A 57,671-nucleotide genomic window follows, 5' to 3' on the forward strand; every position below is an offset into this window, starting at 1 on the left:
TCAGGCAAAACTAATGCCTCGCCGTTTTGATAATGAGCCACGTTAATTTTTACATAATTATTAATTAGTTGCTGCGCGGCATCCCAACGAGCAAATTCATTGCTTGCATGCTGCATCAAGAAAGCTAATTGCTCATCCGTGTAGTTGTAATCTAATTTTACAGGGGCTGAAAACTCACGTAATAAGGATGGAACTGGACGACTTGTCACCTCATCAAATACAAACGTTTGAGTTTCTTGCGTAATGTTTAGCACTGAATTTACAACACTGCCATCACGTTTTAGCGTAATAATTCCACCTTGTTCATCATAGAGCTCAATATCCAATGGGATATGCAATGGTTTCTTTTCCGCTTGATCTGCCGTAGGCGGCGTCATTTGGCTAACATGTAGGGTATATTGCTGTTTTTCTGGTGAATATTCATCACGTACAGTTAAAACTGGTGTCCCTGATTGGCTATACCAACGACGAAATAGTGATAAATCAACATTTGATGCATCTTCCATCGCCTGCACAAAATCGTCACAGGTTGCCGCACTGCCATCATGGCGATGAACATAAAGTTGTATTCCCGCTTGGAACATTTCCTCACCGAGCAGCGTATGGATCATACGAATAACTTCGGATCCTTTTTCATACACCGTTAAGGTATAGAAATTATTCATTTCAATAACTTTGTCAGGACGGATCGGGTGCGCCATTGGGCTTGCATCCTCAGCAAACTGGGCTGAACGCATCACTTTAACATTGTTAATACGGTTAACAGAGCGGGAGCCTAAATCCGAACTAAATTCTTGATCGCGAAAAACGGTTAACCCTTCTTTTAGGCTTAATTGAAACCAGTCACGACAAGTAATGCGGTTTCCTGTCCAATTATGGAAATATTCATGGCCAATCACAGATTCGATATTCAGATAGTCTTTATCTGTCGCGGTTTCGCTTTTGGCTAAAACATATTTAGAGTTAAAGACATTCAGTCCTTTATTTTCCATTGCTCCCATGTTGAAGAAATCAACGGCAACAATCATATAGATATCAAGGTCATACTCTAAACCAAAGCGTTCTTCGTCCCACTTCATGGCATTTTTCAAGGACTGCATTGCCCAAGGAGCACGGTCTAAATTACCTTTATCAACAAAAAGTTCTAACGCAACTTCACGGCCACTGCGAGTCACAAAGGTGTCTTTTAAAACGTCAAAATCACCTGCTACTAAAGCAAATAAATAACTTGGTTTCGGGAATGGATCTTCCCACTTAACCCAATGACGGTCGTCTTCTAACTCACCTTCTGCGATACGGTTACCATTTGAAAGTAAATAAGGATAACGTGATTTATCTGCTGTAATTGTGGTGGTATAGCGAGCCAGCACATCTGGTCGGTCTTGGTAATAGGTAATATGGCGAAAACCTTCCGCTTCACATTGTGTGCATAACGCCTCACCTGAAACATATAGCCCTTCTAGTGCTGTGTTTTTTTCAGGACTAATTTCATTCACAATCCGCAGTGTGAATGATTCAGGTAATGACTCAATAATCAATTTACCTTCAGATTCTTTATAGTTTTGCCATGCTTTGCCATCGACTTCGAGGCTGACTAACGATAAATCTTCGCCATTGAGTTCAAGCGTTGAAGATTGCGGATTAAGGCGTTTTACCTTACTTACTGCGGTAACCACTGTCTTCACTGGGTCAAGATTAAAATCGAGGTCAATTTCTGTAATTGTGTAATCAGGTGCTTGATAATCCTGACGATATTTCGCTTGTCTTAACTGGGTCATAAGTAACCTTTTAATTCGTTATATTCAATATCGTACTGCTTTAATACTTATACAATACTATAAGCCACAATAATGTGAATGGATTTGAGAAACATTTTCATCAAAAAATGTTATCTATTTTTATGGCTATGTTAGCTTTGTATGTCCCACCCTACTTAACTTTGTTAAAAATTCGTTTGTTTGTTGGTGCTATAGCACTATTAAATATTTTATGGCGTGTTAGTATCTTTTCGTGATTAATGCTTTTGTCTGTTTCTATGGACAGAATACACATAAAACGTATTTATTTGATTTCATAGTAATACAGAAAGGCAATACGCGAATTTAGGTTGCCGTGCTCCTTGAAAACAAGAGATAGAATAACACTTCTATCTTTTGCTAAAGTGGGTATACTTTTGCAACTTTAACGATTTAGCTAACGACTATTGCTGCTTTTATCTCATTGTGACTTTTAGGGGAACAAGAGTAAAAATGAATAGCATTAGTGGTAAAGATAAGCTCCGCGAGGATGTCTGCGTGCCATGAATTTAGACGCTACACCAATTATTACATCACTGCTTGATACCGATGCTTACAAGCTTCATATGCAGCAGGCCGTTTTCCACCGTTACCATCAGGTACCGGTTGTCGCTGAGTTTCGCTGTCGTAGCAGTGAGATCTTAGGTGCTTACGCCAATGAAATTAGGCAACAAATTCAGTTAATGGCTAAGTTGTCACTTTCTGATGACGAGCTAAATTTTCTCCGCCGCTTACCTTTCTTCCAAGAAGACTATCTTATGTGGTTAAAGTCATTCCGCTTTAACCCAGAACAAGTCGTTGTCAGTACCACAAATGAAGGTCAGTTAGCGATTCGCATCAGTGGGCCTTGGCGTGAAGTGATTATGTGGGAGGTACCGCTCCTTGCATTGGTCAGTGAAATCATCCAAAAAGATAGGCACCCAAACATTCATCCTGACGATGCTGTTCAGCAACTCAAAAAGCTGTTAAATGTTTTCTATCAACAAGCCGATGAACACCAACTTGATTTGTCTAACTTTAAGCTTATGGACTTTGGGACACGCCGCCGTTTCTCCTACGACGTACAATCCGCCATTGTTTCAATGCTTAAACAAGAGTTTCCTTATCTTGTAGGAACAAGCAATTACAAACTTGCACACGAATTAGATTTATCCCCTGTTGGCACACAAGCCCATGAATGGTTCCAAGCCCATCAACAAATCAGCCCTGAGTTAGCAAATAGCCAACGTGAGGCATTGCAGAGCTGGCTTGATGAATACCCTAATCACCTAGGTGTGGCATTAACTGACTGTATCACTATGGATGCCTTTTTGCGTGATTTTGATGCTAACTTTGCGAACCGCTACCAAGGGTTGCGTCATGACTCGGGGGACCCGATCGAATGGGGTGAAAAAGCCATCGCTCATTACCAAAAATTGGGTATTGACCCGATGAACAAAACGTTGGTGTTCTCTGACAGCTTAGACTTACAAAAAGCACTTGAGTTATATCGTTATTTTCATCAGCGGATTAACCTTGTTTTTGGTATTGGTACTCGTCTAACCTGCAATATTCCACATGTAACCCCATTGAATATTGTGATTAAGCTCATCGAGTGCAATGGTAAGCCTGTCGCTAAGCTCTCTGATAGCCCAGGAAAAACCATTTGTGAAGATGATGAGTTCGTCAATCAACTCAGAAAAGCGTTTGACCTGCCTAAAATGGAAAAAGCCAGCTAATTAAGTCGCTTTTCCCTAGCTCTGAGTAAGAATTTGCACTTTTCTTGCCCAGAGCTTCAAAACCCCCTTTTTCTTTTATTCACTTACTATTACTATAGCTTTTAAGCTCAATAACCACACTTCGCTTCAACAGAAATGTTTTATCGCGATTTTTTACTTGTTTCCTAATAAATGGCAAGTAACATAGAGCTTTGGCCCCATGAAACATGGGATTTCGTTAATATCCCTACTTTAACTATTTTAATCGCCATAAACCGATGACATTTTTTGAATAATATTCATAGATATAAGCGGTTGAATGGATTTAAAACAATTTGAATTACATCCTAAATAATTCGAGTTGTAGGAAGGCGGCAAACAAAGTGAGCCCTAGGAGCATACATAGGTATGTGACTAGGGTCGGTTTGTGAAGCCAACGCATCTACGGCTCGAAGTATGACGGATTGAGATAGTCGAAGTAGATATTGTTAAATATGAAGAGAGTGAATTATATGATAGTAGCGCCTGTAGTCGACGTACTGCAAGGCCGAGTGGCGGTAGGCACAGAAGTCACCGTTCAAGGCTGGGTACGTACAAGGAGAGATTCAAATGCTGGTTTTTCTTTCCTCGCCGTTTATGACGGTTCTTGCTTTAATCCGTTACAGGCTATCATTAATAATAATTTACCTAATTATAATGACGAAGTCCTGCATCTCACAACGGGTTGTTCGGTTGAAGTTACGGGTACCGTAAAAGAATCCCCAGGCCAAGGTCAATCATTTGAACTTGAAGCCACCGCTGTTAAAGTCGTTGGCTGGGTTGAAGACCCTGACACCTACCCAATGGCAGCAAAACGCCACAGCGTTGAGTTCTTACGTGAAGCAGCCCACTTGCGCCCGCGCACTAACTTAATTGGTGCCGTTGCGCGCGTGCGCCACACATTAGCCCAAGCCCTGCATCGCTTTTTTGATGAACAAGGCTACTTCTGGGTTTCTACTCCATTAATTACCGCGTCAGATACTGAAGGTGCTGGTGAGATGTTCCGCGTTTCCACGTTGGATTACAACAACCTGCCACGTAATGATAAAGGTGAAGTGGACTTCAGTGAAGACTTCTTTGGTCGCGAAGCGTTCTTAACTGTTTCAGGCCAGCTAAATGGTGAAGCTTACGCAACGGCTATTAGCAAAGTGTATACTTTCGGGCCAACTTTCCGTGCAGAAAACTCAAATACCAGCCGCCACCTAGCGGAATTCTGGATGTTAGAGCCTGAAGTAGCTTTTGCCTCTTTAGATGATGTGGCTGGTCTGGCAGAAAAAATGTTAAAATTCGCCTTCAAAGCTGCTCTTGAAGAACGCCGTGATGACTTAGAATTCTTTGCTCAGCGTGTCGATAAAGACGTTATCAACCGTTTAGAAAGCTTTGTTAACTCAGACTTTGCACAAGTTGATTACACGGATGCCATTAAAATCCTTGAAACTTGTGGTCAAAAATTCGAAAACCCAGTTTATTGGGGTGTCGACATGTCTTCTGAGCATGAGCGCTACTTAGCAGAACAGCACTTTAAAGCACCAGTGGTAGTGAAAAACTACCCGAAAGACATCAAAGCGTTCTATATGCGCCTTAATGAAGATGGCAAAACCGTTGCCGCGATGGACGTATTAGCACCGGGTATTGGCGAAATCATCGGAGGTTCACAGCGTGAAGAGCGCCTTGATATGCTCGATGCACGCCTTGAAGAAATGGGTATGAATAAAGAAGATTACTGGTGGTACCGTGATCTGCGTCGTTATGGCACCGTTCCTCACTCAGGTTTCGGCCTTGGTTTTGAGCGTTTAGTGGCTTATGTCACTGGTGTCGGTAACGTGCGTGAAGTAATTCCATTCCCACGTACCCCAAGAAATGCAGCGTTCTAATAACGGCTTTTCTGTATTAACACCCTAATTTACGGGCCAGCTGATGTTGGCCCGTTACTTTTCAGCCCTAATATACTTTCGCTGTAGAACTATCTCATCTCGTTACATCGAATTACAGCCACATGATAACCAGATCACAATTTTTACGTTATCACCTTATTATTCTCCGTAAACAGCCAGCAATCTGCTAGTGCTAAGAATAATCTGCTTTTTAATCTCACTATTCTCTTTTTACTAGTGATAAATAACCGCTTTACATTCGCTAAACTGCTCAAAAAAAACTCAATTTGTCTTTTGAAAAAGTTCCCTAATTTTTGTAATATTTTTTAAACTGGTACGATGAGTGGTTATTTATTGATCTATTTTTTACATTTTGAAACATCTAGTTACCATTTGTTTCAGAATCTTTGATTTTGTAGCACTTTGAGGGTAGATAATTTTATTTAGCAATGGAACACTGGTCGCCGACATAGACGACACTAATCTCTCACAAATAGTTCCAATTATTTTTTGCGAATTATTTTTGGCAGTGGCAGGTGTCCGAATAACACCAATGAGGGTAATAATAATGATGAAACGCAATATTCTTGCAATGGTTATCCCAGCTCTGTTAGCTGCTGGTGCAGCAAACGCAGCTGAAGTATACAACAAAGACGGCAACAAATTAGACGTTTACGGTAAAGTTGACGTTCGTCACTATTTCGCTAAAGGCGATAGCGGCCAAGACGGTGATGATTCACGTGTTCGTTTAGGTGTTAAAGGTGATACTCAAATCACTGACCAACTGTCAGGTTTCGGTCGTTTTGAGTGGGAAACTAAAACTAACAAATCTGAAACTAGCAACGAAAACAAAAACCGTTTAGCGTATGCTGGTCTAAAATTTGCTGATTTCGGTTCAATTGACTACGGCCGTAACTACGGTGTAGTTTATGACACGAACGCATGGACCGACGTATTCCCATTATGGGGTGCGGACACTATGGCACAAACAGATAACTTCATGACTAGCCGTAACCGTAACCTGTTAACTTACCGTAACAATAACATGTTCGGTTATGTTGATGGCCTGAGCTTCGCTCTGCAATACCAAGGTAAAAACGGCGACGATAACCTGTCTGGCGCTGGTATGTCTAAAGACAACGGTGACGGTTTCGGTTTCTCAACTGCTTATGACTTAGGTTGGGGCGTAACTCTGGGTGGTGGTTATTCATCATCTTCTCGTACACCAAACCAAAAAGCCGGTAGTGTTGTAGTTGATTCTAGCACCACTCCTGTTACTTCTGCATATAGTGCAACTGGTAAGCGTGCTGAAGCATGGAACGTTGGTGGTAAATTCGACGCTAACAATGTTTATTTAGCAGCTATGTACGGTCAAACTCAAAACATGACTCGTTACAGTGAATATAACCTGATTGCAAACAAAACTGAAAACATTGAGTTAGTTGCACAATACCTGTTCGATTTCGGTTTAAAACCATCTATCGGTTATAACCAATCTAAAGGTAAAAACTTAGGTAATGGTTTTGATAACCAAGATTTAGTTAAATATATCTCTGTTGGTTCTTACTACTACTTCAACAAAAACATGTCTGCTGTTGTTGATTACAAAATCAACCTGTTAAAAGACAACGACTTTACTGAAGCTGCTGGTATCAACACTGATAACGTAGTTGGTTTAGGTTTAGTTTACCAATTCTAATTATCAGTTAACTGATAAGTTAGAAAACGGTAACATGTTTTTGCAAGCAGCACTTCGGTGCTGCTTTTTTATTTCTCTTTTTTCATCTCTAGCATAAATTCTTCCTCCACAAAAACACCAGAATTATCAATAAGACAGACTGATTCACCATCTTTATAGATATTTATGGTCAGATTACATGCAATTCCTACCTAGTTCACAAGATCTCGCCAATTTTTGGTAAAACGGTTGGCAAAAAGCCTTTATCACGTTACCCTGAGAACTCGACTCGTTCGACTAAACCCGTTTTCAGCTACACCCGCGAGTTTCGTATGGTCTGGGCAGATAACAAGCAAGGATAGCCAACCGCATTCTCACTTATGCCTTCATACCCTAGGAACTGTGTGGGTACCACTACAGAGCTTTGGAATCGACAACATGTTTGAAAAAATTACTTCTGCCCCTGCTGACCCAATCTTAGGTCTTGCTGATAGTTTCCGTGCTGATCCCCGCGATAATAAAATCAACTTAGGTATTGGCGTCTATAAAGACGAATCAGGGAAAACCCCTGTGCTTGATACCGTTAAAAAAGCAGAAAAATTCCTGCTGGATAACGAAAACACCAAAAACTATCTTGCGATTAGCGGAATGCCAGAATTTGGCCGTGTAACACAAGAACTGTTATTCGGTGCACAACATGAAATTGTCACCTCGAAACGTGCACGTACAGCGCAAGCACCGGGTGGTACAGGCGCACTGCGTATCGCCGCTGACTTTATTGCCAAGCAAACCAATGCAAAACGTGTTTGGATTAGCAACCCAACTTGGCCTAATCATAAAAATATTTTTGAAGCTGCTGGCTTAGAAGTTTTAACTTACAACTACTATGACGCAGCCAACCACGGTATGGATTTTGACGGCATGCTTAACAGCTTATCATCTGCGATAGCGGGTGATGTGATTGTTTTACACGGCTGCTGCCATAACCCAACGGGTATTGACCCAACCGCTGAACAATGGACAAAACTCGCCGCATTATGTGCAGAAAAAGGCTTATTACCGGTTTTTGACTTTGCTTACCAAGGTTTTGCAAAAGGTTTAGATGAAGATGCCGAAGGCCTGCGTATTTTCACCAAAAACAACCCTGAAATGATTGTTGCGAGCTCATTCTCTAAAAACTTCGGTTTATACAATGAGCGTGTCGGCGCTTGTACCATCATTGCCAAAGACAGTGACAACGCAGAGCGCGCATTCAGCCAAGCGAAAGCGGTTATTCGCGCAAACTACTCAAACCCACCAGCACACGGTGCCGCAGTGGTAACAACCATCCTTTCTGATGACGTGTTAAAAGCAGAGTGGGTCCAAGAATTAACCGCAATGCGTGAACGTATTAAGCGCATGCGCCAACTGTTAGTGAAAACATTGGAAGAAAAAGGCGCTAAACAAGACTTTAGCTTCATTATCAACCAAAATGGTATGTTCTCCTTCAGTGGCCTAACAAAAGAGCAGGTAGAGCGTCTACGTAGCGAATTTGGTATCTATGCGGTCAGTTCTGGCCGTATTAACGTAGCAGGCTTAACACTTGAGAACATGGTTCCTTTGTGTGATGCAATTGTTAAAGTTATTTAAGGATGGGCTTTAACAAAATTGAATGAAATCGGTTTAAAATAGACGTTAACTGAAAAGAACATTATTATCACGACACCCCAAAGTAGTTATTCAACTTTGGGGTGTTTTATTATGAACAATCTATGATTACGGTTAATTTTTTAAGAGCACAGCTATCACGTATGGCTTAAAAAATGTTCAGTGTATTGCACTGCCCCCCAAGCGTTTTTCAAATGAGCTGGGCTTGATGAATCATCAAACGTATTTTCATGTTCAAAACGTTGTTCTACAAGTAGTTGAGTTAGCCTATCCACCGTCTGCTCAGTGTGTTCGTTCCACATAGCATTCGTGCTATCATGAAACACCACTTCGGTCACATTCGCCATCGACATCCTATGGTTATTATGATGAATAGTCACTAACCGCCCACTTTTAGATTGATACGTAGTTACAGCCAGATTAGCTGCAATTTCCTCATATCTAATATCTGTTGGTTTGAAATTAATTAGCACAATCCGATTACGCCCTTCAAAATCGCTAATCGTCACATTTCCTTTGCCCTGGCCACTAACAAGATAAAAATCATTTCCTTTTCCACCAACAAGCTGATCTGCACCATCAATGGAAATTAAAATATCTTGCCTTTCACCACCGTACAACACATCATTACCTTGTCCGCCATATAATACATTTTCACCCCCAAAAGTGACCAGCTTATCGTTCCCTTTACCGCCTTTAACAACACGCCCGTGTCGGCTTTGGTCAATAATAGAATCGTTACCTTCTTTAGCGTCAATTAACCAATGGGTTCTAGAATAGTCAGGTGATAGATTAATTCCGTTATCTTCAGATGTGAGCAGTAATTGTTTTGGAATACCTAATAAACTATCACTCATCTCATTAGCTGGCTGCCAAGTTTCCAATTCACCTGATTTTTGCGCATCTAATAATTTATCTGCAAAATAGTTAGCCAAAGGCTCCATCCCATTCTCTATCATTGACCGGAATTTATCTGGTAATTGTGAATAAGTATGAACTGTCGGTTCTGTTCCTCCTTCCGTAACTTTTTGTTTTATTTTTGCAATTTTGCCAAATTCTGATATGTAGTAATAATACACCGTACCATCGTCAAGCTTCTCAACTATGGGCTGACCTTTAAAGTTAACTAAATGAACATGGTTTTTCCCTTCATTATCATCAATATAGGTCAGGCCAACAAATCTTCCATCAATTAAATAATGGTCATCCCCTACACCACCCATTAATGAATCATAACCAGAACTAGAAATTAGAAAATCGTTACCATCCCCACCACTCATAAAATTCACACCTGAACCACCATACAGCACATTATTTCCACCAATAGATTTGATAGTGTCATCTCCCCCTCCCCCTATTAATATATGACTGGTTAAGCTGCGGTCCAAAATAATGTCATTACCTAATTTACCACTTATTACTTTTTGCTCTGATAGGTAACCTGTTGGCAATTCAATAAAATCATTATTATCTGTGCTTTCTATAACAGGTTTTACAGGTACTATTGTACTGCCTTTTTCTTGCAAGCTAACAGTAAATAAATTTCCGTATTTATCTTGAATAAGTACAGCATCTCGCATATCTTCATCAAAATTTTCAAAACGAAGAGCCAATTTTGTATCACCAAATCGAGCTTTGGCCATTAGCGTTTGCTCATCTATTTTTAATGAATATCCATTTTCAGCTTGCAATATTATAATGACTCTATCCTTTTTTGAATATCGCCCTTTTATATCTGAAAAATCAAATATGACCTCTCCATTCTCGTAATTAGCTTGGTTTATTTGGTAAACATCATTACCAAGACTGACTTTAATACGATTTCCTGACGCAATATGCGATAATATATTATTACTATCATTACCCTTGTATGTTAAATTTTTAGCATGTCCTGAAGGCTTTAATATCCCCCAATCTGGGGAAGAGTATGTTCGTGTATTATTAATTGTAATTTCATCTTTTGTTTCATCAAATAAAACGCCCACGTCTTTCTGGCCAAGTAATTGATCATTGTTTTGCAAGTAAGTAATATTAAATAACTTACCTCGTAAAACATCCGGCTGTTCTTGGGTTAAAGGTGCTAATTGGCTATTTAAGACAAAACCATCACGCGTTCTTAATTTATAATCATGGTTTAATTCACGTCCAATAGAGGTTTTTTTATAGACATTTTTTAACACAACCGTCACTTGACTCGTAATATTGGGGAAAGATAAATCATTAATTTCCGATGTAGATAGTTGTATTTGTAGATAAAGATCCTCTCCCTCAACATAAACATCAGTGATTTCACTTAAACTATATTCGAGATTGACCATACTTAGTGATTGGCTGAACTCCTCAATGACAACTGTCCCATGGTAACCTTTATATGATTTATGATAAATTGGATTAATCGATGAGCGTTTATCGACCCTCTTAGTTTTATTATTAAATCGCCAATTAACACGATATAAATCATCAGTATTTAATAACCATTCGTATCGCCTTATTTGGTAACTATCATGCCCATTTCCACCATTCGCATAACCTTGAGTCAAAATAAGCTTATCTGCGCCATCATAGCCATATAATTTATCAATACCTGCTCCACCATCAATAATATTATTATTATCGTCACCCTTAACCACATCATTCGTATTATCACGCAAAATAATATTTTCAATATTTTTAATATGTGCTATTTTCAATAACTTTGACTCAATTATAGAATGATAGTTAACTTCATTATGTTTTAAATCCACCCTTACTTGATAATTTCTAGGTAAATTATCAATAATTAACGTATCATTACCAGATTGACCATCTAAATATTTATTCGGCCTATTGTTGTCATTTGAATCTAATGAATCTAAATTACCATCTCTTAAATAGAAATAATCATTTTTATTTCCTCCCGCAAAATACTTTTCTCCAGATAAAACTTGAAAAGCATTCATTTGGTTTTTCTTTCCAATAATAATATCGTTACCATTAGCCGTATTAAAGCTAGAACCTCGGTTTTGTAGGTCATTTAAATAAAGGCTGATCTGTGGTATGTTATTTACGAAGTGTTCACTATAGCGCTGATAGTTACCACTAAAAATCATTTGCCCATGTACGCCAAATTTGGTTTTTGTTGAATAAAAGTTCAGCTGCTCAGCATCCGAAGTATTCAATTGTTCTTCAATAGGTAATGTAAATTGGCTATCTTGAATACCATGTCTGGTTTTAAATTGAGTAAATAGTGGGTCGTGATAATCAGCATTAAATCCATAGTACTCATTTGTAGGTTGACTACCATTACGCTCCAAATCAAAAGTATCTTTTTGCACTTTCCTATATTCATAAAAAATTTTATCTTCTACTGCTCTATGAGCAATACCATTTGCCATAAGGATATATCTTCTCAATAGGAAATCAGCTTCTTGTGAAGTAAATGAAGGCGCCCCTCGTTTAATATATTTAGAAATATAAAATCCTGGACTGATGCGCTCACTCCCTAACTCACCACCAAAGTAATTTCCATCAGTATCGACTAAATAATAACGATATGTCTGCCTATAAATAGGCTTTTCAACTACACTTAAATGATGATCAAACCCAGCTTGAACAAGGGTTTGTTCAAAATGCGATAAATCATTTTGCCAATCCATTTTTTTAAACGAATCGATATAACGTTTAATAATTATTTCTTGTTGAGTACGTTCTGTAGGTTCTAAACCAATGGCTCCGCGTATACCCTCTTCTAACTCACGGCTCCAACTAATCTCAATTTCTGATTTAATACTATCAATATGACGTTTAGCGCTATCTACCCAACTTCGTAAAATTAAAAGACCTCCAGCAAAAAGTCCTACCGCTGGAATTGTAGCTGAGGACGCCAATATAGCTATCGTAGTTGCAGCACTAATTCCTATACTCACACAAGTAAAAAAAGCGCTAACAATCAAATCCTGCCGCTGCTTAGGATCAGTGGTGGTTTCCAATTTAGATAAACATTCATAAGCTTGATAGGCATCTAATCCCATCCCAACTAAATTAAAAACAACAACAGTACCAGAAGCTAATCGGCTACGAACAAGGGATGAAGCACCATACTTAGCTGCAATTTTCAATAAAACTGGTTGTAACACCATATCACCGTAATTAAAAAATGCATTACCGCATGTCAGGTAAAATTGTTTTTCTAATTCAGCATACTCTGCTTCCGAAAGATCAGGATTTTCTAATTTAGACAAAATAGTATAGATATTAGCGATGGACTGCATAATACCTACGCCCCCCATAACTTGACCGAATCGGTTTGAAAAGCGTTCAAAACGCGATAACTTTGTTCCCGCAGCATGCAAATTTTCTATTATTTTTGCTGTAAATTCTGGATTATCAAAATCGACATTCTTCTTAGTAAGATAATTCAATTGTTTTTTCAGAATTGTGTTATCTGTAAAGCTGGCATCGCCATCCGTTATTTGAATATTATCTGGGGTATTTAATTGCCTGCGAAGTATTTTTAGCAAAACAAGATCGGTATCTTTACCATCCATCATAGTTAGTTCTACGGCTAGTTTTTCCGAATTAAAGCGTACTTTTTTGTGCCAGCCTGGTTGTTGAGTATGCGTTATGTTGATAGGCTTACCATCGATCGTAACCCCCAAGTTTTGTAATTTCATTAATGGAATTTTTTCATCATTAAAGCTAACCCAGCTATTCTTAGCGCCAGCGAAATCAATATGTTTAATGATATTCTCTCTTACCGTAATATGATCCTGTGATGATTTATAGGTTTCAACATCATTGAAATCGATATATTGAAGATCCGCTCTCAGTTGGTTACCATCCTCAATAGTCAAACCTGAATGCTGACCACGACTTATTTTTATTCCATCAGGCAAGGTAATCTCTTCACTAAAATAGTTTTTTACTAATTGGTAAAATGCATGTTTGGCCTGTTGTGGTACAGCATGTTTAACACTCAGTTGAAAACCATTAGGGTCAAATAGACTATATTCATATAGACCATTACGCATGGTACAACTTACCGTAAACGTAACTAATCCACTTTTAATCAACAACAGAGTATTCTGCTTAGGATGGTTATCCGTATTGCATGGTGAAAAAACATCCAATATGGATTGGTCTGAGATAGTTATTCCGCTTTTAGCTAAATTATTTTCAATTTCAGTTGAATAATTTTGAATTTGTTTGAGTAATTCAGCTTCACTTTCCGATAATATTCCTTGTTGATACTTTTGCTCTAGTTCTGCTTTTCGCTCAATCAAATTACGTGTTGAAATAGAATCCCCTACCTGGAATTCAAGACCAAAAAGAAGCCCTAATTTCTGATCGAAGTGCTTTGAGTATCCATTTTGGCGTAACCAACCATGATGAATCATGTTGATTTGCACACCTTCAGGGCGATTACATGCTTGTTTATGTAATTGGCTAAATTGTTGCTGTCGTAACTGTTGATCTATATGATATTTCTGTAATGCTTGGGCCAATGAGAGATCTTTAAGCGGCGCATTTTCACCAACAAAATTATCTGAACTAAGCCGACTAAAAGTCGTTAAATTATCATCAATTAAAGTGAATGCATTTGAATCTGTTGTAACCATCAATACTTTTCCGCGATCAAACTCATTTGTTATTGGAAATAACATTTTTAATTGTTGCTTAGACTGTTCGCTTAAATTATTTAATACATGAGGATCATGATATATCGCCCGTAAAATAGCTTGGCTATCTAAAGCTTGTTTTTGCAAAGATGAAGATAATTTAGTTTCAAATAAGCTATTCCAATAGACTTTATTTTCTATGACATCACTATTCAAATATTCATATACTCTAGGACTAATTAATGGATCATAGAGCGCTATTTGTATTTTTTTTGTACTAAATTGGCCATCGGCATCAATAAAATACTGTGCTAAATAAGGATGTTCTGCTAGATGTATTTCACTAATTTTAATCTGCTTTAATGCGATTTTTTCAAGTAACAACTTCAGTTGTTGACGAGTTGTTTGATTTAATTCCGTTACAGGTGAACCTAATTGAGAGTTACTAGGTAACTTTGGCACCATTGTATATTTAATGTTGCTAGATTTAACCTCAATATCAAAATCATACAGTTTAAGCTTTGAAGATAATTCCGTGGTAAACTTTATATATTGAGCGTAACTAGTCGTATCTGGAGGACTAATAGAATGAAATAGCATATCCGTTGATGCTGTTAATGGATATTTCTTCTTAATAGCAACAAGGCCAGCGGCTATATCATCATTCGCATTATCGATTACTTTTGAATCACCAATAAGAACCCATTTTACTTGTTTTTTTCCTGTTATAGATTCAAAATTTTCAGGCTCTCCATATTCCAACACCCATTTTTTAGAGTCTACATCAACTTGAAAAATAATTGTATTTTTCGGGTTTTTAGCTGCAAGAGCTTCGGCTAAATCACGCCCTTTCGTATCACTAATAAAACGAACAATGACAGCAACATCTGACGTATGACTCTTTCTATTTTTTAGGCTTAGCGTACTAATCCGCTTTCCATCCACCATTTCCCATCTAGGTACGGATATAATGCCGATATCATTTAGCTTCGCAGAAAAGTCAGCGTAGAAATGCTCAGGTAATGTCCCGTTATTACGAACCAACTCATCAACAAAAAGTTGATAAGCATTTGGGTTATAAGCCACCTTTCTAACTAAATCAAAATCCAGCTTTTTATTTTCTGGTGAGTGAAATATCGCTATAGGATTTGGTTCAATATTGCTACTAAGTTGGTAAAGTTTAATTTCTCCACGACGAAGCTCATTAATAAAATACAACACCGCTGGCTGATCATTAATTGTTACTATTTTAGTATTACTATTATACTGATAAATAAATTTATGTTTTTTTATATCAAGTAAATAATTACCGTCAATAACATATTTAACTCCAGAAAAATTATTACTAATAGGCCTATTATATGCCACAATCGGCATATCCATACCATATTTCGCAAGAGCATTGACAGCTTTAATTGTAAAATTTTCACTCACCCCTCCAGCCCCTAGATTACATCCCATCAACACTAATTTGTCTGGTTTTCTATTATTTAATACATTACTTTTTAAATAATCTAACCCATCTGCAAACTGCTGTGAATTATAGTACATATAGGATGTAGGTTGATTATTACCGTTATATATACCATGTCCCACAGTCAACCAACGAATTTTTCCTGTGTTCAATTTTTCAACATCACCATGCAAAATATGATATTGCCGACTAGTTATGTCATATTGAATAATCATTGATTTATCTGGGTGTTTAGAAAAAGCACCGGCAACTGCCTTGGCCGATACTTGGTCACCCGCAATTTGAATAATAACATTATAATCATATTCACCCGTATTTCTTATCGAAACAGGCCCATTTGATTGAGACTCCCATTCTCTATATATTATTAACGGGTTAAACCAATCATTGATATATTTAATGCTTACTGATTTTTCTCCAGATAAATCCATATTATTATGAATATCATAAACATTAATATTTTCAAAATCCGTATCTAATTGTAAGATTGCTTTACCTAGTTTCTTCTCAATATTTTTATCTATATCATCAGCAATTAGGCTTTTCTTTCGTTGAATTTCATTATATGCAATCAAATAGCTTTCTGACAATTTTCTTTTGGGATTAAAATATTCTGAATTTTCTCCTTCACGCCAATTTTTATTGATCGGGGCTCGATACCCTTGGTTAATTAATAGCTGCTGAAAATTTGATAGTTGTTCTATATCTCGAATAACTATTGCTCCATTTTTATTCATCGGAAAATAAGTATCAATAGATTGAGAGCTACCTAATAGCGCATTTTTTCCTTTTAACTTATCAGGTAAAAAGAAAGTAATAGGAAAATTATCTTTAAGTGTACTTACAGGATTAGCATCATCAGCCCCATGATGAACCAACTCAAAGCCATCAGCACGTCCTAATTCACGGTTGATATCATTTTTAATTTCTTTTATTTTTTTATTGATAATACCATTATCTTTACCTTCTAGTCTGTTATATTCCACCTCGCTATCATAGGCTTTTTTTTGTTTTGGTGTTAATTCTTCATAGACAACCCCTGCTTTCCATTCCTTCCATGTTGGCATCTCTGTGACTTTAATGTAATCTTCTAATTGTGACACTGGGAAAATAATACTAAACATATCATAATCTGCTATTATTGCTTTACCCGTCTTAGGATCACTCATAACTTGAAATGGCTTAATTTCATTCCCATCCTGATAATAAACTTGCCATACATAAATTTTACCTTGTTTTATTTTTTTTAGCATAAATACTGTCTCTTGGCCATCAACAATTGATGTAGTTCTACTATACCCCTCCCCTCGTTGTTTCTTTAAAGGTGAAATAGCTTTATATTCAATTAATTCATTAACACGTTCTTGTGTAATTTCTAACGTAATAGCTAAAGCTTTATTTTCTTCAATTGATTGCTGAATATAAGAGTTATACTTTTCAAATTCTATACGTGCAGATTTTTTAGCGTACTGTTGTTGTATCGGAATAAAACCACTATGAGGCCCCCAATCAGCACTTTTCCCCTTAATTAAAAGCCCTTTACTACTGTACACACCTGAATTAATCAAGCTTGTTGACTTTGTATCAATAGGGCGAAAACCAATAATAATATTATTCTTATTCGCAACTCTGATAATAGCTTCTTGATGGATATCAGAGAAACCTATCTTTGGTAGCAAACTATCATTCATTATTGGTTTCAATTGTAAATTTATACTTTTATAGTTTAATTCCTTATTTAATTGGATATTTTTTAGCTGTTTTCCTTTTTGCTCCAGTACATTATCAATGCTTTCCACATTGAATTTATCCATATCCACTTTACTACTTAAAGAATACACATTATATTTTCCATCACTAATGAAAAAATTACTTTTTAATTCAAATAATGCTTTTGCATTATTTTTCACCTTATCTTGTAAGTCTGAAAAATCTAGTATATTAGAATACAAATAAAACGATTTCTTATCTAAGGTTACTTTAATCTTTACAAGATTACGTTCAGGACTAAAACTTTTATACATAATATTAACACCAGAAAACTTATCCATAAAGCTTGCTTTTCTAGCAGATAAAATATCATTCTCCGTAGCCTTAATATCCTTAGCATTTAATTCTTTAAGTATTTTGTCTCTTTTATAATTATTATTTTCTTTTAATTCGAAAATTTTTATTTCATAATCATTTCCTTTTAATGGTTTAAACCCATATTGCTGTGCATTCATTTTTACATAAAAATCAATATGGTTGATAAAATTTTCTTGGTTATTAAACTTTACTACTCCGCTATTAGGGTCGAAAAAAGTATAGTTCCATGACTTACTATACTTACTATAAATGGCAGATACTGCCATTGCATGCCTAGCTGAGCAAAATTTAACCAAAAATGAATCGTGGCTTTTTTGTGTGTGTAGAATTAATTTTTTCTTAAAATTATTTAATGTATCATTACTAACTAAATGTTCTGTATAGTTATTATTTTTAGTGTCTAAGCTAGCACCTTTCCTATAGTTATGAGATTCTAATTTTAAATAGTTATCTCTCTGGATATCTTCAGTTAAAATATTAATAAAAAATTTAGTGTCATCAATTGTATATTTTTCTCCTAAGCTAGATAACTGTGCTGAAAATTGTTTTCTCAATTTTATATATAATGGATCAGTAAGTATTAATTTTCCCTTTGGGCTAGCAAAAAAGCTTTTGTTAGCAAAAAGCGCTTCTCCATATTTCTTTAACTTTATTTTTTGCAATTCATATAAATAGGTATAATGAATCACATCTTTACCATAACTATTTTTTTGTGATTGATAATTTTCTTCAATCGTTTTATTTATATAATTAAGAAAGCTTTCATTAGTGATTTTAGTATATTCTAACTCACTAAAGTAATTAGCATTAATAACTAATTTTTGATATGTTGATTGCACTTTAATAACATCACTCATCAGTTCATTTAATAGTACTTGCGCATGTTTTTTTAATGCTTCATGTTTTATCTGTTCTAATGATGTTGAACTATTTTCATAGCTATTCGCTATATTATATAAAAAATTCAATTGTTTTATATATTCTTCACCTTTATCGTTTATCATATAAAGTAGATATTCATTAGTTAATCCATAGCAATAACCAGGTGAAAGTGAATAATTAATTCCGTTTTCCGTCATCATTTTTACAAAAAAATGATGGTTTTTTATATCATTTGAGTAATCAAAAAACTGACTTTGATTGAAATCTACGTTTCCATTATACATTTTTAAAATATCCTTATTAAATTATACACATGATAAATAGAAAATATAAACTGAAAAGTTCATATATGAAAAATTAAATATAAATTAAGATTGGTAATATAAATACTTAATTAAGTTCCAAGCCAATTTAAAATATCAAAATAAACATTAATTATCTACATTTAACAATAAAAGTAAGATGAATTTCAATTATATTTATTTAAATATAATCTGAATATATATATTATTAAACTATTAATAATTTGAGTTTAGGTAAAAAAATGCAATGCCCTATTTATAGGGTATTGCATTAAGTAGATATCGTAACTTTTTGACGATTACCAGATAGGCTGTTCATCTTGCAAGAAAGGGTTTGTTTTTCGCTCAAAACCGAGATTAGACATTGGGCCATGCCCTGGAATAAATTCAAAATCATCGCCAAGAGGCAATACTTTGTTTTTAATAGAGGAAATTAAGTCTTGATGGTTACCACGTGGAAAATCACTTCGCCCGACTCCCCCTTTAAACAATACATCACCCATTGAAATTAATTTATCAGCGTGATTCACAAAAATAATATGCCCAGGGGTATGACCAGGACAATGCAATACATCGAATGTAATATTGCCACAAGTTACTTTATCCCCTTCTTCTAACCAGTAATCTGGCGTAAAATCAGGGCATTCACCTATGTAAAACATCGCATTTTGCTCTGCGAGGTTTTCAATCCAAAAAGCGTCTTCTTTTTGTGGGCCATAAATAGGCACTGAAAAATGCTTAGAAAGAATAGCTGATGCACCTATATGATCAGAATGTCCATGAGTTAACAGAATTTTAGTTAACTTCAACCCAAGGTTTTCAATAGCAGAAATTAATTTTTCTGCTTCTCCACCGGGATCAACAACGACTGCATCTAACGTATTTTCATCCCAAATAACTTGGCAGTTTTGCATAAACGGTGTTACTGGGATAATAGTATATTTCATCGAGCAATTACTCCGTAATCTGTGTCACCTATGCACAGATTACCACGTTCTTGCAGGTCCTGTATCAATATGTATAAAATTGCTTCGAGGATAATAACCAACACCACCAGCCTTCATTTTCAGCGCAGCTTTGCGAATATTGCTCAATTGTAACCCTTCGATATGAAAATCCATTGCTTGCCCGCGAGTATGATAGCTTTTTTTCGCTACCCCTGAACCCTTACGGCGCAGTTGGTTATTTGTTTCTAAGGAACGGTAACCTGAAATCAGCTGTACAGGTTTATTTGTTCCCATCATCATTTGTAATAAATAGATTTGGTCAAACAGTTTAGGGTCGATGGTTTTCACTTTGTCACAACGATAGTCACGGAAAAAATGATTTAAACGTGCTAGTTCAGACTTATTGTAACGGCGCCCGTCAAAAAATTCAGTTTTTAACGATTCGCCTGTATTAATATTTTGAAAACGTAAAATACGTGGTCGAGGGGTCGTCATTGCAGCAAATACATGGCTTGGTAATAAGCTAAGGCCAATCGTTGCGGCCCCAATACCTAACCACTTTCTGCGGGATTGATCAATTATATCCATAGGTGATAGCTCAGACTCTAATAAATTCAGTATTAATCGATAAAATTTTGGCAACCTATTGAGTCTAGCAAATCATGCCTAGCTTTAATGTATAATTATGTAAAGATATGCATACTTCACAGGAATTTTATTGCAATTTTCGTCAAAAAGAGAGTTTTGTCACTCAAACTGCTCGAAACATGCAATTTAAAACACAAATTATGCTGCCTTTATCAAAGATGAATACAATGGTAATAAGTGAACACCCATAAAACAACGGAATAAACAGGATAAAAACGGATTTTAGTGGAGTTTTGCTGAATGGAAATGTACGACGAAGAATATTCAAACAGTTAATTTAAAATATTTAAGGGGAGAAAAACTCCCCTTTTAAATAAACGATTAGTGTAAAACCTTTTTCAATATTGGCAAATATTTATCTGCATTATTAATGGAATTATCATACTGATAAATATCGGCTCGATATTGTGGTTGCTGGTCTTTATCTACCCAAGCAGTTTGATAGTACAGAAAAACCGGGATCCTATCGGGTATATTCACATACCGTGTTGAGCCTTCTTTCAATGCACCATCAATTCGTTTTTGTTCCCAACCGGCATCACCTAACAAAATACTGGCTAATTCGCTTGCTTTATTCACTCGCACACATCCAGAGCTTATTGCACGTGCATTACGATTAAATAAACTATGGTTTGGTGTATCGTGTAAATAAATCGCATCTGAACTCGGCATATTAAACTTGTAGCGCCCTAATGAGTTAGTTGGGCCCGGTGCTTGTCGAATGCGATATGGGAAATTCGCTGGGGTGATATTATCCCAGTCAATAGAATATGGGTTGATTTCATATGAATCAGCGCCCCATCCGGAATAAACCGTATATCCTTTACGGCTAAAATAACTTGGGTCTTGTTTTCCTTTCGGTGCAATATCTTTACGGGCCATACTGGTTGGCACGCTCCAAGGCGGATTAATGACCACGTTATTTAGCGCACTGCTCATGATCGGTGTTTTGCGATCAGCACGACCAACAATCACTTTAGAATCTAATATTACTTCATCATTTAAATAAAAATCTAAAGAGTAACCTGGAATATTAACTAAAATCCCAGTACCACTACTTGCAGGAATAATACGTAAGCGCTGAATATTAAGCGCCATTAAACCCGCTTTCTGCTTAGGCTGCATATTTAGCCAAACACGTGTACCTTTTCCAACCACACCATCGGCTTCTAAACCATATTGTAATTGGAATTTTTTTACAGCGTCGACGAGTTCTTGGTCATATACTTTTGACACAGTGCTCACAGGTGTTTCTGTTGGTTCGACTGTTTGTTCAACCGCCTGCTCTGCAATTTGAGCCATTGTTTCTGGAGGTTCAATTTCTTCGGTTACACTTCCACCTTCAAGTAACCCTTCACGTTGCAGAATTTGACGTAAAATAACCACATCATCGCTAGACTGTCCTGGCTTTAATGTTTTTGTTCCCACCATTTCCAAATTATCTTCAGGCATCGCCAATAACTTCAACATTTCCTTGCGCATAGGCAAATACATTGGATGATTTGGTGCCTGTGATTTTACCCAATTACTTAGGTTATTAGACTCAACTGCCTCAAGCCATGGTTTCATTTGAGCCGTCGTGGGTGCAATAATTTTATATGGCCGATTTGTATATAGCCAGTACTGCCCACTCGCTTCTATCGAAGATAAATACTGTAAATATCCAAGCATGGCATCAGATAAAATAACGTCACGGCCCAACTCATTTAATTGGTTATTTTCCAATATCGCCAACCATTCCCCGAATTGTGGCTGAACCCCAGCAAGAGATAATTCGGCCAATTGCTGTTGAAATTGGCTAATTGCTGTTTCATCTTGCCACAATAGCTGCATTTGCCTATCAGCATATAGTTTTGCTAATTGCGTAGAAAAAATGGGTTTCACATCCGCAGGAAGCGACTGTGTTATTTTGGCTAAACTTTCTGTTGGTGTAACTGAAGCTACCGTTTGAACTTCAGAAACACTTTGTTGCGTATTTTCTTCGTTTGAAAATGCAGGAAATTGTAACGCCATCAACCCGCATATTACTGAGACTTGCAGAGCTCGCACTCTTCTCTTCGCCATACATCCACCTTAATTTACTACATGGATAACAATTTTTTTATTATAATTACAATTTTATTGTATTTAATTTTAGCAGTAATGTTATAGGAATAGACTAATTTTCCTTTTTTCAGATTATATGCAGTTACGTTAACGATTAGTGAGAAAAAGAATTATTTTCATCATGAGGAGTTCAAAAATTTATTAGTGCTTTAAACATAGATGAATTTTATTTTAATTAAAAGCTTTACCCAACGTTTTCTTCACCACTTAATTCCATATAAAAAAAGTGGTTTTTATCATGGGATAATATATTTTAAAAATCGGGTTTTATTCAAATTAATTAATACTCCTGTGAAACCGCTTTTATGTTATTTGTTAAATATAAAAAAGCCGATATTCATTCCTAAATACCGGCTTTCATTTTATTCACAAAAATTATTGCTGCAATGAGAGTGCTTGTACATTCGGGTTTTCTTGTCCAAACCCTTTTAAACCAACAACATGCACATGCTCATGTGTACCAATTACTTTACGAACTAATTTATACGTCGTGCCTTTCTCTGGGCTAATGTTTTCTGGTGCGGCAATAATCAATTGCATTTCAAGCCTATCGCACAGCTCAAATAATGTCGCAATAGATTTAGCATCTAATCGCGCAGCTTCATCTAAGAATAATAAACGACAAGGAATAATATCTTTCGCACGTAAACGACGAGACTCCTCTTCCCAGCTCTGTACCACCATCACTAAGATCGACATCCCAGTACCAATCGCTTCACCCGTTGATAACGCGCCACTTTCTGCTTTTAGCCAGCCATCTGAACCTCTGTTCACCTCGACGTCTAACTCTAAGTAATTACGGTAATCAAGTAATTCTTCACCTATCGTTTGTGGCAACCGCTGCCCAACATCCACTTGTGGGTTAAGGCGTTGATACAATTTCGCCATCGCTTCAGAGAATGTTAACCGTTGGCTGGTGAACAAGTCTTGATGCATTTCACTTTCTTCAGAAAGCACACTGAGTAACAACGCATGACTTTCTCGAATATTCACATTGAGGCGAACCCCTTTAACCTGGCCAAACGCTACCGCTTGCAGCCCTTGGTTTAGCATACGAATACGATTTTGCTCGCGCTGAATGGTTTTGCGAATAATATTTGCCACACTTTTTGAACTGATCGCCAATTTTTGCTCACGCGCTGTTAGCTCTTCTGTTAAACGCGCCAGTTCAATTTCCATTTGCTCGATTGCATCAATCGGGTCATCTGTACGAATAATATCTTGGCGAATACGTTCACGTAGGTGTTGGTATACCGCGATAAAGAAGTTTATCTTCCGCTCTGGGTGTTTTGGGTCTTCAGATAAACGCAATACATCACGTAAATGCTCGTTATCCGCAACCGCTAAACGCAGCGCACCCAAGGCTTTATCCGACATCGAACGTAAGCTATCACCGTCAGTATAGGCCAGCTCACGGCGATGTAGACGACGCTCAACGCCATTGTCTTTCACCAAGCGCATGACCGCACACCAACCGGCTTTTGCTGTCACTACCTGCTCACGCAGCATATAGTAGTCTTTTTCTAACTTACGAAGACGCTTTTGTAAGTTATCCATTTCAGCTTCACATAACGTCAGCTGTTTTTCTAACTGGTTAATACGACTACGATTTTCCATGACTCGCTGGTGCAGTTCATCACGTCGAATTCGAGCACGTTCTTGAGCATCAGGATCCGCTTTTACGCCAATTTCTTGCATTTCAACTTCGAGTTCTTTCAACATCTCTTGTTTGGTATCGAAAGAACTGCGTAACGAAGCGAGAACTTGATGGAACTGTGCACTTTGTGCTTGGTGCTGACGCAATTGTTCACGAGCACGTGTACGTTCAGTTTCTGCCTGCTCTAGACGCTGGCGTAGTTTTTCATTCAAGTCCGCATTTTCATTCACCATCCCCGTTGAATCACTGTAACTAAAGTGAGCACGGCGCTGAACGACTTCGACTAATGCAAAAGCTTGCTGTTTAGCATTTTGTTGGCTGTGTTTTGCTGACTCATAATCTTTGCGTAATTGCTCGTGTTGTTCAGGGTCACTGAGCAATACTGTCACAATCGGTTCTAATTTTTCTAACGCATGACCATGTTTATTCAGAAAATGTGCGGCTTCTTCCGCTTCCGTTAGCTCTTCGCTTATCTCTTCGACTCTGTCCACCAATGTTTCATCGAGTAATAACCCCATCTGAGGTAATAAGCGATTAAGAGCAGCAAGGCTTTCTTTGCCTTGTGCAAATTGTTGACGTTGTTGCTGAGTTTGCTCTTCAAACTGTGCCAAAGCACGTTCAATTTCCGAACGTTTCTGATTAAGCGTACGAATTTCAGCTTCAGGATCATCTTCAAAGGCCACCGAAATATGTTGACCAATAAACCGACTGAATGCTTGGTGTGAACGCTGAATTTTCTGTACGTCAAATGATAAATTCGCATAACGCTCAGCCAACTCATCACGCTCAGCAGTTAATGACTCTAAATGACTTTCACGAGCTGCACGACCAAACAAAGGCAATTCAGGATAACGAGAGTAACGCCATTGACGCTCAGACGAACGGACTAATACCGCACTTTCAAATTCTTGCGCATCAAAAACGCTGTCATCGAACGATTGAGGATCCCCTTCGATAAAATAAACATCATCAGGGCAATCTTGTAATGTTTCTAGCTGGCTACGAACCACAGATAAGTCTTGAACCACAATACCATGACGAGCTGGGCCATATAATGCAGAAAAATAAGCCGCATCTTCGATGGTAATATCATCATAAATTTCAGATAACAAAACACCATTAAAGCGCTCTGCCAACGCTAACATGCGGCCATCTTCAGCACCGCTTGGCTGGCTTAGCCGCTCTATTTGCTTTTCGAGATCTTTACGTTGCGCAGCAACTTCATCTCGTTCAACCGTTATTTCCCTTTCTTGTTCGAGGAGTTGCTGCATAAATTCAGTCACTGCAGTACTTGACTCAAACGTTTCATGGGATTGCTCATTAAGCTGTGTCAGAGCTTCTTGAGCCATAATCCATGCGGGAGCTTTAGATGAAAGTTGGCTAATACGCTGGCGAATTTGTTCCAATTCTTGGCGCATTTGCATCCGTCTTTCGCCACTCTCATTCACACCAACACTAAGTTCCTCTTGTTGTGCTTCCAGCTCAGCCATTAATGCGTCAAGCTCATCTGGCTCATAGCTTTGCCCATGACGTTTACAAAATTCTGCCAACATACGTTCTGCATTTTGCTGGCTATTCAAACGCTGTTGTAATTCAGAGAGTTGCATACGTAACGGTTGCACTCGCTCTGCTAAATGCTGTTGAGATGACCAATCACGCAATAACGCCCGCGCTTGTTGGTATGCATCACTGCGGCTCACGTCACCTACCATACTTTTAACTAATTGATAGGCTTGCTCAAATTGGCTATGTGCGGCATCCGCCACACTCATTTTTTGCTCAAGCGCTAATAATGCTTGAGTTGCTTGTTGCTCACGCGCTTCGAAGGTATCTAACCATTCATCTGCATTATCAATGGATAATTCAGAAAGTTGGCATAATTCACGAGCACGCGTTAAAGCATGCAACGCTTGTTGGTACTGAATAGCACGTGTTTGTTGTACATCCAACGCTTGTTGGTAATCGGCGAGTTGGTTTTTTAGTTCATCAACTTCAATTTCAGCGGCTTCAGCTCGTGCCTCATACTCATCTTGAGTTTCAGTCGCTTCAGCAACGACTTCACTTTGTTCTTCAAGGCGATAAGTCAGCTCTTCGATATCCGCCTGATATCGATCTATCTTCTCTTGCTGACGCAGTGCGGCTTGCACTAAATTCAAATGGTCACTGGCTGCTTGGTAGTCCGCTTCTAATTCTGTAGAAGCTCCATTCTGCTCATTCAACTCACGCGCCATTTCGACACTGCGGATTTGTTCAATTCGCAATTGTTTACGGCTGGCTAATAACTCATTGCGCGCAGCCAGTGCTGCATCAAGGTGAATCCGTCTTTCATTGGAATGGCGCATATAATCCGCAGAAACATAATCAGTCGCCTGGCTAATCAAATGTTTGAATAAGTCGCGGTCAGATTGCGTTACACGAATGGCTTCTAATGTTAAACGGTTTTCACGCAAAGCCGCTTCCATATCTTGGAATGCTTTACGTACCCCACTGTTTTCTGGCAATAAATAATCACGTAATGAGCGGGTGATTGCGCTAGAAATACCGCCATATAGTGATGCTTCAATTAGTCGATAATATTTGCTTCGATCACTCGCGGAGCGTAAGCGTTTAGGTAAAACCCCTAATTCAAATAAAACCGAATGATAGTCTGTTATCGAGTTAAACTGCTTGAATAAGATCCCGTCTTGTTGCTCAAGGCGTTCTTTGAGTTCATTCAGTGGAATGACTTTGGCTTGGCGCCCATCAATCACTTCAGTCAATATTTCTGTCGGCACAGTCGCTAAAGGAATACCTTGAACCATAAATGGCTTGATATCGACTTTTTTATCGCGCCCAGCGACTTGCTGTAAACGCACTCCCACCATAACACGCTGATGCTTCGAGTTTAATACATCCAAAATAGCGTAGCAGACCCCAGGGCGTAATTTCCCATGCAAGCCTTTATCACGCGAACCTGATGTCGCACCAGCTTCCGTTGTGTTACGGAAGTGAAGTAAGGTTAAATCGGGGATCATCGCGGTAATAAACGCCGCCATTGTGGTTGATTTGCCAGCACCATTACCACCCGATAACGTAGTCACTAATTCATCAAGGTCAAAAGTTCGGGCAAAAAAACCGTTCCAATTCACCAGCGTCAGTGAGCGAAATTTTCCGCGTTCAATCATTATTCTTCATCCTCATCACTTTCTGCCGGTTCTTGACTCTCTTCGCCATCCTCTTCATCACTGTCTTTTAGTGATAATTCACCGTCAAGAGAGATAGCTTCACCATCACGGATCATCCGTAACTGCGCATCTTGTGGATTATCACCACTGCGCACATCGGCACCAAAACGGAATACAGATTCACTAATAATAAATTTACTCGAATCATTTTGCAGGAAATGCACCATTCCCAAACGGCGTAAGCGATTAAGTGATGTTCTTAATTTTTCCTGCAATTTTTGTTTATCTAGGTCAGAACCTGTCGAACGTTGATTAACAAATTTAAGTAATTTGCTTTCATCCGCTAATGATAACAATTCTTCAAATAACTCTTGTGAGGTAAAAATACCTTGGTTACTCAAGCGTTCAGGGCTGAGATAGAGATAACAAAGAATTTTGCCGACCATCATATCTAATTCAGATAACACGGAGCGAGGTATTAAGGTTGTTGAGCGCGGACGTAAATAGAAGAAACCTTCAGGGGCGCGAATTAGCTCTACGTTATATCGTGCATAAAATTGCTCTAATGCTTCCTGAAAATCCATTAAAAATGCGTGGTTATCGAGGTCATCAACACTAATATGGCGACCTGAACGCAATTGGCTGTCTAGCTCTGGAAAAATCGGGTTAGCTAATGCTTGAGCCAGTTTAACTGGCATAAATTGTTCAATATTTGTCGATGACATGTGCCTGTACCTTGGCTCCGTGATCATTAATAGCTTGCCATTCTGCCGGTAATCCCGCCAAATCAGCCTCTGCGATACCTAATTTAACAGCTTGGTCGATAATAATTCGAGCAACATCAAAATGACGTTTTTGTGGATATTGCAGTAAGTAGTCATGCAACACACGGCCCACATCGAGTGGCCGCTGCTCGATTTTATAAATGGCTAACTCAATTTCCATTAGCTCTGCAAGCTGGTCATTTAATTCACTAAACTCTTCAAATTCAAGCTCTGGAGGTAATTCACCCGTGACTTCTTCATCATGCAACGCGAGCTCTTCATCACGCATATCGAATAATCGATCCGCATTGGCGTAAGTGAGCGCCCAAGGGCTATCAAGGTAATGCTGAACGGATTGACGTAACCGCTGAGAAAAAATTCTATTTTTATCCATATCGATGGCCGTACGGATAAACTTATGAACATGACGATCATAACCAATCCATAAATCGATAGATTGTTGACCCCAGCTAACGATACGGTCTAATTTATTTTGCAGATCAAAAATAAGCCTATCCACTAAGTCCGAGAACACCAGCGCATTCATATTGGCTTCTTGGATACGTAATAAATTCGCTTGCAGTTTATCCCCTGCGGCTTCTAAGGTGTCTTGCAATTCGCGCAATGTACCTGATGTTTCTGACAATAATTGCTCACAGTTAGCGATAGCCGCCTGCCAGTCTTGATTTAATAATGCCGCAATATCTTCTTTTACTGAATTTTGTTGTTCATCCATAATGCGTTGCGATAAATCAATACTGTCAAAAATTTCAGCAACTGAATATTTTAGTGGAGCAAATACATAACGGTGCCAATAAAATTCATCCCCCCCTTCCTCAGCGGCTTCAGCGGCACGTTGTAGTTCTCCTGCAACAATAGAAAGCTGCATGGAAAGTCTTAATGTTGAGAATTCTCGCTGACGAATATAATAATCGCTGATACCAATCCCCAAAGGGGTTAGACGGTAAATTGCATTACCTTCAACAAGGTCACTAGCAAAACGGTTAAATATCTTCTGGCGAACCATATCATTGATAGCATTATTGGCTCTTACCGCCAAAGATTCAGTCGTCTGTTCAAACCCTTTGCAAACCTCACGAAAGGCATCAATCAGCTCCCCTTCACTCATTTCACCATTGACTCTTTCACTGTTTAATACCGCTACCGCCAGCAAAAATGCTAAACGTTCAGCAGGAAGTGAAATTGAAAAATCATTTTTTCGTGCCCAAGACACAAGTTCAGGGACGGTCTGGGAAAAATCACTCATAAATCGTCCTTTTGTATTTGTTTGCGTGCCATGACATGAATATAACGCCCCATGCTAATATAGGGTTCTTCACGGCAATACTGCTGTTCTAATGCCAACAATGCCGGAAAATCTTTTTGCTGTAACTGCCGACTTTGTAAATAGTCATGGAATACCCTAACACCACTTTTACCGATGATTTGCATATTACACTCCTCCAACCAAGTATCAACTTGATGAGGAAAAAGCGGGTTTTGTGGTGATAACGAGCGTTTACGACGACGTTGAATATGTGGCGTTGCAAGATGAAAATTTCCCAAAATTGCGTTACGCATCACCAAGCCATTTGCATTATAGAACATGACAGAAAATACGCCTTCAGGTCTAATTATATCTACCAGTTGTTCAATTGCATATTTTTGATCGCTAATCCATTCAAGTACTGCATGAAATAAAACAAGGTCGACTGGTTCATCAACATACTGAGCTATGTCTTGCACTGCACAATGAATAAAACGCATGTTATCGCTTATGCCTTGTTTCTTGGCGAGTTCACTGGCACGCTCCAACATCTCTTCGGATAAATCGCAAAGTATCACTTGATGCCCCATTTCGGCAAGTTTGCGTGAAAAATGCCCTTCACCACCGCCTGCATCAAGTATTTTTAGGGTTTTATCCTCAAATTGGCTGCACAATAATTGAGTTAAATCTTGCCAAACTACCGCTTCTCGTATTTTTCCTTTTGTCGTTCCGTAGATATTTTTTGCAAATTTATCGACAATATCATCAAAGTTGCGGTCTGCCATGTGCTATCCGGTTGCCTATCATCTATTATTTAAAGCGGTTTATGAGCCAATTTGTCGCGAAAAAACGTAAAATGGTTGATTACATCCTGATACTGAGAAAATTAATGCTAACCAGAAATATTCTCACATTACATTGTACTTATCACATACAATGCCAAGCGACAGTTAAGGCAGGAATTATAACAGATAATAGCTATATTTTTGCATAGTACTTTATTGTACTCAGTAAATTTCGATTTAGTGCTATTAAACACTAACTTGTTATTTTTACGCCAATTTAGCTGCTTTATTGCGTTTTTTTTCTGCAAACACCACCACAACGATTGTTCGATAACTCTTAAGAATAGGCTTAGTTATGTTATTTCTCTTAAAAAAATATATTGGTTCGCTATTGATGCCATTACCATTATTGCTCATCGTCGGGTTTATCGGGTTACTTTTGCTGTGGTTCACGCGCTGGCAACGTTGTGGGAAAGCATTTGCTACCCTAAGTTTAGTTTTAATAACCCTATTAGGGTTACAGCCTATTTCAGATACTTTGCTTGCTCCTGCAGAAAAACAATTTAATAAACGCTATGAACTTATCACTGAAACTCCACCTCAAGAGGTACGTTACATTGTTGTACTCGGGGGCGGTTTTACATATAACCCTGATTGGAGCCCAAGTTCTAACCTATTGAATAATAGCTTACCTAGAGTGACTGAAGGCGTCCGCCTTTATCTAAAACACCCCGGCAGTAAACTCATTTTCACTGGTGGTAAAGCAAGTAGCCCTATCAGCAGTGCCGAAGTTGCCGCACAAGTTGCGCAATCCTTGGGTGTTCCCGCACAGGATACGATCCCACTCACTGAACCCAAAGATACACAAGAAGAAGCTTATGAAGTTGAAAAAATTATTGGGAAATCGCCTTTTTTATTAGTCACTTCTGCTAACCATTTACCTCGAGCGATGACTATGTTTACTCAACGGGGAATGAACCCTTTCCCTGCACCCGCAAACCAGTTAGTTATCACGAGTGAAATTAATCCATGGGAGAAATACATCCCTTCCTCATATTACTTCGGTCATAGCGAACGTGCTTGGTATGAATTTCTTGGTACGCTTTGGTGGCATTTAAAACCCAATAACACACAAACGTTAGAAGAGCAGCTTGCCACGCCTGAAGTTATTACCGCTGAATAGTAACAAAAAAGGTGTAATCTATTGAGATTACACCTTTCATTTAGCTAAATCGCATATTAGCTATTCCAGCTATTAGGGAAATGCTGATTACTGAATAAATTGCTTTCTAACTAGTTCAAGGTCTTCAGGGGTATCAACACCAGCACCTGGTGTCGTTTTCGCAACATCCACATGAATTTTCTCTCCATACCAAAGCACCCTAAGTTGCTCTAACATTTCGATTTTTTCTAATGGGCTTGCTTCCCACTTAATATAACGGCGAATAAACCCTGCACGATAAGCGTATATACCAATATGACGTAAAAAGGTATCACCTATTGTGTCTTGGCTTTTCGCAAAGTTGTCTCTATCCCAAGGAATGGTTGCCCGAGAAAAATACAATGCATAACCTTCGTGATCAGTAACAACCTTCACAGCATTTGGGTTAAATGCTTCATGAGCATCATTAATAGGCACAGCAAGTGTCCCCATTTCAGCTTTGCTCCCCTGAAGGTTATGAGCAACTTGGCTGATAATCTCCGGTGGAATTAAAGGTTCATCACCTTGCACATTCACGATGATTTCATTGTCAGAAAAAGCGTAGGTATCAATAACTTCAGCCAACCTTTCTGTTCCAGATTGATGGTCTGGATTCGTCATACAAGCTTCGCCACCTGCTTCAATCACCGCTTTAGCAACATCAGCGTGATCTGTCGCAACTATCACTCGACTAGCACCCGATTTAATCGCTTGCTCCATCACTCGAACAACCATCGGCTTGCCATGGATATCGGCCAAAGGTTTACCAGGTAGACGTGTTGATGCATAACGAGCAGGAATAATAACCGTAAACATGATGATTACTGGCCTTCATCTAATGAAATAGGGCGCGCTTCATTTTCTAGCAATACAGGAATGCCATCACGAATTGGATAGGCTAGATGATCAAACTTACAGATAAGTTCAAGGTTTTCTTTGTTATAACTCAATTTGCCGTGGCATACAGGACAGGCAACGATTTCAAGTAAACGGTGATCCATGTTTTCTCCCGAATGGATTTTAACTCACTTGGAGTCAGGATATCACATGCAGATATCACCGTTAACTTTAATCTTCCTGAATAAGATCTCCTGCAGGAGATGAGAGGATAAAGCAGGAGAAATTGTTCTGTTTATTATTTAATAAGCAATAACGTCAGCTGCCGTTACGCCATCCGAATTACGAGTAACAGAGAACTCAACGTTTTGACCTTCGAATAATGATTTGATTTTTTTATTAGCAATTGACTTTGTTGTCACAAATACATCATCACCACCATTGAATGGGGAAATAAAACCGTAACCTTCTTTTGCGTCAAACCATTTAACTCGACCCATATGTAATTGAAAATTCATATTAAAACTCCTTTTGTTCTGAGAACAATATTTTTATCTTTGTATCATTACTCTTTCTTGCTTCCCATTTATAAATTGCCGATCTATTAATACATCAAAGAGTAATTAAACTTTACCAATTCATGCGCACAAATCATTGTGCATATTTTATAACGCTCATAAATGTAGATTTCAGACACCGCAAATCTACTGAGAAGTTAACAGTCTATTTTGACATTATGATGACAAAATGCAGTGACAGCGACTTTACAGTATAGATTGTGCGAGGATATGAAGACTAACTAAAGAACGGAGCGTGAAATTTAAGCTAGTATGAAATCCAATTATCAATGTATTGCATCTAGATACATAATAAGTGGATCTATATCACATTGGCGATATTATTATCACAGAGGAACGTTATAGACAAGTTTTTTTGTTATTTGTAATAAGTTTTTTTATTCCACTTAAGATTTTTTCAGCGTCTGTCGGCTGTAATTGTGCTTGGACAGGCAGGAACCACCAATTCGGTTGTGCAAAAGCACGACATTTCACCGCATCCTTTTCGGTCATTAATAAGTTTTGCTCATTTTTAACTAACCGCGAAAGCTGTTTTAATTCATATGACTGATGGTCAGCAAAAGCATAAGTGTTAATGACATCTACCCCTTTGTTTTCTAATGAGGTAAAAAAACGAGGTGGATGACCAATACCTGCCATTGCGATAACCGCAGGTAATTGTGTAACCGCTCGTTTTTCACCACTAACAAGGTTACAAGCAACATCACCTTCAAGGGCCATTAAGGCTTCATTTTCTTGAGCTTCACCGCCGTTAACAACGACAGCATTAACACTCTTCAAACGCCCAGCCCTTTCGCGCATAGGCCCTGCAGGCAACCACCAACCATTACCAAACCGACGTTGACCATCAATAACGACAATTTCGTAGTCACGTTGCAATGCATAATGTTGCAGCCCATCATCAGTAATAATCACATCTAATGGAAATTTCTCTAGTAAGGCTTTAACTGCATCACTACGCTTGGGGGCAACCGCTACAGGAGATTTAGTACGATGAAAAATTAATACGGGTTCATCCCCTGCAACTTCAGTTGTCGTTGTTTCATCGAGTATCAGCGGGTACTTTTCAGATTTACCACCATAACCTCGAGAAACAACACCCACACGGTAGCCTTCTTTGGTAAGTGATTCCACTAACCAGATAACAACAGGGGTTTTACCATTTCCCCCCGCTGTCAGGTTTCCAACCACTACCACTGGAATTGGGGCTTTCCATGAACGTTTTAGCCCGATTTTATAAACCACATCCCTAATTACCGTTACTAACCCATACAGGAAAGATAACGGCAGTAATAAGAGATACAGCCATGATTTACCAGACCAAATACGTTCTATCATTGTTTAAATTGAATACTATGTAATTGTGAATATGCGCCATCTTGAGCTAATAGCGATGCATGGTTACCACGTTCAATGATTCGCCCATCTTGTACAACTAATATTTCATCCGCATTTTCTATCGTAGATAGTCGGTGAGCAATGACCAAGGATGTTCTATTTTTCTGTAACTCGTCGAGGGCTGCTTGAATAGCACGTTCAGACTCTGTATCTAGTGCAGATGTCGCTTCATCAAGAATAAGAATTGGAGCGTCGCGTAGAAGTGCGCGAGCAATCGCAATTCTTTGACGTTGTCCGCCAGAAAGCATCACACCATTTTCCCCAATAACGGTATCTAGGCCTTTTTCAAGTTTAGCAATGAAATCCATTGCATAGGCCATTTCTGCAGCTTTCTCTATTTGCTCACGGCTGTAGCTACCATCTGTTGCATAGGCAATATTATTCGCTATTGTGTCGTTAAATAGATAAACATGCTGAGAAACTAACGCGACTTGGCTACGCAATGAAGACAATGTGTATTCACGGATGTCATGGCCATCAATTTGAATAGACCCTTCATCAATGTCATAAAAACGTGTAATCAAATTTGCAATTGTGGATTTACCTGAGCCCGATCGCCCAACTAAAGCAACTGATTTTCCTGCTGGCAAAGTAAATGAAACATCGTCTAACGCAGGATGCTCTTTGGTTGCATAGGTAAAGGTGACATGCTCAAATTTAATATCACCTTTAACTTCTTTAAGTACTTTAGTTCCGTTATCTTTCTCTTGTTCGGAATCTAAGATAGCAAATAAAGTTTGGCAAGCTGCCATACCACGTTGGAATTGGGAGTTAACGTTCGTTAATGATTTTAACGGACGCATCAATGCAAACATTGATGAAAATACAACAGCAATTGTACCTGAAGTTAGCTGATCACGAATTTCAGGAAAACTCGCAGCATATAGGACAAATGCTAATGCAAATGATGCAATTAACTGAACAATAGGGTCTGAAATTGCTGAAGCGGTTACCATTTTCATATTTTGGCGGCGCATATTGTTACTGACTTTATTAAAACGTTCAGTCTCAACTTTCTGCCCACCAAAAATTAAAACTTCTTTATGGCCTTTTAGCATCTGCTCCGCGCTAGCCGTCACATGCCCCATACCCGTTTGCATGTTTTTACTGATCTTACGAAAACGTTTGGAGACAATACGAATAGTGACTGATACAACAGGAGCGATCACGATTAAAATAAGGGAAAGTTGCCAGCTATAATAAAACATCATCGCAAACAACCCGATGATATAAGCACTTTCCCGAATAATTGTAATTAATGCCCCGGAAGAAGAAGATGCTACTTGTTCTGAGTCATAGGTAATCCTAGATAACAGTGTTCCTGTCGATTGCTGGTCAAAAAAACTAACCGGCATTCCCATCATATGACCAAATAATTTACGGCGCATGTTCATCACGACTTTACCTGCAACCCACGAAACACAATAGGTTGAAACAAAGCTAGACCCACCACGAACAATCATTAATCCTAACACCGCGAGCGGAAGCCATTTTAAAACGTCATTATCTGCCTTATCAAAGCCTTCATCCAATAAAGGTTTTAATAAAGAAATCATAAACGCATCACCTGCTGCATTTATGATAAGTGCTATTGCTGCAACGATTAAACCCGCTTTAAAAGGCGCTATTATCGGCCACAAGCGACGAAAAGTTTGTTTTGTCGAAAGGTCTTTATCATTCATACTTTTAATTACCAGACTTAATGTAAGCGCACTATTCTACTCGGGAAATAGCGGTAAGCCAAACCACAGATGATACCAGCGGGGCTGAATTTCATAGCGATAACGTGAAACCTGAATTTTTTCCTTTGTAAACCATAAAGTTAACTGTCCATCTTCTGCTGTATTTAACCATTTAATATTACTATTTTTATATCTAAAATAGACTTTTGGCGATGGAATTTTCCATGCACTGTACCTTGCTGATGATACTGCCACCATTGAAGGTTGAACATTTCTTAACAATAAATCTGTTGATGAAGTGCTGCTTCCATGATGTGGAGCGAAAAGAAGAGTCGAACGTAATTGGTTCTTGTACATTGCAACAAGTGATTTTTCCCCTTGTTTTTCGATATCCCCTGTTAATAAAATTTTATGGTGGCCATCCGTTAATTGAATGACACAAGAATCATTATTATGCGATATCGATGCTAACTTTTCAGGCCATAATACTTCAAAAGTTAATATCCCCCACCGCCATTTTTGGCCTTTAAAACATGGAAGGTGTGCCATATTTTTTATCTTATTAAGTTTATTATTTTTTTTCCTGTATGCCGAAGTTTTTTGTGGCCCAAAACTACTTCTTACGCTTAGCCATGGATATTGCTGGATTAAATAATTAGCCCCTCCAGTGTGATCGAAATGATTATGGCTTAGAATTACTCCAATTGGGGTTATATCATGATATTTAAGGAAAGGAATAATTTGACGCTGGGCATTGCTATCCCCTTTCCATGCATTACCTGTATCATAGAGTAACGCCAAATTATTTTGTTCTATCACAACAGCCAAACCGTGTCCGATATCTAATACCGTCATTCTCCAGCCTTCTTTGAATTGTTTACCACTTCCCCTTTCTAAGAAAATTAAAATAACCACACAACTAACAAGCCCGAAATAACGCTTGTACCACTTAAATAAGACAACAATGATACTTAGCCAACATATTAAGAATAAATAATAAGGGACATTGATGAATTCTGACCAAAAAGTACTTAAATAAGGTAATGGCTTTAACCCTAAGCCTATAACGCTATCTATCACATATAAAAGAGACTGCTGAACTACTTCTATTGGCACTAAAAATACGACTAAAATAGCAGGAACAACACACCAAGAAACGAGTGGGACAAACCAAAGGTTAGCCACTAAGCCCATTACGTTAATACCATTAAATATGATAAGTTGCATTGGAATAAGTAATACTAGTAAGCCAATTTGTAAGTGTATTAATCCTATAATTTTTCCCTGTACGCCTTTAGCTAAATAATATGGTAATGGAAATATTGATAACCAATAAAGAATGGCTAGAACAGCGAAACTAGACAACCAAAAACTATCTGACAAAATCGCCAATGGATCAAATAATAATATTCCAGCTATACTCCAAAGAGCCCATTGCCGAACAAAATACCTTGCTGGTTTATTTCTAATATATATCCATAATAGTAAGGCAAATAATGCTCGAGTCGCAGGGATAGCAAACCCCGAGATCCACGCATAAAAAATAGCTAATCCCAAACCTATTACTGTTGGCAGTATTTCATTGATATATTTTATTGGTAAAAGGTATTGAATTCCCCGAGCAATAAAAATGCCAAACAAGTAAGCTAAGCCAATATGCAAACCTGATATGGCCATTAAATGTGTTAAGCCCGTTTTTTGTAGTAAATAAGTTTGATCTGTGGGTAATAAGCTTCTATCACCAAACATGAGTCCATAAATAACCCCTTTATTAGACAATGGATTAATTAGCTCCATATAGTTATAAATGATTTTTTGCCTTACAGAACACCTCATTTGTAATGGTTTTACTTTTTGGCTTTTCAAAACCCCTATAATTCTATTAGCTAAATAATAGCGTTGTAGATTAATTCCACCTTCATTTAGTGAGCTGTGCAATGGCCTTACTTTGCCATTGATTCGCCAAGATTGCCCTGCACAAACAGATTCTTTTGTTTTCCATGTAACATATAAAGGCGGAAAAACAATACGGTTGTTAATTTTTTCAATACGTACTTTGATTTTTTGCTCTTTGTTATTCAAAGGAGTACCAACAATAACCACATCAATATCATTATTTTTGTTAGATAGGTAATTAACATGATTAATAATGTTAACTCCATGCCAATTACCCCATAGATAAAATATAATAATTAGTGCTAAAAATTTCCCTAACTTGCCAAATAGAAAAAAAATCATTAACAACGTAAGAAATAAAAAAACAAATAACAATTCACTCAACATTATAATTTTAGGTATAAATAAAAGTGGTAACGTACCAAAAATCAATGCAATAGAAGCCATTGTTATCGAAATAGGTAAACTTTCACTAACGATTGAATTATATTTTTTGAGTCTATTTTTTAGCCACCTTATTATGTAGATGATATTTTTTATCAATTTTTGTATCCCTACATAGCATTTGTTCGCTTTAGTTTATTTATTTTTATTAATTTTTTAAGTTTCTTTCTTTTATTTTACGTAGCGCTTTCCAATATATTTTTCACTTACAAAAAAGTACATATTCGTTTGCGAGGAGCTTCGCAAAATATCGATATACTACTCAATATGGTTTTGAATTGGTTTTAATATTTTTTATAAATATAGAGAATAGAGAGGTGTTGGTGTTGGTGTTGGTGTTGGTGTTGGTGTTGGTGTTGGTGTTGGTGTTGGTGTTGGTGTTGGTGTTGGTGTTGGTGTTGGTTAGATATAAAAAAACAGTGCCGTATAGAATACAAGCACTGTTTTGATGTAATAATTAAGATCTACAGCCTAATTATTGGCCGTAAATATTTACACGATCACGTAATTCTTTACCTGGTTTAAAATGAGGAACATATTTACCTTCTAGTTCCACTTTATCACCAGTTTTCGGGTTACGGCCAACGCGTGGAGCACGGTAGTGAAGAGAAAAACTGCCGAAACCACGGACTTCAATACGTTCACCGTTAGCTAACGTATCCGCCATATGCTCAAGAATTTCCTTTACAGCTTCCTCAACGGTTTTTGCTGAAAGATGAGACTGCTGGCTAGCCAGTCTTTCAATTAATTCAGACTTGGTCATAGTACCTCCCTAAACTACCGTTACAAAGGGACAACACTACTGTTGCCCCCACTTAATTATTCGCCTTTAGCTGCTTTGAAAGCTTCAGCCATAGCATTGTTGCCGAATGCTGTATCTTCTTGTTTGTTCACAGCTGCGACAGCGTCTTTCTCATCAGCTTCGTCTTTAGCGCGAACAGACAGGTTGATTACACGGTTTTTACGATCAACACCAGTGTATTTAGCTTCAACATCATCACCAACGTTCAGAACCAGTGTTGCATCTTCAACACGGTCACGTGAAGCTTCTGATGCACGCAGGTAACCTTCAACGCCCAGTGTCAGCTCAACAGTTGCACCTTTAGCATCAACTGCAATTACTTTACCAGTCACGATTGCGCCTTTCTTAGTTGCTGCTAAGTAGTTATTGAAAGGATCTTCAGCTAACTGTTTAACACCTAAAGAAATACGCTCACGCTCTGCGTCGACTTGCAGAACAACAGCTGCGATTTCATCGCCTTTTTTGTATTCACGAACTGCTTCTTCGCCTGCAACGTTCCAGGAGATGTCAGACAGGTGAACCAGGCCATCGATGCCGCCGTCCAGACCGATGAAGATACCGAAGTCAGTGATAGACTTGATTTTACCTTCAACGCGGTCGCCTTTGTTGTGAGTTTCAGCAAATTGCTGCCATGGGTTAGATTTGCACTGTTTCAGGCCCAGTGAGATACGACGACGTTCTTCATCGATATCCAGAACCATAACTTCAACAACATCACCAACGTTAACAACTTTAGATGGGTGAATGTTTTTGTTAGTCCAATCCATTTCTGAAACGTGAACCAGACCTTCAACGCCTTCTTCGATTTCTACGAAGCAGCCATAGTCAGTCAGGTTAGTAACGCGACCAGTCAGTTTAGTACCTTCTGGGTAACGTTTAGCGATTGCGACCCAAGGATCTTCGCCCAGTTGTTTCAGACCCAGAGAAACACGAGTGCGCTCACGGTCGAATTTCAGAACTTTAACATTGATTTCATCACCAACGTTGACGATTTCGCTTGGGTGTTTAACACGTTTCCAAGCCATGTCAGTGATATGCAGCAGGCCGTCAACACCGCCCAGATCAACGAATGCACCGTAGTCAGTAAGGTTCTTAACGATACCTTTAACTTCCATGCCTTCTTGCAGATTTTCCAGCAGTTGATCGCGCTCAGCGCTGCTTTCAGATTCAATTACAGCACGACGAGAAACAACAACGTTGTTGCGTTTCTGATCCAGCTTGATTACTTTGAACTCAAGCTCTTTGCCTTCCAAGTGAGTAGTATCACGAACTGGACGTACATCAACCAGTGAACCTGGTAAGAACGCACGAATACCGTTCAGTTCAACAGTGAAACCACCTTTAACTTTACCGTTGATAACACCAGTTACAGTTTCAGCTTCTTCGTAAGCTTTTTCCAGCATCAGCCATGCTTCATGACGTTTAGCTTTCTCACGAGAAAGGATAGTTTCACCGAAACCATCTTCTACTGCATCCAGAGCTACATCGATTTCATCGCCAACTTGGATTTCTAGCTCACCCTGAGCATTTTTGAACTGTTCTACTGGGATAGCAGATTCTGATTTAAGACCTGCGTCAACAAGGACTACGTCTTTATCGATGGCAACAACAGTACCACGGACGATAGAACCAGGACGAGTTTCAATATTCTGCAGGGATTCTTCAAAGAGTTGAGCAAAAGATTCAGTCATATTAATGATCTTCAAGAGTTTTAAATTAACGTCCACTTAGCTTCCCGCCAAATGGGGTTGTTTCACATACCCCACAACATTCCATGTCGCAAGGTTGATGCTATGCTAATAATATAATCACATAGCGGTAACTGCGTATATTATCTAATTATAAGCTAAAATAAAGCCTATTATCACGATAATTGTAGAATTTTTTTTGCATAGGTGTGTGCTTTTTCAATAACTTCCCCAATAGACATACTTGTGGAATCCAGCACTAATGCGTCTTTCGCGGCAATAAGGGGGGCAACAGAACGGTTACGATCACGAAAGTCACGTTCTTCAATTTCGCTCAAAAGACGTTCAAAATTAACATCAAAACCTTTCTCTTGCAACTGCTTCATCCGCCGATGAGCCCTTTCTTCAGCTGAGGCATCAAGAAAAATTTTTACTGGTGCATCGGGGAAAACCACCGTTCCCATATCACGGCCATCAGCAATAAGCCCAGGTAGAGTTCTAAATGCACGTTGGCGTCGAAGTAACGCTTCACGCACGCGAGGAAAAGTTGCTGTTTGGGATGCCGTGTTTCCTACTGTTTCGGTTCTAATTTGATTTGAAACATCTTCCCCTTCCAGAATGACTTTCAGTACATTGTCTTCAGGAACAAATTTCACATCTAAATTTGCAGCCAAAGGCACTAACGCATCTTCGGATTGGATATCAACATGGTGATGTAACGCAGCTAACGCTAATACACGATAAATTGCGCCTGAGTCTAAAAGTTGCCACCCAAATTCGTTTGCTAATGCTTGGCAAAGTGTACCTTTACCTGCTCCGCTTGGTCCATCAACGGTGATTACAGGGGCTATCGCCACCATAAAAAATCTCCTTTTCTGCAAATAGCCGAGCTACCCGCAATTAAAATCTGTGAAGGTATTATACCAATTCAGTAGATTTGTGAAATAAGCAGGTTCTGATGATTACTAAAAAATAAGAAAAAATTGATATTTGAACCATAAAAATTAGGTTGATACAAAACAAAATAATATCAACCCAATCAATAGATTAATGACTTAAACGTGCCAACTGTTCGAAGTAATCAGGAAACGTTTTTGCAGTGCAGCCGGGATCCAAAATTGTTACTGGCGTATCTGATAACGCAACTAATGAAAAACACATTGCAATACGATGATCGTTATAGGTTTCAATTTCAGCATGTTGTAATTTTTTCGGTGGGACCACACGAATATAATCATGCCCTTCTTCCACTTCAGCGCCAACCTTTCTTAGCTCTGTCGCCATCGCATATAACCTGTCAGTCTCTTTCACTCGCCAGTTATAGATATTACGTATCACTGTTTCGCCTTCAGCAAATAAAGCGACGGTACCAATGGTCATTGCCGCATCAGGAATCGCATTCATATCCATGTCAATGCCCGTCAATGTTCCGCGTTCACATTCAACGTAGTCATCACCCCAACGAACAGTCGCCCCCATTTTTTCTAATACATTGGCGAATTTCGTGTCTCCTTGCAAACTATTGCGCCCAATTCCTGTGACTCGTACCACGCCCCCCTTAATGGCAGCCGCAGCGAGGAAATAAGATGCGGATGAAGCATCACCCTCAACCAAATATTCACCCGGTGATTGGTATTGTTGCTGCCCTTTGATGACGAAATGTTCATATTGATGATTTTCGACACTAACACCGAACGTTTTCATCAGTGCTAACGTGATATCAATGTAAGGCTTGGAGACTAACTCGCCAATAATTGTAATTGTTGTATCTTGCTCTGCACGCGGAGCCGCCATTAACAATGCGGTTAAAAACTGGCTGGAAACAGACCCATCGACTGAAATCTGGCCACCGATAAAACCACCTTTTAAACGTAGTGGCGGGTAGTTTTCTTGTTCCAAATATTCAATCTCAGCACCACCTTCCTTTAATGCATTGACCAAGTGCCCAATTGGGCGCTCTTTCATGCGAGGCTCACCCGTTAAAATAATATTATTGTGACTTAGTGATAGTGCAGCAGTCAGTGGGCGCATTGCCGTTCCCGCATTGCCTAAAAATATTTCTAGCTCATCTGGATGAGATAAATTTCCGCCTAAACCTTCCACACGACAACGTGTTTTATCTTCAGACAGTTGGAAGCTAACACCTAACTGGGTTAATGCATTCAGCATATGGCGAATATCATCACTGTCCAATAAATTAGTGAGTGTGGTCGTTCCTTTAGCCATCGCGGCTAATAACAGTGCGCGGTTTGAGACACTTTTTGACCCTGGCAAATTAATTGTGCCGTTAATTGAAGGAATAGGTTGTAATGTCAGGGATTGCATAAAAAGCAGTTTCTCCAGTGAAGTTTGCAAGTAAATAAAATTTGGCTCTATTTTCTTTTAAGTCAAATGCAAAGAGCACAAATAACCGACTGAACATCCTATTTCAGTCGGCAAATCTCGTTATTGAGCGTTATGACGTTCGAAATCAGCCATAAAATCAACCAAAGCCTGAACTCCCGCTAATGGCATCGCATTATAGATTGATGCGCGCATACCACCAGCCACTTTGTGGCCTTTCAGCGAAAGTAGGCCTTGTTCTTTGGCTTCTTCAATAAATTTCGCATCAAGGGTTGGGTTTTGCATTTGGAACGGTACATTCATCCAAGAACGGTTTTCAACTGCAACACGGTTAATATAGAACTGGCTATCATCAATTGCATTGTAGAGTAATTGTGATTTTTCATAATTACGCTTAGCCATTTCTTGCAGACCGCCTTGCTCTTTTAACCATTTGAAGACCATACCTGCGAGATACCAAGCGAAAGTCGGTGGAGTATTAAACATTGAATCATGTTTTGCTAATACCGTGTAATCAAATACGGATGGAGTCTGAGGTGAAGCTTTACCGAGTAGGTCTTCTCGGATAATAACGATAGTTAGTCCTGCTGGCCCAATATTTTTTTGAGCCCCTGCATAAATTACACCATAACGGCTTACATCAATCGGTTTAGATAAGATAGAAGAGGAATAGTCAGCAACAATAATTTTATCTTCAGGGAAGTCAGGTTCCTCATGAATAGCTAAGCCGCCAATGGTTTCATTTGGGCAATAATGGACATAAGCAGCATCGTCACTTAACGGCCATTCTTTCATGGATTTTAAACTCACGACACCGTCTTTTTCTTCAGTAATTTGAATCACATTAGGCGTGCAGTATTTTTCAGCTTCTTTTGCTGCAGACTCGGACCAATAACCGCTTACAATATAGTCTGCTGTCGTTTTATCACCTAATAAATTCATTGGTAACGTTGCAAAATGGGCCCGTGCTCCGCCGTGACAAAATAAAACTTTATAGTTATCAGGGATATTTAATAAATCACGTAGATTTTGCTCTGCTTCTGTTGCCACTTCGACAAAGTCTTTTCCGCGGTGACTCACTTCCATCACAGAAACGCCTAACCCCTTCCAATTACAAAATTCTTGCTCAGCACGACGCATGACTTCAACAGGTAGCATAGCTGGACCTGCACTGAAATTATAAACCTGACTCATTGACCTCACCCTATCCATCTTCAATTATGGTTAATAAAATTCACTCAGATAATTAAAGTTGTACCACTCCAAGCCTTTAGCTGCAACGGTTATTGTCAACAAGCCTAAAAAAGAAAGGGGGGTTATTTTTTGATAATGAGGAAAAGAATTTTGTTAATCTTGTCACACTCTCGACAAGCATCATTTTATGGAGAAATTAACAATAAATAAGCGATAATATCCCGAATTACGTCATTGCGCTGTATTTCGGGATATTCATTGAAATGTCTTTTATTGAGGATTAAAAATTAGCGAATAACTTTGCTTACGATTTCAATCGCTTCTTTTTCTATTTGACGTAAATGCTCTTCACCACGGAAACTTTCACAATAAATTTTATAGGCTTCTTCCGTGCCTGATGGCCTTGCTGCAAACCAGCCATAATCCGTCATGATCTTTAAACCGCCGATTGGTGCATTGTTACCTGGCGCAGCGGTTAAACGCTGTGTAATTTTATCTCCCGCCAATGTATCTGCTGCAACCATTTCAGGTGATAATTTACTTAGCTTTGCTTTTTCTTCGTGAGTGGCTTTCGCTTGGATACGGTTATAAATCGGCGCGCCGAATTTCTTAGCGAGATTATTATAACGTTGTTGAGGATTTTCACCTGTAACAGCCGTAATTTCAGCTGCGAGTAAGCAAAGAATGATACCGTCTTTATCCGTTGACCACGGTGTGCCATCAAATTTTAAGAACGATGCTCCAGCGCTTTCTTCACCACCAAAACCTAATTTACCGCTAAATAAGCCATCAACAAACCATTTGAACCCTACAGGTACTTCGACTAGTTCACGACCGATGTCATTAACCACACGGTCAATCATGGCGCTCGAGACCAATGTTTTGCCGACGGCAACATCTTTACCCCATTGAGGACGATGTTGAAATAAATAATCAATAGCAACAGCAAGATAGTGATTTGGATTCATTAAACCATCTGGCGTGACGATGCCATGACGGTCGTAATCTGGGTCATTGGCAAACGCAAGATCAAATTTTTCTTTCATCCCAAGCAAACCCGCCATCGCCCAACTGGATGAGCAATCCATGCGAATAACACCATCATGGTCAAGTGGCATAAAGCGGAAAGTTTGGTCGAGTTGGTCGTTTACGATTTCAATATCGAGTTGATAATATTCTGCAATTTTTTTCCAATATTCAATACCGGAGCCGCCTAGAGGGTCAACACCAAATTTTAAACCTGACTTGGCAATTGCTTGCATATCAACAACTTCACCTAATGCAGAGACATAAGGCATAACCAAATCTTGCTGGATGACATATTCACTCGCCATCGCTGTATCAAAACTTACTCGTTTTACACCTTCAAGGTTATTCGCTAGCAATTGATTGGCATTTTTCTCAATCACAGAGGTTAAATCGGTATCAGCCGGCCCGCCATTTGCTGGGTTGTATTTAATACCGCCATCTTCAGGTGGGTTATGTGATGGTGTAATCACAATGCCATCCGCAACATCTTGGTGTGATTGGTTATAACTTAAGATAGCGTGAGAGATAGCGGGAGTTGGAGTAAACCCATTATTCTCCTGAACAATAACATGAACCTGATTTGCCGCTAACACTTCAACCACAGTCATAAATGCCGCTTCTGATAGCGCATGGGTGTCTTTTCCCACAAAACAAGGGCCTGTTACGCCTTGCTTTTTGCGTAAATCAGCAATTGCTTGTGCAATGGCTAGTATATGGTTTTCATTAAAGTTTTTACGCAATGAGCTACCGCGATGCCCTGATGTTCCAAACTTAACAGCTTGAGATGCATTTCCAGGTTGTGGTTGCTGCGTATAATATTGAGCGGTTAATTGAGCGACATTGATCAAGTCACTTTGAAACGGAAGCTGCCCTGCACGTTCATGTATTGTCACTTGTTTTCTCCCAAAGCACTGATGCTTTGTTATCAACACCAGTGGCCTGTCAGTTTTTAAATAGTATTACAAACCTTTTCAATCACATTGGCTGGAAATTGCATTTCCTGCATGATTGCATCAACCATACTACGCTTACGATTAGTATTCGTATTTGTGATCACCCAATAGGGTGTTCCTGGTATATGACGCGGCTTAGATTGCTTGCCAGCTGCAAGTAATGTTTGCTCATCACCCGCAAAATAAATACGAGTTCGGCCATGCATTAACTCTGTTGCACTCGCAAAACGATTTGCATCTAAACTATATAAGGTAGATAAAATCAACATAAAGCGGTCAATCGCTTTACTTTTTTCTGCATAAGCGTCAGATAACAGAAGCTCTCTAATGACTCTAACAGGATTTAATGCAACAGCGGGTGTACTCATCGCAGGTTCAGCCTTAATGGCGGCATGTTCCTGAATAATTTCTTTTGCTTGTACTGGCTGCCCGGATTTGAAATTTAACATACGGCGCAAAATATCCGATGCACTTTCACCGATATGCTGTGTATGGCTCGCAATATAGCGGTAAAGCTCTTCATCAACTTCTATCGTTTTCATTTTTTCCCAGTACTTATTTAACTAAAATTTGCGGTGTGATTATAAGACAGATTTAAAAAAAACAAAACAATTAAAATTTCAATAACTTAAAGTAAACATTATTCTAAGTTCAAAGATAATTCAGTGGGTTATCATGCCATTACTTTCAGTATTTTACTTCCGAGAGCAAATTCAACTTTCTGAAATTTAGTGGCTATAAACCTCTTGGTTATCGACCATTAACTTACCTCAGCCAAGATCGTAGTTTATTTGACCATTTGGATTTTACTCAGAGCCGTGACATGATAAGACCACATGTACCACTGACGAATTGATCAAATAAATATGACTGTGTTACTTAACCATACTATCCATAAGCCTGAAAATCCAATCTCAAATAGCCCTATAGTACTCATACATGGGTTATTTGGTGACCTCAATAACTTAGGTGTTTTAGGTCGTAATTTACAACAATATTTCGATACGATTCAAATTGATGTTCGTAATCACGGTGATTCTTTCCGTGATGAGCAAATGAGTTACCAACAAATGGCCCAAGATGTTATTACATTAATAAAATCTTTAGGGTATGAAAATGCTATTTTAATTGGTCACTCAATGGGTGGCAAAATTGCCATGGCTGCAACTGCAATCGCCCCTAATTTTATTGATAACATCGTTGCTATTGATATGGCGCCTGTCGCTTATCAAGTTCGTCGTCATGATAAAATATTTGCGGCTCTTGATGCCGTCACAGAAAAAAATGCGAAAACTCGCCAAGAAGCTACTGTGATTATGCGTGATTACATTAACGAAGAAGGCGTTATCCAATTTCTGCTTAAATCTTTTAAACAAGGTGAATGGAAATTTAATTTACCTGCCCTTAAAGCGAATTATGAACATATTATTGGTTGGGAAACCGTACCCGCCTGGGATAAACCCGTATTGTTAATCCCCGGAGGAAACTCCCCTTATGTGCAAGCGGAATATAAAGAGCAAATCGCACAACAATTTCCGCAAGCCAAAGCATGGGTTGTCGCTGAAACGGGCCACTGGGTTCATGCAGAAAAACCAGACCATGTATTAAGAGCTATCCATCGCTTTTTATCTATTTCTGAATAATTAATCATATTTAAATATAGATATTGAAAAGACATATATCTTTTCAATATCTTTAAATATATTTGTAGTTAAATATAATTACTTTATTAATTACATAATAAGACTAACTTCAATACACAGCGAATTACAAACCCTGTATTATCCAAATTCTACTCCACCTTATTACTATCTAGTGCATATTTTATTAATGCAAATTTGGATTTAAAAATTCAAATAACTTAAGGAATTTATTAATATAGAAAATGGATAGTCTAAAATCAAAATCAACATTATATTTCATTAGTGTCATTGCTAAGTTATCAGGGCAAGTAAATCCTAAAGAACTAGAACAAACACTCAATCAATCTATTGGTTATAATGAAAAAATTAACATTATTAAATCGAAACACGCCATTCGCTGTAGGAATAAATATCAGAAAGATAAAAATATAGCTAAAATCGTCTGCCCAGCAATTTTATATAATACCAAAGGCGAAGCTTTTCTATTAGCTAACCGCAATCAAGAACAGGTTCTCATTCAGCAATTTGGAAATAGACCGCCAGAGATATGGAGCATTGACGAGCTAAACCAACAATGGAGTGGCCATTGGTTACAAGTAAACCTTAAACAAGGGCAATTTGACATCACTTGGTTCCAAGCTGAGTTTCTGAAATACAAATCCATTATTTTATGGGTTTTATTTTTTTCATTCATATTGCAAATCCTCGCATTAGTCTCCCCTATTGTTATGCAAGTGATTATGGATAAGGTGCTCGTTCATAATAGTTTAGTCACATTGGACGTTTTAATTTTTGGGTTAATGGTTGCTGCACTAATAGAAGTAACGTTAAAAGGGTTACGTGAATACATTTATCATCATACAGTTAACCGTATTGATATGACACTCGGCTTGAAACTAGTTAATCATTTATTGAGATTGCCTATTCCCTTTTTTAAAAGTAGGCAAATAGGTGCGATTGTCACTCGCGTAAAAGAGCTCGAAACTATTCGCGAATTTTTAACCAGTAGTTTTTTCACTCTATGTGTTGATGTGTTGTTTTTATTTGTATTCATTTTCGTGATGAATTCGATCTCCACGACACTCACAATAATATTTTTGTGCTCTATACCTTTTTATCTTTTATTGGCTTGGTGGCTAACGCCTAAAATCGAATCTGCCGCACAGCAACAGTTTACTAATATCGCCATTAATACATCTTTTTTGACCGAAAGTATTAATGGGATAGAAACCGCCAAAAGCTTATCCGTCGAACCGAATTTTACGCGTCGCTGGGATGGTCAAACCTCAGATATGAGCCAAACTAACTTTGTAGCAGGACAAATTAGCTCCCGCTCCGAGCATCTCGTTATGGCTATCGAAAAAATCACCAGAGCGATTGTATTGTGGGTTGGTGCCTCTGAAGTTTTAGCATTACAGATGACAATTGGCCAACTTATTGCTTTTTATATGATGGTTAACCATGCTAACCAGCCCCTCATCAAACTGACCAAGCTTTGGGGAGACTATATTCGCACGAGCGTCGCTATCGAAAAACTGTCCCAGATTATCAACTTACCCATCGAACAATCTCAGCAAGAAAATAAATTACCTCTGCAAGGGCATTTAAACCTAAAAAATATCTCGTTCCGCTACCAACCGAACATGCCGTTTGTTCTAAAAAACTTTAATTTAAATATTAAAGCGGGGGAAACCATTGGCATTGTTGGTACTTCAGGGTCAGGTAAGAGCACCCTTGCTAAATTATTACTACGGCTTTATACCCCTGAAAGTGGAACCATATTTGTGGATGGCACTCCCATATCCGCGATTAACTTACACTCTCTTCGTCAGCAAATTGGTATTGTGTTGCAAGAGAATTTCTTATTCAGCCAATCTGTTTTCCATAATATTGCTCAAACCTCACCTAATGCCTCCATGGATGAAGTGGTTCATGCCGCCAAAATGGCGGGAGCACACGAATTTATTTTGAAATTACCCAAAGGTTACGACACCGTTCTTGCTGAGGGGGGATCATCTCTTTCGGGTGGTCAACGCCAACGCATTGCGATTGCTAGAACGCTGCTTTCAAATCCTAAAGTAATTATTTTTGATGAGGCGACTAGCGCTTTAGACGACGAGTCCCAAGCGGTTATTCAAGAAAATATGCAATTCATTGCAAAAGGAAGAACCGTCATCACAATAGCTCATCGCCTATCAACCATTCGCCATCACCAGCGGATCATTGTGATGCAACATGGTGAAATCATTGAGCAAGGTAGCCATCAACAGCTTATTGAACAAGGTAATTTTTATAAACACTTGTGGACTCTACAGCAGTCTCTGAAATCAGACATGGACGTAAAATGAAACATCGATTAGACAAAAACCGTTATAACAGCTTTTTGCCTTCACACTTGGCGATATTAAAAACTCCCCCATCTTACTTGGCACTATACGTTGCTATTTCTATTAGTGTGGGTATTTTTCTTGCTGTGACTTGGTCATTTTTTGGTAAATTGGATATTCAAGCCACCACACAGGGTAAACTTATTGTTTCAGGGCGAACACAGTTAATTCAAGCGTTTGAATTAAGCCGTTTAGAACATATTCATGTTACTGACGGGCAAACAGTAAAACAAGGAGACCCTTTAATTACCGTTAATGTGTTAGGTGTTGACCAAGATATCTTAAGTTTAAATTACCAGCATAACTTTCATTTAGCCGAAATATTAATTTATCAGGCATTGATTTCACGACAGCCTATTGAGCAGTTACCTTTATTTAATCAATTAACTGAAACAGAACAAAACAATACGCAGGCTAGCTATCAAACACAAAAATTAGAATTTGATTCATTAATGAATGAACTTAATAATGAAATTCAATTGAATACCGCCAATCAACAAGCCCGAAAAGATGAATTACTCACTATCAACTCCCTTATTGTCAATATCAAAAAACGCCTCGATGCACACCATTCGTTAACTGAAAAACAGTTAATCAGCCAAAAGGAATTTTTAGAACAAGAGCGAGAACTATTAATCGCTAAAAAAGAAAAAGTGACCAAATTATCTGAGCTCTCAATTCTAAAAAGCCAGCACCATGCCTTAAATGAAAAAATAGACCGGATAAAAGCCCAAAAAAACCAAGAGTGGGATGAAAAATACAAACAAGCTGACTTTAAGCGGGCTTCCCTTGAGCAAGAACTATTAAAAAATAAAGAAAGAAATCAATTAGAAATTATACGAGCTCCCGTTGATGGCACTATTCAACAGCTTGCCACACACACTTTAGGAGCTGTATTGCAACCCGCACAGCAACTGATGGCTGTTGTTCCTAACAATAATGTTCAATTAGCTGAAATTAAAATCTTGAACAAAGACATTGGGTTCATCCATGAAGGGTTGAGAGCAGAGGTGAAAATAGATGCATTCCCTTACACGCGTTATGGCACGATTGAAGGGGAAGTAATTTCCATATCGCGTGACAGTACTCTCGATGAAAAGCTTGGATTAGTGTTCTTAGGGCAAATTGGTCTTAACCAAAAAGAACTATCTGTTGATGGCAAATCTATTGAACTGACTCCCGGTTTATCCATTGTGGCAGAAATAAAAACGGATAAACGCCGTATTATTGACTACTTGCTTAGTCCTATTAACGAGTACACCTCAAACGCGATGAGAGAAAAATAATCGATGGAACAGTTAAATAATCATGGCTTGGATGCCTTAGTTTGGGTGGCTAAATATTACCAAAACAATGTTTCATCTGATCAACTCAGGCATGCAATTGGTATGCAAACTCTATCCCCCACGGAGTGGGAAATTAGAGAATGCGCACATACACTCGGGTATGAAACCAAACTTATTGCTGTGCAATATACACAATTGAAAACGCTACCTTTACCCGCTTTAATCTATATAGATGGTTTTTGGCAAGTTATTAGCCAAGAAAATGAATTAACTCTCATTAACCCGACTAATGAGGAACGAAAACCTATTCATAATTCTATTGGACATCAAGAAACTGAATATGATGTATTACTCATTAAGGAGCAATTAGAACCGGAGCAAAAAAAGGCCTTTGGCTTTAGCTGGTTTATTCCCTCTATTTTGCGGCAACATGTTAAATTACGAAATATTTTTATTCTCTCAGCCATTATTCAGCTTTTTGCCTTAATTAGCCCGCTATTATTTCAGAATTTAATCGACAAAGTGTTAGTTGGTCGCAGTCTCTCAAATTTACATGTCATTGCATTGGCGATTTTTGCCATTGCTGTTGCAGAACCGATATATGGTTTTATTCGTAATAAAATTTTTAGTCATAGTAGTAGCCAGATCAGTGCTGAGTTGTCAGGGAAAATTTATCGCCACTTAATGGCCTTACCGTTAAATTATTTTAAGTTAAGGCCAACAGGGAAAATTATCGCTAGGATCCGTGAATTAGCCCATATAAGGCAATTTTTAACGGGCTCAACACTGATGCTATTTATTGACTTTATCTTTGTCATCCTTTTTGTCGCAGTTTTATTTTCCTACAGTAGTTTGATGGCTTGGATTTTATTGGGCTCAATGGGGGTATTTTTTGTTTTATGGATGATACTCGGCCCCATTATTCGCCAACAAACTGAAAAATCTTATCAAGCGGATGAAAATGGTCTCACTTTTCTCACCGAAAGTATCACTGGGATTGAAACCATCAAAACAACCGCAACAGAAAAATATTTTAATCAACGCTGGAAAAAAATATTTAGCAAACAGCTAACTCAAAGCTTCAAAGTCTCAATGCGCAGTGAAGTAGCCTCTCAATTAATGACTTTTGTGAGCAAAATAACGACTGCGATCCTTTTGTGGGTTGGTGTCAAAGAGGTATTAAATGGTGGAATATCTCCTGGCGAATTAGTGGCATTTAATATGCTAAGTGCACATGTTACGCAGCCTGTATTGCGGTTTGCCCAAGTTTGGCAAGATTTCCAACATACCATTATCTCATTACGCCGGGTGGGAGATATTCTTGATGAACCGGTAGAAAATGAACGTAAAGGGATTGCAAATACGTCAAATATTCACGGCAAAATCGAGTTTCAAAATATCCGTTTTCGCTATCAACCTGATACGCCTGAAGTTCTCAATAATTTATCCTTTATGGTTAATGCAGGTGAATTTATTGGTATTACCGGCCCCTCAGGTTCTGGAAAAAGTACTTTAACGAAATTATTACAACGGCTTTATATCCCACAACATGGACAAGTTATTGTTGATGGCATGGATTTAGCTGTCGCTGACACTGTATCATTACGCCGAAAAATGAGCGTTGTATTACAAGAAAGTACCTTATTCGTTGGTTCGATCGCAGATAATATCCGTTTGAGTCATCCACAAGCGACTGACGAGCAAGTAATTCACGCAGCAAAATTAGCGGGAGCTTATGAATTTATCATGACATTGACTGATAATTTTAATTATCCCTTATCAGAAAAAGGTTCGAATCTTTCAGGTGGTCAACGTCAAAGGATTGCACTTGCGCGTGCATTACTCACCGAACCCGATATCTTAATTCTCGATGAAGCTACTTCTGCACTCGATTACGAGTCAGAAGCCGCGATTATGGAAAATATGCCATTAATTACTCGAGGAAGAACCGTCATTAGCATTGCTCATCGGCTAAATACAATTATGCACGCAGATAGGATATGTGTGATTTGCCAAGGAGAAGTACACGAGATAGATACCCACGAAAACCTACTCAAATCAAATGGTTTATATGCCAATTTATGGCGCCAGCAGACGCAATAATTTGAATAAAAAAGCATCACACTTATAGCAAGTGGTGCTTTTTTACCAAAAGCGCTCATTTTACAATCAATTAAACCCAATCATCATAGATGAAGCTATAGCACAAGGGGATTAGCTAGGGTATCATGGCGCGCTGAATTACTGGCACACCCTTTTAGCAGTTATAGACATGGCAAAAGAACAAACGGATCGAACGACACTAGATTTGTTCGCTGAGGAACGAAGGCCTGGGCGACCTAAAACAAGCCCGCTATCACGGGATGAACAACTGAGGATCAACAAACGCAACCAACTGAAACGAGATAAAGTGAAGGGATTGCGCAGAGTTGAATTGAAACTGAACGAAGACGCTGTCGCGGTATTGAATCAGTTAGCTGAAGATAAAAATATAAGCCGTAGTGAATTGATCGAAGAAATTTTGATGTCACAACTTGAACATGTTGATACATCAATACTCAAGTAACGTTATCTTGATAAATCACACAAATTTGACAGACTTAGCAACATTTTTTCGCCAGAATAAGGCGTAATATTCTATCTATTTTCGTTCTAAACGGGCTATAGAAGGCGAGTTTTCACCTCTAGCTCTCTTAGAAAAACAAGAGGTTAATCACTTTATGGCAGTCATAGGCATTTTCTTCGGAAGTGACACAGGTAACACAGAAAATATTGCCAAAATGATCCAAGAAAGATTAGGCAAAGATGTAGCAGAAGTTCACGATATCGCGAAATGTAGCAAAGAAGATATTGAAGCTTTTGACATTCTACTTCTTGGTATTCCAACTTGGTATTATGGTGAAGCCCAATGTGACTGGGATGATTTCTTCCCTACTCTCGAAGAGATTGATTTCGAAGGTAAACTCGTCGCCTTATTTGGTTGTGGAGACCAAGAAGACTACGCTGAATATTTCTGTGATGCTATGGGTACGATCCGCGATATTATCGAACCACGTGGTGCTGTTATTGTTGGTCATTGGCCAACAGAAGGTTATCACTTTGAAGTATCCAAAGGCATGGCAGATGACAACCATTTTATTGGTTTAGCTATTGATGAAGATCGTCAACCTGAGCTAACTGATGAACGTGTTGATGCATGGGTAAAACAAATCTCTGAAGAAATGTCTTTAGCTGAAATTTTAGGCTGATAGACTGCATAAAGAACCCTTACCCATAGATTACACCACTGTCTTACACAAAATGAACCCCCTAAGCCAGTGGCGTAGTCTAAAATAACCGATAAGGTATCCTAATAGGATAGGTTCTCAAGAGATTATCAAAATAATGAGACAATGCATGGTTTCTATTTTTATTTTCCATGCCTATAATTGTAAATCAGTTTAGAAGACAACTGTATTGATGTTAAAAATGTCTCATTATTGTTAAATTTATGATTTAAGATACAGGACAAACCCGCATGACAGACAACAATAAAGCATTGAAAAATGCTGGACTCAAAGTCACTCTTCCAAGATTAAAAATTTTGGAAGTACTTCAAGAGCCTGAGTGCCACCACGTCAGTGCGGAAGATCTCTATAAAAAGCTGATCGATATGGGTGAAGAGATCGGGTTAGCAACTGTATACCGCGTGTTAAACCAGTTTGATGATGCCGGTATCGTAACCCGTCACAACTTCGAGGGTGGTAAATCTGTATTCGAACTAACTCAGCAACATCACCATGACCATTTAATCTGTTTAGATTGTGGAAAAGTGATTGAGTTTACTGATGAATCCATTGAAACCCGCCAAAAGAATATCGCTGCTCGCCATGGCATTAAACTATCTAATCATAGTTTATATCTATATGGTCATTGCGCAGATGGTGATTGCCGTGACAATGCTGACGCACACGAAGCAAAAGAGTAATAGTATTCAACCATCGTCGATGAAACGTCATGGTTAAAAATGCCAAAACCCTGATAATACAATTTTATCAGGGTTTTTTATTTTAAGTATTGATATTAGCTTTTTTTACTCGATGAGTGATAATTGCTAGTAAATAACTTAAACACTATTATTTATCACTGTATTTTAGCAATAATGCAAGATTTTTATAAAAACTATAATAGTTGCAATTCAAATTAAAACCCTTATATTATTTCAGAGATAAATATATTCCGTTATCTAAAATAATACTTTACATATCAAAGTGGTATATAAATAACATCATAGATGATTCCAAACACTTCATACTATTTAAAATTATTTAATTACCTTACTATAATTCCAACTCCATATTAGAGAGTTAATGATTCAAATGTAGTCATAATGTTAAATCATAATTTAAATGCGTAATTACATTTATTGACTAAACTAATTGAGTACTTTAGTAATTTGTAAGAGATTAACTGATGAAAAAAACCTATCTTTTTCTCAATACAAGTTTTTTCTTCTGGTTTCTTACTTTAATAGGGTGGTTTTTTAGCTATTCGGCTATCACCTTATTTTCGTTTGTATTATCAATATTGTTCTTGATCGTATACTTCAATCAAAAAAAGGTAAGTAAAATGTTCACCAAAAGACAAAACAAGCCCGCGCCTACAGCGACGCCCCCTTCTATAAGTGATGAGCCTGAAGTGATTGCAAAAATAGAAGAACAAATAACACTGTCAACTCCTACTATTAGTGAAGAAAAATCGAATACGATTATCTCTAGGGACGTTATTTTTGAAGGAAATATTACGTCTAATGAGCAAGTGCATATCTATGGGAATGTCATTGGAAATATAACAGGAAAAGAAAATACGGTTAAAGTTATGTTAAACGGCCAAGTCACAGGAAATATCACCTGCAAGGAACTGGTGGTTAATGGTCGTATTGAAGGTGAATGCATATCTGATACTATTTGTATTGAAAATAATGGAGAAATCCACGGTACTATTCATTACAGTAGTTTATCAATTAAAAAAGGAGGGATTTTATCTGGCCAAGCACAAATTAAAAACCCACCCCATCAATCAGAAAAAGTTACCATATTAAAAGATAAATTAAAACAAGACCCCCTTATACTCAATGAAAGCGTAAATACCGTATCCTTGTAATCAAAAATAAAATAAGGGTTTATTCTTGTCTTAATATTCTATTCAATATTAAAAATATATGGTAAGTCCTTTGGTTATCAAGGGAAATGACTGCTATGGTTTCTTTATAGCAGTCATTGCAACTAAAAGATTTTACAAATTAGAATACCGTAAATGGCATCATCACCATAAACTTAATATCTTTTTCATCTTGGAAGATATTTCCGTAACCACCGCCATAGCTCGGAATATCTGTATGGTTATCATACTTGGTAAAATGCAGTTTAAATAGCGTATCTTTTGCTCGACCTGATTGTACGGTATACAAAATATCAAAGTTCCATGCGCTTTCTTTTAAGCGTACATCTTGAGCATATTGACTATTTGTACTTGGCTTAGCATCCCATCCATAAATATATGAGGTTCCGACCTTCCATCCTGCTAAGTCCCAATTTTTTAAATCATACATGACACCGGCCATAACTGCTTTTTCATTATTAGCATTCCAGTCCGAGCGGCCATCCCACCAAATGTCCATACGACCGTTTGATGTTGCCCAACCGGGGGTCATACGCTGTAGAAAATAGCCTTGATTACCTTTGGCTTTTACATAGGTTCCTTCTAATTTAAAATCAAACTCATCGTAGGTGTAGCCGAGTGTCATCGCTTGCAACCAAGCTAAACCGTCATAAACATCGTTAACGCCTCCGTCTGAAACCTTATCTTTTGCACCATAAAATTGATAAGACATACGTAAGTCATGGTCAATAACTGGAA

The 57,671-nt window shown here is 38.3% G+C and carries 36 protein-coding genes (2 of these 36 cut by a window edge); 13 read left to right on the forward strand and 23 right to left on the reverse strand.

Annotated features, from left to right (window positions below; translation table 11 throughout):
• Window positions 1–1,778, reverse strand: the 5' portion of a protein-coding gene (gene pepN, locus PSE60_RS09885; RefSeq protein ID WP_272665302.1) for an aminopeptidase N. The gene continues 841 nt to the left of window position 1, outside the view; only the first 1,778 of its 2,619 coding nucleotides appear in the window; the start codon lies at window positions 1,776–1,778; its stop codon lies off the left edge, out of view.
• 521 nt (window positions 1,779–2,299) lie between these two features.
• On the opposite strand from pepN, the gene pncB reads away from it, so the two are divergent.
• The 4 genes from pncB to PSE60_RS09905 all read left to right on the forward strand — a co-directional run bounded on the left by pncB (window position 2,300) and on the right by PSE60_RS09905 (window position 8,713).
• Entirely contained in the window at window positions 2,300–3,514 is a 1,215-nt protein-coding gene (gene pncB, locus PSE60_RS09890; protein WP_272665303.1) for a nicotinate phosphoribosyltransferase, read from the forward strand.
• Window positions 3,515–4,005: 491 nt separating this feature from the next.
• Window positions 4,006–5,406, forward strand: coding sequence for an asparagine--tRNA ligase (asnS, locus tag PSE60_RS09895; protein ID WP_210838451.1), 1,401 nt, complete (start codon window positions 4,006–4,008; stop codon window positions 5,404–5,406).
• 571 nt (window positions 5,407–5,977) lie between these two features.
• Complete coding sequence (locus PSE60_RS09900) at window positions 5,978–7,105, forward strand: porin (protein WP_272665337.1); 1,128 nt, start codon at window positions 5,978–5,980, stop codon at window positions 7,103–7,105.
• A gap of 417 nt (window positions 7,106–7,522) precedes the next feature.
• Window positions 7,523–8,713: an amino acid aminotransferase gene (locus tag PSE60_RS09905; RefSeq protein ID WP_272665305.1), complete on the forward strand. Its 1,191-nt coding sequence runs from the start codon at window positions 7,523–7,525 to the stop codon at window positions 8,711–8,713.
• Between the two features lie 155 nt (window positions 8,714–8,868).
• Here PSE60_RS09905 and PSE60_RS09910 read toward each other — a convergent pair whose 3' ends face one another.
• The 8 genes from PSE60_RS09910 to cmoM all read right to left on the reverse strand — a co-directional run bounded on the left by PSE60_RS09910 (window position 8,869) and on the right by cmoM (window position 30,412).
• Window positions 8,869–19,056: an anthrax toxin-like adenylyl cyclase domain-containing protein gene (locus PSE60_RS09910; protein WP_272665306.1), complete on the reverse strand. Its 10,188-nt coding sequence runs from the start codon at window positions 19,054–19,056 to the stop codon at window positions 8,869–8,871.
• Between the two features lie 317 nt (window positions 19,057–19,373).
• A complete protein-coding gene (locus tag PSE60_RS09915; RefSeq protein ID WP_210838438.1) occupies window positions 19,374–20,021 on the reverse strand; it encodes an MBL fold metallo-hydrolase in 648 nt (215 codons plus the stop codon).
• Between the two features lie 39 nt (window positions 20,022–20,060).
• The gene (locus tag PSE60_RS09920; protein ID WP_210838436.1) at window positions 20,061–20,609 is read right to left on the reverse strand and encodes a YcbK family protein; all 549 of its coding nucleotides are present in this window, start codon (window positions 20,607–20,609) and stop codon (window positions 20,061–20,063) included.
• A gap of 381 nt (window positions 20,610–20,990) precedes the next feature.
• A complete protein-coding gene (ldtD, locus tag PSE60_RS09925; protein WP_272665307.1) occupies window positions 20,991–22,733 on the reverse strand; it encodes a L,D-transpeptidase in 1,743 nt (580 codons plus the stop codon).
• Between the two features lie 417 nt (window positions 22,734–23,150).
• Window positions 23,151–27,596, reverse strand: coding sequence for a chromosome partition protein MukB (mukB, locus tag PSE60_RS09930; protein ID WP_272665308.1), 4,446 nt, complete (start codon window positions 27,594–27,596; stop codon window positions 23,151–23,153).
• Window positions 27,596–28,321, reverse strand: a complete 726-nt coding sequence (gene mukE / locus PSE60_RS09935; RefSeq protein WP_004256187.1) for a chromosome partition protein MukE — start codon at window positions 28,319–28,321, stop codon at window positions 27,596–27,598. Before mukE ends, mukB begins: the two co-directional genes overlap by 1 nt.
• Window positions 28,302–29,627, reverse strand: coding sequence for a chromosome partition protein MukF (gene mukF, locus PSE60_RS09940; RefSeq protein WP_272665309.1), 1,326 nt, complete (start codon window positions 29,625–29,627; stop codon window positions 28,302–28,304). Before mukF ends, mukE begins: the two co-directional genes overlap by 20 nt.
• Window positions 29,624–30,412, reverse strand: a complete 789-nt coding sequence (cmoM, locus tag PSE60_RS09945; protein ID WP_272665310.1) for a tRNA uridine 5-oxyacetic acid(34) methyltransferase CmoM — start codon at window positions 30,410–30,412, stop codon at window positions 29,624–29,626. The genes mukF and cmoM overlap by 4 nt, the downstream gene beginning before the upstream one ends.
• Window positions 30,413–30,767: 355 nt before the next feature.
• On the opposite strand from cmoM, the gene elyC reads away from it, so the two are divergent.
• Window positions 30,768–31,595, forward strand: a complete 828-nt coding sequence (elyC, locus tag PSE60_RS09950) for an envelope biogenesis factor ElyC (RefSeq protein ID WP_210839486.1) — start codon at window positions 30,768–30,770, stop codon at window positions 31,593–31,595.
• An 87-nt stretch (window positions 31,596–31,682) separates the two neighbouring features.
• Here elyC and kdsB read toward each other — a convergent pair whose 3' ends face one another.
• The 13 genes from kdsB to seqA all read right to left on the reverse strand — a co-directional run bounded on the left by kdsB (window position 31,683) and on the right by seqA (window position 46,999).
• Window positions 31,683–32,429: a 3-deoxy-manno-octulosonate cytidylyltransferase gene (gene kdsB / locus PSE60_RS09955; RefSeq protein WP_210839488.1), complete on the reverse strand. Its 747-nt coding sequence runs from the start codon at window positions 32,427–32,429 to the stop codon at window positions 31,683–31,685.
• A 5-nt stretch (window positions 32,430–32,434) separates the two neighbouring features.
• Window positions 32,435–32,614: a Trm112 family protein gene (locus PSE60_RS09960; RefSeq protein ID WP_115167639.1), complete on the reverse strand. Its 180-nt coding sequence runs from the start codon at window positions 32,612–32,614 to the stop codon at window positions 32,435–32,437.
• A gap of 138 nt (window positions 32,615–32,752) precedes the next feature.
• Window positions 32,753–32,968, reverse strand: a complete 216-nt coding sequence (locus PSE60_RS09965; RefSeq protein ID WP_004909576.1) for a cold-shock protein — start codon at window positions 32,966–32,968, stop codon at window positions 32,753–32,755.
• Window positions 32,969–33,367: 399 nt separating this feature from the next.
• Complete coding sequence (gene lpxK, locus PSE60_RS09970; RefSeq protein WP_272665311.1) at window positions 33,368–34,366, reverse strand: tetraacyldisaccharide 4'-kinase; 999 nt, start codon at window positions 34,364–34,366, stop codon at window positions 33,368–33,370.
• A complete protein-coding gene (msbA, locus tag PSE60_RS09975; RefSeq protein WP_210839492.1) occupies window positions 34,363–36,108 on the reverse strand; it encodes a lipid A ABC transporter ATP-binding protein/permease MsbA in 1,746 nt (581 codons plus the stop codon). Before msbA ends, lpxK begins: the two co-directional genes overlap by 4 nt.
• A 36-nt stretch (window positions 36,109–36,144) precedes the next feature.
• Entirely contained in the window at window positions 36,145–38,547 is a 2,403-nt protein-coding gene (locus tag PSE60_RS09980) for a DNA internalization-related competence protein ComEC/Rec2 (protein ID WP_272665312.1), read from the reverse strand.
• 376 nt (window positions 38,548–38,923) lie between these two features.
• Window positions 38,924–39,211, reverse strand: a complete 288-nt coding sequence (gene ihfB / locus PSE60_RS09985; RefSeq protein WP_004256221.1) for an integration host factor subunit beta — start codon at window positions 39,209–39,211, stop codon at window positions 38,924–38,926.
• Between the two features lie 56 nt (window positions 39,212–39,267).
• Complete coding sequence (gene rpsA, locus PSE60_RS09990) at window positions 39,268–40,941, reverse strand: 30S ribosomal protein S1 (protein WP_004909559.1); 1,674 nt, start codon at window positions 40,939–40,941, stop codon at window positions 39,268–39,270.
• Window positions 40,942–41,114: 173 nt separating this feature from the next.
• Entirely contained in the window at window positions 41,115–41,798 is a 684-nt protein-coding gene (gene cmk, locus PSE60_RS09995) for a (d)CMP kinase (protein WP_004909557.1), read from the reverse strand.
• 187 nt (window positions 41,799–41,985) lie between these two features.
• Window positions 41,986–43,263: a 3-phosphoshikimate 1-carboxyvinyltransferase gene (gene aroA, locus PSE60_RS10000; RefSeq protein WP_210840132.1), complete on the reverse strand. Its 1,278-nt coding sequence runs from the start codon at window positions 43,261–43,263 to the stop codon at window positions 41,986–41,988.
• 120 nt (window positions 43,264–43,383) lie between these two features.
• Window positions 43,384–44,475 carry a 3-phosphoserine/phosphohydroxythreonine transaminase gene (gene serC, locus PSE60_RS10005; protein WP_210840131.1) on the reverse strand — a complete coding sequence of 364 codons (1,092 nt, stop codon included), beginning with the start codon at window positions 44,473–44,475 and terminating at the stop codon, window positions 43,384–43,386.
• Window positions 44,476–44,762: 287 nt separating this feature from the next.
• The gene (gene pgm, locus PSE60_RS10010) at window positions 44,763–46,397 is read right to left on the reverse strand and encodes a phosphoglucomutase (alpha-D-glucose-1,6-bisphosphate-dependent) (RefSeq protein WP_272665314.1); all 1,635 of its coding nucleotides are present in this window, start codon (window positions 46,395–46,397) and stop codon (window positions 44,763–44,765) included.
• Window positions 46,398–46,453: 56 nt separating this feature from the next.
• Window positions 46,454–46,999, reverse strand: a complete 546-nt coding sequence (seqA, locus tag PSE60_RS10015) for a replication initiation negative regulator SeqA (RefSeq protein WP_210840129.1) — start codon at window positions 46,997–46,999, stop codon at window positions 46,454–46,456.
• Between the two features lie 324 nt (window positions 47,000–47,323).
• Between seqA and ybfF the strand changes: the two genes are divergently transcribed.
• From ybfF to PSE60_RS10055, 8 genes are all read left to right on the forward strand, one after another.
• On the forward strand, window positions 47,324–48,100 hold the full coding sequence (ybfF, locus tag PSE60_RS10020; protein ID WP_272665315.1) for an esterase: 777 nt from the start codon (window positions 47,324–47,326) through the stop codon (window positions 48,098–48,100).
• A 242-nt stretch (window positions 48,101–48,342) separates the two neighbouring features.
• Entirely contained in the window at window positions 48,343–50,448 is a 2,106-nt protein-coding gene (locus PSE60_RS10025; RefSeq protein ID WP_272665316.1) for a peptidase domain-containing ABC transporter, read from the forward strand.
• Window positions 50,445–51,773 (forward strand): HlyD family type I secretion periplasmic adaptor subunit, encoded by a 1,329-nt coding sequence (locus tag PSE60_RS10030; protein WP_210840210.1) that lies wholly within the window; start codon window positions 50,445–50,447, stop codon window positions 51,771–51,773. Before PSE60_RS10025 ends, PSE60_RS10030 begins: the two co-directional genes overlap by 4 nt.
• A 3-nt stretch (window positions 51,774–51,776) precedes the next feature.
• Window positions 51,777–53,876: a type I secretion system permease/ATPase gene (locus PSE60_RS10035; protein WP_272665317.1), complete on the forward strand. Its 2,100-nt coding sequence runs from the start codon at window positions 51,777–51,779 to the stop codon at window positions 53,874–53,876.
• A gap of 169 nt (window positions 53,877–54,045) precedes the next feature.
• On the forward strand, window positions 54,046–54,339 hold the full coding sequence (gene ybfE, locus PSE60_RS10040; protein ID WP_004909532.1) for a LexA regulated protein: 294 nt from the start codon (window positions 54,046–54,048) through the stop codon (window positions 54,337–54,339).
• A gap of 154 nt (window positions 54,340–54,493) precedes the next feature.
• The gene (gene fldA / locus PSE60_RS10045; RefSeq protein ID WP_004256261.1) at window positions 54,494–55,021 is read left to right on the forward strand and encodes a flavodoxin FldA; all 528 of its coding nucleotides are present in this window, start codon (window positions 54,494–54,496) and stop codon (window positions 55,019–55,021) included.
• 269 nt (window positions 55,022–55,290) lie between these two features.
• Window positions 55,291–55,740, forward strand: coding sequence for a ferric iron uptake transcriptional regulator (gene fur, locus PSE60_RS10050; RefSeq protein ID WP_004256285.1), 450 nt, complete (start codon window positions 55,291–55,293; stop codon window positions 55,738–55,740).
• Between the two features lie 485 nt (window positions 55,741–56,225).
• Complete coding sequence (locus PSE60_RS10055) at window positions 56,226–56,915, forward strand: bactofilin family protein (protein ID WP_272665318.1); 690 nt, start codon at window positions 56,226–56,228, stop codon at window positions 56,913–56,915.
• A gap of 139 nt (window positions 56,916–57,054) precedes the next feature.
• Here PSE60_RS10055 and chiP read toward each other — a convergent pair whose 3' ends face one another.
• Window positions 57,055–57,671, reverse strand: the 3' portion of a protein-coding gene (chiP, locus tag PSE60_RS10060) for a chitoporin ChiP (protein ID WP_371031495.1). Its footprint extends 781 nt past the window's final position; 617 of the gene's 1,398 nt are visible here — the last part of the coding sequence; its start codon lies beyond the right edge, outside the window; its stop codon occupies window positions 57,055–57,057.

Source organism: Providencia sp. PROV174, assembly GCF_028480685.1.
GTDB classification, from domain to species: domain Bacteria; phylum Pseudomonadota; class Gammaproteobacteria; order Enterobacterales; family Enterobacteriaceae; genus Providencia; species Providencia rettgeri.

Bases quoted from the DNA above. Each gene is read 5' to 3' on its own strand.
- pncB (WP_272665303.1), top strand. From the start codon at position 2,300: ATGAATTTAGACGCTACACCAATTATTACATCACTGCTTGATACCGAT.
- asnS (WP_210838451.1), top strand. From the start codon at position 4,006: ATGATAGTAGCGCCTGTAGTCGACGTACTGCAAGGCCGAGTGGCGGTA.
- PSE60_RS09900 (WP_272665337.1), top strand. From the start codon at position 5,978: ATGAAACGCAATATTCTTGCAATGGTTATCCCAGCTCTGTTAGCTGCT.
- PSE60_RS09905 (WP_272665305.1), top strand. From the start codon at position 7,523: ATGTTTGAAAAAATTACTTCTGCCCCTGCTGACCCAATCTTAGGTCTT.
- PSE60_RS09910 (WP_272665306.1), bottom strand. From the start codon at position 19,056: ATGTATAATGGAAACGTAGATTTCAATCAAAGTCAGTTTTTTGATTAC.
- PSE60_RS09915 (WP_210838438.1), bottom strand. From the start codon at position 20,021: ATGAAATATACTATTATCCCAGTAACACCGTTTATGCAAAACTGCCAA.
- PSE60_RS09920 (WP_210838436.1), bottom strand. From the start codon at position 20,609: ATGGATATAATTGATCAATCCCGCAGAAAGTGGTTAGGTATTGGGGCC.
- ldtD (WP_272665307.1), bottom strand. From the start codon at position 22,733: ATGGCGAAGAGAAGAGTGCGAGCTCTGCAAGTCTCAGTAATATGCGGG.
- mukB (WP_272665308.1), bottom strand. From the start codon at position 27,596: ATGATTGAACGCGGAAAATTTCGCTCACTGACGCTGGTGAATTGGAAC.
- mukE (WP_004256187.1), bottom strand. From the start codon at position 28,321: ATGTCATCGACAAATATTGAACAATTTATGCCAGTTAAACTGGCTCAA.
- mukF (WP_272665309.1), bottom strand. From the start codon at position 29,627: ATGAGTGATTTTTCCCAGACCGTCCCTGAACTTGTGTCTTGGGCACGA.
- cmoM (WP_272665310.1), bottom strand. From the start codon at position 30,412: ATGGCAGACCGCAACTTTGATGATATTGTCGATAAATTTGCAAAAAAT.
- elyC (WP_210839486.1), top strand. From the start codon at position 30,768: ATGTTATTTCTCTTAAAAAAATATATTGGTTCGCTATTGATGCCATTA.
- kdsB (WP_210839488.1), bottom strand. From the start codon at position 32,429: ATGTTTACGGTTATTATTCCTGCTCGTTATGCATCAACACGTCTACCT.
- PSE60_RS09960 (WP_115167639.1), bottom strand. From the start codon at position 32,614: ATGGATCACCGTTTACTTGAAATCGTTGCCTGTCCTGTATGCCACGGC.
- PSE60_RS09965 (WP_004909576.1), bottom strand. From the start codon at position 32,968: ATGAATTTTCAATTACATATGGGTCGAGTTAAATGGTTTGACGCAAAA.
- lpxK (WP_272665311.1), bottom strand. From the start codon at position 34,366: ATGATAGAACGTATTTGGTCTGGTAAATCATGGCTGTATCTCTTATTA.
- msbA (WP_210839492.1), bottom strand. From the start codon at position 36,108: ATGAATGATAAAGACCTTTCGACAAAACAAACTTTTCGTCGCTTGTGG.
- ihfB (WP_004256221.1), bottom strand. From the start codon at position 39,211: ATGACCAAGTCTGAATTAATTGAAAGACTGGCTAGCCAGCAGTCTCAT.
- rpsA (WP_004909559.1), bottom strand. From the start codon at position 40,941: ATGACTGAATCTTTTGCTCAACTCTTTGAAGAATCCCTGCAGAATATT.
- cmk (WP_004909557.1), bottom strand. From the start codon at position 41,798: ATGGTGGCGATAGCCCCTGTAATCACCGTTGATGGACCAAGCGGAGCA.
- aroA (WP_210840132.1), bottom strand. From the start codon at position 43,263: ATGCAATCCCTGACATTACAACCTATTCCTTCAATTAACGGCACAATT.
- serC (WP_210840131.1), bottom strand. From the start codon at position 44,475: ATGAGTCAGGTTTATAATTTCAGTGCAGGTCCAGCTATGCTACCTGTT.
- seqA (WP_210840129.1), bottom strand. From the start codon at position 46,999: ATGAAAACGATAGAAGTTGATGAAGAGCTTTACCGCTATATTGCGAGC.
- ybfF (WP_272665315.1), top strand. From the start codon at position 47,324: ATGACTGTGTTACTTAACCATACTATCCATAAGCCTGAAAATCCAATC.
- PSE60_RS10025 (WP_272665316.1), top strand. From the start codon at position 48,343: ATGGATAGTCTAAAATCAAAATCAACATTATATTTCATTAGTGTCATT.
- PSE60_RS10030 (WP_210840210.1), top strand. From the start codon at position 50,445: ATGAAACATCGATTAGACAAAAACCGTTATAACAGCTTTTTGCCTTCA.
- PSE60_RS10035 (WP_272665317.1), top strand. From the start codon at position 51,777: ATGGAACAGTTAAATAATCATGGCTTGGATGCCTTAGTTTGGGTGGCT.
- ybfE (WP_004909532.1), top strand. From the start codon at position 54,046: ATGGCAAAAGAACAAACGGATCGAACGACACTAGATTTGTTCGCTGAG.
- fldA (WP_004256261.1), top strand. From the start codon at position 54,494: ATGGCAGTCATAGGCATTTTCTTCGGAAGTGACACAGGTAACACAGAA.
- fur (WP_004256285.1), top strand. From the start codon at position 55,291: ATGACAGACAACAATAAAGCATTGAAAAATGCTGGACTCAAAGTCACT.
- PSE60_RS10055 (WP_272665318.1), top strand. From the start codon at position 56,226: ATGAAAAAAACCTATCTTTTTCTCAATACAAGTTTTTTCTTCTGGTTT.